The sequence below is a fragment of the Rhizobium sp. L43 genome (genome assembly GCF_002531725.1).
Taxonomy (GTDB): domain Bacteria; phylum Pseudomonadota; class Alphaproteobacteria; order Rhizobiales; family Rhizobiaceae; genus Rhizobium.
This window is the reverse complement of record NZ_NWSQ01000011.1, coordinates 164,278-221,948: the sequence shown is the minus strand read 5'-3', so window position 1 is coordinate 221,948 and position 57,671 is coordinate 164,278. Positions and strand designations below refer to the sequence as shown.

General features: G+C 62.7%; 46 protein-coding genes (1 of these 46 running past the window's edge). 25 read left to right on the top strand and 21 right to left on the bottom strand.

Annotated features, from left to right (window positions below):
- A protein-coding gene (locus CO667_RS16740) for an Nramp family divalent metal transporter (RefSeq protein ID WP_097619421.1) crosses the window boundary here: on the bottom strand, positions 1-183 show its 5' end (the start). The gene continues 1,158 nt to the left of window position 1, outside the view; 183 of the gene's 1,341 nt are visible here — the first part of the coding sequence; the start codon lies at positions 181-183; its stop codon lies beyond the left edge, outside the window.
- A 183-nt stretch (positions 184-366) separates the two neighbouring features.
- Between CO667_RS16740 and CO667_RS16735 the strand changes: the two genes are divergently transcribed.
- The 9 genes from CO667_RS16735 to CO667_RS16690 all read left to right on the top strand — a co-directional run bounded on the left by CO667_RS16735 (position 367) and on the right by CO667_RS16690 (position 11,296).
- The gene (locus CO667_RS16735; protein ID WP_097619444.1) at positions 367-1,227 is read left to right on the top strand and encodes a S49 family peptidase; all 861 of its coding nucleotides are present in this window, start codon (positions 367-369) and stop codon (positions 1,225-1,227) included.
- An 18-nt stretch (positions 1,228-1,245) separates the two neighbouring features.
- Positions 1,246-1,437 carry a hypothetical protein gene (locus CO667_RS16730; protein WP_003584596.1) on the top strand — a complete coding sequence of 64 codons (192 nt, stop codon included), beginning with the start codon at positions 1,246-1,248 and terminating at the stop codon, positions 1,435-1,437.
- 407 nt (positions 1,438-1,844) lie between these two features.
- Positions 1,845-2,801, top strand: a complete 957-nt coding sequence (locus CO667_RS16725) for a glycine--tRNA ligase subunit alpha (RefSeq protein WP_097619420.1) — start codon at positions 1,845-1,847, stop codon at positions 2,799-2,801.
- Between the two features lie 561 nt (positions 2,802-3,362).
- Positions 3,363-3,914, top strand: a complete 552-nt coding sequence (locus CO667_RS16715) for a LemA family protein (protein WP_097619418.1) — start codon at positions 3,363-3,365, stop codon at positions 3,912-3,914.
- Between the two features lie 91 nt (positions 3,915-4,005).
- On the top strand, positions 4,006-5,268 hold the full coding sequence (locus CO667_RS16710) for a 3-phosphoshikimate 1-carboxyvinyltransferase (RefSeq protein ID WP_097619417.1): 1,263 nt from the start codon (positions 4,006-4,008) through the stop codon (positions 5,266-5,268).
- Between the two features lie 37 nt (positions 5,269-5,305).
- The gene (locus CO667_RS16705; RefSeq protein ID WP_097619416.1) at positions 5,306-7,240 is read left to right on the top strand and encodes a DUF2207 domain-containing protein; all 1,935 of its coding nucleotides are present in this window, start codon (positions 5,306-5,308) and stop codon (positions 7,238-7,240) included.
- 65 nt (positions 7,241-7,305) lie between these two features.
- Positions 7,306-8,577, top strand: coding sequence for a phosphoribosylamine--glycine ligase (purD, locus tag CO667_RS16700; RefSeq protein WP_097619415.1), 1,272 nt, complete (start codon positions 7,306-7,308; stop codon positions 8,575-8,577).
- A gap of 105 nt (positions 8,578-8,682) precedes the next feature.
- On the top strand, positions 8,683-9,144 hold the full coding sequence (locus tag CO667_RS16695; RefSeq protein ID WP_097619414.1) for a plant virulence effector HPE1-like domain-containing protein: 462 nt from the start codon (positions 8,683-8,685) through the stop codon (positions 9,142-9,144).
- Between the two features lie 328 nt (positions 9,145-9,472).
- A complete protein-coding gene (locus tag CO667_RS16690; protein ID WP_097619413.1) occupies positions 9,473-11,296 on the top strand; it encodes a methyl-accepting chemotaxis protein in 1,824 nt (607 codons plus the stop codon).
- Positions 11,297-11,711: 415 nt separating this feature from the next.
- Here CO667_RS16690 and glyS read toward each other — a convergent pair whose 3' ends face one another.
- Positions 11,712-13,826: a glycine--tRNA ligase subunit beta gene (gene glyS, locus CO667_RS16685; RefSeq protein WP_097619412.1), complete on the bottom strand. Its 2,115-nt coding sequence runs from the start codon at positions 13,824-13,826 to the stop codon at positions 11,712-11,714.
- Between the two features lie 231 nt (positions 13,827-14,057).
- Here glyS and CO667_RS16680 point away from each other — a divergent pair, with 231 nt between their 5' ends.
- From CO667_RS16680 to ubiA, 5 genes are all read left to right on the top strand, one after another.
- On the top strand, positions 14,058-16,367 hold the full coding sequence (locus CO667_RS16680) for a Tex family protein (RefSeq protein WP_097619411.1): 2,310 nt from the start codon (positions 14,058-14,060) through the stop codon (positions 16,365-16,367).
- A gap of 133 nt (positions 16,368-16,500) precedes the next feature.
- Positions 16,501-17,760, top strand: a complete 1,260-nt coding sequence (locus tag CO667_RS16675; protein ID WP_097619410.1) for a cyclopropane-fatty-acyl-phospholipid synthase family protein — start codon at positions 16,501-16,503, stop codon at positions 17,758-17,760.
- Positions 17,761-17,800: 40 nt separating this feature from the next.
- Positions 17,801-18,382 (top strand): histidine phosphatase family protein, encoded by a 582-nt coding sequence (locus CO667_RS16670; RefSeq protein ID WP_097619443.1) that lies wholly within the window; start codon positions 17,801-17,803, stop codon positions 18,380-18,382.
- Between the two features lie 152 nt (positions 18,383-18,534).
- A complete protein-coding gene (locus CO667_RS16665; protein WP_097619409.1) occupies positions 18,535-19,347 on the top strand; it encodes a MipA/OmpV family protein in 813 nt (270 codons plus the stop codon).
- 160 nt (positions 19,348-19,507) lie between these two features.
- Positions 19,508-20,467, top strand: a complete 960-nt coding sequence (ubiA, locus tag CO667_RS16660) for a 4-hydroxybenzoate octaprenyltransferase (protein ID WP_097619408.1) — start codon at positions 19,508-19,510, stop codon at positions 20,465-20,467.
- Positions 20,468-20,547: 80 nt separating this feature from the next.
- Here the strand turns inward: ubiA and CO667_RS16655 are convergent, their stop codons facing one another.
- Complete coding sequence (locus CO667_RS16655; protein ID WP_097619407.1) at positions 20,548-21,114, bottom strand: DUF6101 family protein; 567 nt, start codon at positions 21,112-21,114, stop codon at positions 20,548-20,550.
- A 300-nt stretch (positions 21,115-21,414) separates the two neighbouring features.
- On the opposite strand from CO667_RS16655, the gene CO667_RS16650 reads away from it, so the two are divergent.
- Positions 21,415-24,750 carry a DUF1217 domain-containing protein gene (locus CO667_RS16650; RefSeq protein ID WP_097619406.1) on the top strand — a complete coding sequence of 1,112 codons (3,336 nt, stop codon included), beginning with the start codon at positions 21,415-21,417 and terminating at the stop codon, positions 24,748-24,750.
- 358 nt (positions 24,751-25,108) lie between these two features.
- Here CO667_RS16650 and CO667_RS16645 read toward each other — a convergent pair whose 3' ends face one another.
- The 3 genes from CO667_RS16645 to CO667_RS16635 all read right to left on the bottom strand — a co-directional run bounded on the left by CO667_RS16645 (position 25,109) and on the right by CO667_RS16635 (position 28,230).
- Positions 25,109-26,545, bottom strand: a complete 1,437-nt coding sequence (locus CO667_RS16645) for an FAD-binding oxidoreductase (protein WP_097619405.1) — start codon at positions 26,543-26,545, stop codon at positions 25,109-25,111.
- Between the two features lie 31 nt (positions 26,546-26,576).
- On the bottom strand, positions 26,577-27,551 hold the full coding sequence (locus CO667_RS16640) for an L-threonylcarbamoyladenylate synthase (protein WP_097619404.1): 975 nt from the start codon (positions 27,549-27,551) through the stop codon (positions 26,577-26,579).
- Positions 27,552-27,621: 70 nt separating this feature from the next.
- Entirely contained in the window at positions 27,622-28,230 is a 609-nt protein-coding gene (locus CO667_RS16635) for a DUF6656 family protein (protein WP_097619403.1), read from the bottom strand.
- Positions 28,231-28,637: 407 nt separating this feature from the next.
- Here CO667_RS16635 and CO667_RS16625 point away from each other — a divergent pair, with 407 nt between their 5' ends.
- A complete protein-coding gene (locus tag CO667_RS16625; RefSeq protein WP_097619442.1) occupies positions 28,638-29,882 on the top strand; it encodes an aromatic ring-hydroxylating dioxygenase subunit alpha in 1,245 nt (414 codons plus the stop codon).
- A gap of 144 nt (positions 29,883-30,026) precedes the next feature.
- Positions 30,027-30,491 (top strand): BA14K family protein, encoded by a 465-nt coding sequence (locus tag CO667_RS16620; protein WP_097619402.1) that lies wholly within the window; start codon positions 30,027-30,029, stop codon positions 30,489-30,491.
- A gap of 299 nt (positions 30,492-30,790) precedes the next feature.
- Here the strand turns inward: CO667_RS16620 and CO667_RS16615 are convergent, their stop codons facing one another.
- Positions 30,791-31,786, bottom strand: a complete 996-nt coding sequence (locus tag CO667_RS16615; protein WP_097619401.1) for a transporter — start codon at positions 31,784-31,786, stop codon at positions 30,791-30,793.
- A gap of 224 nt (positions 31,787-32,010) precedes the next feature.
- Here CO667_RS16615 and CO667_RS16610 point away from each other — a divergent pair, with 224 nt between their 5' ends.
- Both CO667_RS16610 and CO667_RS16605 read left to right on the top strand, forming a co-directional pair.
- Positions 32,011-33,789, top strand: coding sequence for an acyl-CoA dehydrogenase (locus CO667_RS16610; RefSeq protein WP_097619400.1), 1,779 nt, complete (start codon positions 32,011-32,013; stop codon positions 33,787-33,789).
- A gap of 21 nt (positions 33,790-33,810) precedes the next feature.
- Positions 33,811-34,566, top strand: coding sequence for a crotonase/enoyl-CoA hydratase family protein (locus CO667_RS16605; RefSeq protein ID WP_097619399.1), 756 nt, complete (start codon positions 33,811-33,813; stop codon positions 34,564-34,566).
- A gap of 62 nt (positions 34,567-34,628) precedes the next feature.
- Here the strand turns inward: CO667_RS16605 and CO667_RS16600 are convergent, their stop codons facing one another.
- Genes CO667_RS16600 through CO667_RS16590 form a run of 3 tightly spaced genes read right to left on the bottom strand, consistent with a single transcriptional unit; the run spans position 34,629 to position 37,674 of the window.
- The gene (locus CO667_RS16600) at positions 34,629-35,639 is read right to left on the bottom strand and encodes an MBL fold metallo-hydrolase (protein WP_097619398.1); all 1,011 of its coding nucleotides are present in this window, start codon (positions 35,637-35,639) and stop codon (positions 34,629-34,631) included.
- Between the two features lie 2 nt (positions 35,640-35,641).
- Positions 35,642-36,892, bottom strand: coding sequence for a class I SAM-dependent RNA methyltransferase (locus CO667_RS16595; protein WP_097619397.1), 1,251 nt, complete (start codon positions 36,890-36,892; stop codon positions 35,642-35,644).
- Entirely contained in the window at positions 36,889-37,674 is a 786-nt protein-coding gene (locus tag CO667_RS16590; RefSeq protein WP_245433148.1) for a TlyA family RNA methyltransferase, read from the bottom strand. The genes CO667_RS16595 and CO667_RS16590 overlap by 4 nt, the downstream gene beginning before the upstream one ends.
- An 87-nt stretch (positions 37,675-37,761) precedes the next feature.
- Here CO667_RS16590 and CO667_RS16585 point away from each other — a divergent pair, with 87 nt between their 5' ends.
- Together CO667_RS16585 and CO667_RS16580 are read left to right on the top strand one after the other, a co-directional pair.
- Positions 37,762-38,757: a DUF4424 domain-containing protein gene (locus tag CO667_RS16585; protein WP_097619396.1), complete on the top strand. Its 996-nt coding sequence runs from the start codon at positions 37,762-37,764 to the stop codon at positions 38,755-38,757.
- Between the two features lie 221 nt (positions 38,758-38,978).
- On the top strand, positions 38,979-40,907 hold the full coding sequence (locus CO667_RS16580; protein WP_097619395.1) for a methyl-accepting chemotaxis protein: 1,929 nt from the start codon (positions 38,979-38,981) through the stop codon (positions 40,905-40,907).
- A gap of 227 nt (positions 40,908-41,134) precedes the next feature.
- On the opposite strand, the gene dxs is transcribed toward CO667_RS16580, so the two are convergent.
- Complete coding sequence (gene dxs, locus CO667_RS16575; RefSeq protein ID WP_097619394.1) at positions 41,135-43,051, bottom strand: 1-deoxy-D-xylulose-5-phosphate synthase; 1,917 nt, start codon at positions 43,049-43,051, stop codon at positions 41,135-41,137.
- A gap of 265 nt (positions 43,052-43,316) precedes the next feature.
- Between dxs and CO667_RS16570 the strand changes: the two genes are divergently transcribed.
- Positions 43,317-45,296, top strand: coding sequence for a phospholipase D-like domain-containing protein (locus tag CO667_RS16570; RefSeq protein WP_097619440.1), 1,980 nt, complete (start codon positions 43,317-43,319; stop codon positions 45,294-45,296).
- 39 nt (positions 45,297-45,335) lie between these two features.
- Here the strand turns inward: CO667_RS16570 and CO667_RS16565 are convergent, their stop codons facing one another.
- The 4 genes from CO667_RS16565 to CO667_RS16550 form a co-directional block, all read right to left on the bottom strand.
- Positions 45,336-46,259 carry a pirin family protein gene (locus CO667_RS16565; protein ID WP_097619393.1) on the bottom strand — a complete coding sequence of 308 codons (924 nt, stop codon included), beginning with the start codon at positions 46,257-46,259 and terminating at the stop codon, positions 45,336-45,338.
- 241 nt (positions 46,260-46,500) lie between these two features.
- Positions 46,501-47,268: an SDR family oxidoreductase gene (locus CO667_RS16560; protein ID WP_097619392.1), complete on the bottom strand. Its 768-nt coding sequence runs from the start codon at positions 47,266-47,268 to the stop codon at positions 46,501-46,503.
- 86 nt (positions 47,269-47,354) lie between these two features.
- Positions 47,355-47,606 carry an exodeoxyribonuclease VII small subunit gene (locus CO667_RS16555; protein WP_039618216.1) on the bottom strand — a complete coding sequence of 84 codons (252 nt, stop codon included), beginning with the start codon at positions 47,604-47,606 and terminating at the stop codon, positions 47,355-47,357.
- 2 nt (positions 47,607-47,608) lie between these two features.
- Positions 47,609-48,544 (bottom strand): histone deacetylase family protein, encoded by a 936-nt coding sequence (locus CO667_RS16550; protein WP_097619391.1) that lies wholly within the window; start codon positions 48,542-48,544, stop codon positions 47,609-47,611.
- A 244-nt stretch (positions 48,545-48,788) separates the two neighbouring features.
- On the opposite strand from CO667_RS16550, the gene CO667_RS16545 reads away from it, so the two are divergent.
- Complete coding sequence (locus CO667_RS16545; protein ID WP_097619390.1) at positions 48,789-49,190, top strand: thioesterase; 402 nt, start codon at positions 48,789-48,791, stop codon at positions 49,188-49,190.
- Between the two features lie 51 nt (positions 49,191-49,241).
- Here CO667_RS16545 and CO667_RS16540 read toward each other — a convergent pair whose 3' ends face one another.
- Positions 49,242-49,856, bottom strand: coding sequence for a 2'-5' RNA ligase family protein (locus tag CO667_RS16540; protein ID WP_097619389.1), 615 nt, complete (start codon positions 49,854-49,856; stop codon positions 49,242-49,244).
- Between the two features lie 667 nt (positions 49,857-50,523).
- Here CO667_RS16540 and CO667_RS16530 point away from each other — a divergent pair.
- Positions 50,524-51,663, top strand: a complete 1,140-nt coding sequence (locus tag CO667_RS16530; RefSeq protein WP_097619387.1) for an acyltransferase — start codon at positions 50,524-50,526, stop codon at positions 51,661-51,663.
- Positions 51,664-51,862: 199 nt separating this feature from the next.
- Here CO667_RS16530 and CO667_RS16525 read toward each other — a convergent pair whose 3' ends face one another.
- Genes CO667_RS16525 through CO667_RS16515 form a run of 3 tightly spaced genes read right to left on the bottom strand, consistent with a single transcriptional unit; the run spans position 51,863 to position 53,733 of the window.
- The gene (locus CO667_RS16525; RefSeq protein WP_097619386.1) at positions 51,863-52,426 is read right to left on the bottom strand and encodes a biotin transporter BioY; all 564 of its coding nucleotides are present in this window, start codon (positions 52,424-52,426) and stop codon (positions 51,863-51,865) included.
- A 24-nt stretch (positions 52,427-52,450) separates the two neighbouring features.
- A complete protein-coding gene (locus tag CO667_RS16520; RefSeq protein ID WP_097619385.1) occupies positions 52,451-53,059 on the bottom strand; it encodes an energy-coupling factor transporter transmembrane protein EcfT in 609 nt (202 codons plus the stop codon).
- Complete coding sequence (locus tag CO667_RS16515) at positions 53,059-53,733, bottom strand: ABC transporter ATP-binding protein (protein WP_097619439.1); 675 nt, start codon at positions 53,731-53,733, stop codon at positions 53,059-53,061. The genes CO667_RS16520 and CO667_RS16515 overlap by 1 nt, the downstream gene beginning before the upstream one ends.
- A gap of 314 nt (positions 53,734-54,047) precedes the next feature.
- Here CO667_RS16515 and CO667_RS16510 point away from each other — a divergent pair, with 314 nt between their 5' ends.
- Positions 54,048-55,238 (top strand): winged helix-turn-helix domain-containing protein, encoded by a 1,191-nt coding sequence (locus CO667_RS16510; RefSeq protein WP_097619384.1) that lies wholly within the window; start codon positions 54,048-54,050, stop codon positions 55,236-55,238.
- Positions 55,239-55,424: 186 nt separating this feature from the next.
- Here the strand turns inward: CO667_RS16510 and ribB are convergent, their stop codons facing one another.
- The gene (gene ribB, locus CO667_RS16505) at positions 55,425-56,528 is read right to left on the bottom strand and encodes a 3,4-dihydroxy-2-butanone-4-phosphate synthase (RefSeq protein WP_097619383.1); all 1,104 of its coding nucleotides are present in this window, start codon (positions 56,526-56,528) and stop codon (positions 55,425-55,427) included.
- Positions 56,529-56,538: 10 nt separating this feature from the next.
- Positions 56,539-57,636 carry a chorismate synthase gene (aroC, locus tag CO667_RS16500; protein ID WP_097619382.1) on the bottom strand — a complete coding sequence of 366 codons (1,098 nt, stop codon included), beginning with the start codon at positions 57,634-57,636 and terminating at the stop codon, positions 56,539-56,541.
- Positions 57,637-57,671 lie beyond the last annotated feature (35 nt).

Genomic DNA, 57,671 nt, shown 5'->3' with positions numbered 1-57,671 from the left:
CGCCCAGTTGCCGGGGTCCATATAGCCGACGGCGACCATGTAGCCCGGCCCGGCAAAGGCTGCCGCCCGCCGCCATACCGAGCTGTGACGCCCCGTTCCGACGGTGCGGTAGACATCCGATAGCGATGCCTCGCCGCGTTCGTGCCGCCAGCCGCTTCTTGCATTCGGGTTTAGGGCGTCCATGCGTTTTCCACCTGTTTGTCGTGAGCGTCAATATGACGGATTAGAATGATAATGCAAGTCATTCGCAACAAGAAAATCAAACTGCATGTTTTCGAGAACGCGGCCATTGCGTTTGTCGTTCCAGCGCATACATGGATGCCGATCGCGATTGACGATCGGACGACGCGAAGCGAAGGATTAGAGATGGCCGGATTGTTGAGAAAACTGCTGCCGAAACGGTTCCGCAAGGATGGCGTCACCATCCCGGTCGTCCGGCTGCAGGGCGCGATCATCAGCGGCGGCGGCCAGTTCCGGCCGGCTCTCAATCTCGCCAATGTCGCGCCGGTTCTGGAAAAGGCCTTCGCCATGAAGGACGCGCCGGCGGTTGCCATCTCCATCAATTCGCCGGGTGGCTCGCCGGTCCAGTCCCGGCTGATCTTCACCCGTATTCGGGAGCTTGCCCGCGAGAAGCAGAAGAAGGTGCTGGTCTTCGTCGAGGACGTCGCCGCTTCCGGCGGTTACATGATCGCCCTTGCCGGCGACGAGATCATCGCCGACGCCACCTCGATCGTCGGCTCGATCGGCGTCGTTTCCGGCGGTTTCGGTTTTCCCGAATTGCTGAAGAAGATCGGCGTCGAGCGCCGCGTTTATACCGCGGGTGAAAACAAGGTGATCCTCGATCCTTTCCAGCCGGAAAAGGAAAAGGACATCGAGTATCTGAAGAGCCTGCAGCTCGAAATCCACCAGGTCTTCATTTCGATGGTGCGCGAGCGCCGCGCCGGCAAGCTGGGGGACGATGCGGCGGTCTTCTCCGGCCTGTTCTGGAGCGGCACGCGCGGCCTCGAACTCGGCCTCATCGATGGCCTCGGCGACATGCGCCAGGAGTTGAAGCGGCGCTACGGCGGGAAGACCAAGCTGGAACTCGTCACCGCCGGCCGCGGCCTGCTCGGCCGCCGTATTCCAGGCGTGTCGCCGGTCTCGCTCGAAAGTGCGGCATCCGGTCTCGCGACGGGGCTTGTCGAAGCGGCCGAAGAGAGAGCATTGTGGAGCCGTTTCGGGCTTTAAGGAGGGCAGGAGAGGGGAATGGCGCAGCTTATCACGATCCTGGTCCTGGTCTTCTCAGCCTGGTGGCTCTACCGCCGCTTCGTCTCCGATGCCCGCAAACTCGCCGAAAAGTCGCGTCGCGCCGAAAAAGAGCGCCAGACCGGCGCGATCGGCACGCTGGTCAAGGATCCGGTGACGGGGGAATATCGGCTGAAGCGCGATGAGGAATAAGAGGCGTTACCACTGCGCCTGCCTTTCATTCGGCATCCGCTCCGGGCGCTCTGTGGGTCGGAAGCCCCCCTCTGCCCTGCGGGCCCGGTGTCGAGCCACGGGTCTCGACCCGTCCTTCGGACCCCCCACAGGTGGGGAGATCACAAGTGGCTTGGATTTCCCATCCCTCTACCGTTTCGTCGGGCTGCAACGCTGATTGTTTGGGGAAGCCGTTGCGCCCATCCGATCTCCCTCCTTGTGGGGGAGATGTCCGGCAGGACAGAGGGGGTATCACCCCGCAGCCACAAGAAGGAATTCCTCTTCCATGTCGGCATTCCACGCCCCTCCACTGCCGCAAAACTCTTGACCCCCGCCGCCCTCCATGGCACCTGTCGCGCCGATAATTCCCAAGCAATCGGTGCCGTTCGATGTCAGCTATCCCAGACCACATGAACCCGAAGCGCTCCTTCCAGGCGCTGATCCTGACCCTGCATAGCTACTGGGCGGACAAGGGTTGCGCGGTGCTGCAGCCCTACGACATGGAAGTCGGCGCCGGCACCTTTCACCCGGCCACGACGCTGCGCGCCCTCGGCCCCAAGCCGTGGAAGGCCGCCTACGTCCAGCCTTCCCGCCGCCCGTCGGACGGCCGTTATGGTGAGAACCCGAACCGGCTGCAGCATTATTACCAGTACCAGGTCATCCTGAAGCCGAATCCGTCCAATCTGCAGGAACTCTATCTCGGCTCGCTGGCCGCGATCGGTCTCGATCCCTTGCTGCACGATATCCGTTTCGTCGAGGACGACTGGGAAAGCCCGACGCTCGGCGCCTGGGGCCTCGGCTGGGAATGCTGGTGCGACGGCATGGAAGTCTCGCAGTTCACCTATTTCCAGCAGGTCTGCGGCATCGAATGCTCGCCGGTCGCAGGCGAATTGACCTACGGTCTCGAACGCTTGGCCATGTATGTCCAGGGCGTCGACAATGTCTACGACCTGAACTTCAACGGCCGCGAAGGCGACGAGAAGATCAGCTATGGCGACGTCTTCCTGCAGGCCGAGCAGGAATATTCACGCCATAATTTCGAATTCGCCAATACCGAGATGCTGCATCGCCATTTCGTCGATGCCGAGAAGGAATGCCGCGCGCTGCTCGATGCCGGCGCGCCCGGCGACAACGCCGACCAGCGCCTGCACAAATGCGTCTTCCCGGCCTATGACCAATGCATCAAGGCCAGCCACGTCTTCAACCTGCTCGACGCCCGCGGCGTCATCTCGGTCACCGAACGCCAAAGCTACATCCTGCGCGTACGCACGCTCGCCAAGGCCTGCGGCGAAGCCTTCCTGCTGACCGATGCCGGCGGCGTCAACTTGTCGAAAGAGGCGGCGTAAAAGCCTTCAGTTTGTTGGCAAGCCTCGCTCTCTACTCGGCATTGTGTCACCGTTGTCCGGTTAGCATCGATGGCTGCCTCTCACCTTTTCTGCCGATACGCAACTGTCGGCAATGCCGGCAGAAAGCTTAGCGGGAACGTTTCCCCAAGCTCCCTCATTCCTGTGCTCGTCACAGGAATCCAGCCACGGCGCGTCCGCGCCGTGAATGAATCAATACTTCAAACAAAAGAGTCTTTCGCGCCCAAAGACTTGGGCGCACTGGATTCCTGTGACAGGCACAGGAATGAGGGAGCAAGCGGCCACCGTGTTCGCTCCCTTTTGCCCTCCTGACAGCTGAGAGGGGTAGTGGTCTTGTCTCGAGCATCTGCCGCGCCTGCTGCAGATGCTGGGGCACCGAGCATGACGAAAGAGAAGTTGTGCTCCCGATTGGCTGATAAGCTCCCAGACGGACCAGTATTCATCAAAGTCTGATTGAAATCGGCCGAAGAACGACCGCACCAAGATGACTTTGTTATGCCGAATCACTAACGTGCAACCGATCAAATCGGGGAGCTGATCTGCATGTACGTGATACTCGCTATTATCGTTGTCATCGCACTCTACGTCGTCTTCATCTATAACGGCCTGGTTCGCGCGCGGCAGATGGCGGAAGAGGCCTGGTCGGGCATCGACGTCCAGCTCAAGCGCCGCGCCGACCTGATCCCGAACCTGATCGAGACGGTCAAGGGTTATGCCGCCCATGAAAAGTCGACGCTCGAAGAGGTGGTTGAGCTCCGCAACAAGGCGCAGGCCGTTCCATCAGGTGATGTCGCCGGCAGGGCGCAGGCGGAAGGTCTGCTCGGCCAGGCGCTCGGCCGCGTCATCGCGCTCGCCGAGGCCTATCCCGATCTCAAGGCCAACCAGAACTTTGCCGAGCTGCAGGCCTCGCTGGAGACCATGGAAGGCGAGCTGCAGATGGCGCGGCGCTATTACAATGGTGCGGCCCGAGACCTGAACGTCAAGGTCGAAAGCTTCCCGTCCAATCTCGTCGCCGGCCAGTTCGGTTTTGCCAAGCGGGAATATTTCGAAATCACCAACGAAGCCGACCGCGCCGTCCCCACCGTAAAATTCTGACGATCCGGCATTTTGCCTTTGCCAGAAAGCGATTAAGAGCAAGGGCAGATTTGCGGCCGGCAAGGGTCGTCTCATGGACGGAAGACATAGCATGAAAAGCACAGCCAAACTCACGATCATCCCGCCGAGCAAGCCGCTTTCGGGCCGCGCCATGCCGCCGGGTTCCAAATCGATCACCAACCGCGCGCTGCTGCTCGCCGGCCTTGCCAAAGGCACGAGCCGGCTGACGGGCGCGCTGAAGAGCGACGATACGCGGTATATGGCCGACGCGCTGCGTGCCATGGGTGTTGCGATCGACGAGCCCGATGACACCACCTTCGTCGTCACCGGCAGCGGCAGGCTCAAGCCGCCCAAGGCGCCGCTCTTCCTCGGCAATGCCGGCACGGCGACACGCTTCCTGACGGCCGCCGCCGCCCTGGTCGACGGCACCGTCATCGTCGATGGCGACGAACATATGCGCACGCGCCCGATCGGCCCGCTGGTCGAGGCGATCCGCACGCTCGGCATCGACGTCACCGCCGAGACCGGCTGCCCGCCGGTCACCGTCAGGGGCACCGGCCGCTTCCAGGCCGACCGCATCCGCATCGACGGCGGCCTCTCCAGCCAGTATGTCTCGGCGCTGCTGATGATGGCGGCCGGCGGCGACCGGCCTGTCGATATCGAACTCGTCGGCGAGGATATCGGCGCGCTCGGTTATATCGATCTCACCACGGCGGCGATGAAGGCCTTCGGCGCCAAGGTTGAGAAGACCAGCCCGGTCACCTGGCGCGTCGAGCCGACAGGTTACACCGCCGCCGATTTCATCGTCGAGCCCGACGCCTCGGCTGCGACCTATCTCTGGGCCGCCGAAGTCCTGACCGGCGGCGCGATCGATCTCGGCGTCCCGGCCGACGTCTTCTCGCAACCGGATGCGCGCGCCTATGACGTGATCGCCAAGTTTCCGCATCTGCCGGCCGAGATTGACGGCTCGCAGATGCAGGATGCCGTTCCGACGCTGGCCGTGCTGGCCGCCTTCAACCAGACGCCGGTTCGCTTCGTCGGCATCGCCAACCTGCGCGTCAAGGAATGCGATCGCATCCGGGCGCTGTCCACCGGCCTCAACCGCATCGTTTCGGGGCTTGCCCGCGAAGAGGGCGACGATCTGATCGTGAGCTCCGATCCAGCCCTTGCGGGCAAACGCCTGCCCGCCGAGATCGACAGCTTCGCCGATCATCGCATCGCCATGAGTTTCGCGCTCGCCGGGTTGAAGATCGACGGCATCACCATTCTCGATCCCGATTGCGTCGGCAAAACCTTCCCGGCGTATTGGCGCACACTCGCCGCCCTCGGCGTGACATATCAGGACAACGATTGACGGAAACGCAGCCGAGGCTGCCGGCGGGGAGACTGGGATGGGGCGTCGGCTTTTCGGATTTTGTGTTGCACTGCTATTGATGCTTGCCGCTCCGGCTGCCTTTGCCGCCGAGGTGATCGACAGTTTCGCCTCCGACATCGCGCTCGAAAAGAGCGGTGCGATGACGGTGACGGAAACGGTCACCGTCGATGCCGAGGGCAACAGGATCAACCACGGCATCTTCCGTGACTTCCCGCTCTATTTCACCGATGCCTCAGGCCGTCGCCGCAGCGTCGATTTCGATATGGTGTCGGTGAAGCGCGACGGTGCTGACGAGCCTTGGCATACGGAATCGATCTCGGGCGGCATCCGCATCTATGCCGGTTCTGCCGATGTGACGGTGACGCCGGGTCGCCATCGCTACATCTTCACCTACAGGACCAACCGCCAGATCCGCTATTTCGACGATCATGACGAACTCTATTGGAACGTCACCGGCAATGGCTGGATCTTCCCGATCGACTCGGCGACGGCGACGGTGACGCTGCCGCCCGGCGTCGGCGCGACCGAGACGACCTTCTTCACCGGCCGGCAAGGCGCAACTGGAAAGAACGCCCGCGTCAGCGAGGCCGGCGCCGGCCTGGTCTTTTCCACCACCGCGCCTCTTGGCCCTAACGAAGGCCTGACTTTCGCGATCCGCATGCCGAAGGGCTCGATCGATCCCCCGAGCGAGGAGATAGAAAGCACCTGGTGGCTGAAGGACAACCGCGATTATTTCATCGGCTTCGGCGGCCTGATCCTGGTTTTCGCCTACTATCTCAGATCATGGCTGAAGGTCGGCCGCGATCCCGCCCGCGGCGTCGTCGTGCCGCGCTGGGACGCGCCTGACGGCATCTCGCCGGCGCTGGTCAATTATATCGACAATAAGGGCTTCTCCGGCGAGGGCTGGACGGCGCTTTCCGCCACCGCCCTCAATCTGGCGGTCCGCGGTTACGTCAAACTCGAAGACCTGACGAATTCGATCGTCATGCGCGGCACCGGCAAAGCGCTCGGCAAGGAGAAATTCCAAGCCGGCGAGATCGAACTGCTGAAAGTCGCCGGCGGCGCGGGCCAGACGCTGACGATCGACAAGGCCAATGGCGAACGGGTGAAATCCGTCGGCCAGACCTTCCGTTCGGCGATCGAGAAGGAGCACCGCGGCAAATATTACAATTCCAACCTCGGCTATACCGCAGGCGGTATCGCGCTAAGCGCCGCCGCCCTGGTGGCGCTGTTCGTCTTTGGGTCGCTGGAGCCCGACACGATCGCGCTGATGCTCATCCCGATCGCCATCTCGGTCTTCGTCGCCGTGTTCGTCGCCGGGCTCGTCCGCTCGCTGCATCGCGGTAGGTCACTGTTCGGCAAGATCATCGCCATCATTGCCACGGCGATCGGCGTTTTCGTCGGCATCAGCATCCTGGCGACCGTGGTGCTGGCGCTCGCCTCGTCGCTGGTGAAACTGCACGAGACGCCGATGCTCTTTGCGGTCGGCGGCATCGTGCTTTTGAATATCCTTTATTTCTTCATCATGGGCGCGCCGACGCCGCTCGGCGCCAAGATGATGGACGGCATAGACGGGTTGCGGCAATATCTGACGCTGGCCGAAAAAGACCGGATGAACACGGCAGGCGCCCCACAAATGTCGCCGCAGCATTTCGAGACGCTGCTGCCCTATGCAGTGGCGCTCGGCGTCGAAAAACCCTGGTCGCGCACCTTCGAAACCTGGCTTGCGGCCGCCGCTGCCGGCGCGGCTGCGGCCTATGCGCCCGCCTGGTATTCCGGCAACTTCAACAGCGGCAGTTTCTCCGACCGTGTCGGCGGTTTCTCCTCGTCGATGGCCTCGACCATCGCGTCGACCATACCCTCGCCGCCGCCCTCGAGTTCGTCCTCCGGTTTTTCCGGTGGCGGCTCGTCCGGCGGCGGTGGTGGAGGCGGGGGAGGCGGCGGCTGGTAAGCTTTCCCGCTTGACCTTTTTGCCCTTGGCCCTTAACCGCCAGGGGCAAAAGGAAAGGGTTGCGCATGAAGGTTCTGTTGATCGGATCAGGCGGACGCGAGCATGCGCTCGCCTGGAAGCTGGCGCAATCGCCGTTGATGAGCGAATTCTACGCCGCCCCCGGCAATCCCGGCATTGGCGAACATGCCGTCCTGGTGCCCATCGACATCGAGGATCATGAAGCGGTCGCGGCCTTCTGCAAGGACAAGGCGATCGATTTCGTCGTCGTCGGCCCCGAGGCGCCGCTGGTGGCCGGCCTCGCCGACCGGCTGCGCGCCGATGGCCTTGTGGTTTTCGGTCCTTCCGCCGCTGCGGCCCAGCTCGAAGGCTCCAAGGGCTTCACCAAGGATATCTGCGCCCGCTACGGCATTCCCACAGGCGCCTACCAGCGCTTCAACAATGCGCCGAAGGCGAAAGCCTATATTCGCGCCCTGGGCGCGCCAATCGTCGTCAAGGCCGATGGTCTTGCCGCCGGCAAGGGCGTGACGGTGGCGATGACGCTGGATGAGGCGCTAGATGCCGTCGATGACTGCTTCGAGGGCGCCTTTGGCGCGGCCGGCGCCGAAGTCGTCGTCGAAGCCTATCTCGACGGCGAGGAGGCGAGCTTCTTCTGCCTCTGCGATGGAAAACACGCGCTGCCGCTCGCAACCGCCCAGGACCACAAGCGGGTGGGCGAGGGCGATACCGGCGTCAATACCGGCGGCATGGGCGCCTATTCGCCGGCGCCCGTCATGACCGCCGAAATGGTCGAGCGCACCATGAAGGAGATCATCGAGCCGACGATGCGCGGCATGGCCGAGAGCGGTCATCCCTTCTCCGGCGTGTTTTTCGCCGGGCTGATGATCACTGAAAAGGGGCCGGAGCTGATCGAATACAATGTGCGCTTCGGCGATCCCGAATGCCAGGTGATGATGATGCGGTTGAAGAGCGATCTGCTGCCGCTGCTGCTTGCCACCGCCAACGGCACGCTCGATCAGGCAACCGCCGAATGGAACGACGATCCGGCCCTGACCGTGGTCATGGCTTCCAAGGGTTATCCCGCCGCCTACGAGAAGAACACGCCGATCCTCTCGCTGCCGGATGCGGGCGAGGGCGAGAAGGTGTTTCATGCCGGCACGGCTCTGAAGGACGGTGCGCTGGTTGCGACCGGCGGCCGCGTGCTCAACGTCACCGCCACGGGCTGCACGGTCGCCGAGGCCAAGGACCGCGCCTACGCGCTGCTCGACAGGGTGAGATGGGAAAACGGCTTCTGCCGGCGCGACATCGGCTGGCGGGCGATCGAGCGCGAAAAAGCCTGAGATACAGTATAAACCACCGCATTCTATAAATTTTTACCCTTTCCCCTGACGGGATGGAAACAAAGCTCCGTTATACCGCTCCTACGGTAAGACGGAGGTGCGTTGATGCGTCAGATTTTCCTCGGTGCGGCAATCCTGCTGATGGCAGGCTCGGCAATGGCGTCCTCGATAGAGGTGGTCGGCAAGACTGCTCCGCGCGCTGAAGGCAGCATCGTCACCGAAAGCTGTGCCGATTGCCCGCCGCTCCAGGCCGAGCTGACCAAGAAGGACTATACGGTGCCCGAGCTGAAGCCCGGCGTCCTCCAGGCGAGCGAGATTCGTGATGTCGGCGGCGAAAAGAAGATCTACCGCACCGAAGGCTGGATGGGCGGCTCGCCCGTCGTCTTCGTCAGCAAGGCGACCCCGGAAGCGATGGTGGCGGCAGCACCTACCGCCCCGGCTGCCGACGGCATCGACATGAGTGCGACGACCGCGGCCGTCATCGGCGGCGACGCCAGGCCTGTTGTAGCCGGCATGACCGAACAGCCGGCAGCCCTCAACGTTTCCGAATTCAAGCTGCGCTTTTAGAAAGTTCCCTGCCCCCGCCTGATCAAGGTTTCGATCGTTTGGGGGTCCACCGCAGGTGGGCCGAATGCACCCTCGATGAGCAGCGGGGGTGCATTCATGTTTTGATGGGCCGGGCTGCGCTGTATAACTTGACCCCTTGATTTTTAGGGAAATCTGCATCGCTTTTAATAAAGTTAAAGCTTTTTTATAAGGTAGGCATCAATTGTTGCTCACCGGTCGCAGCATGTTGTTTTAGCAGCGGTAGACGTGCCGCCTTGTTTGGCGCGCTCGCACAGGCGGTAGAAAACCGCACCGGAATGCAGCCATTCATTCCCCGTTGCGAGGCGTAATGAAAAATTTGAAGATATCGAAGCAGCTCATACTGCTGGTCGTCGGCTTGATGATTGCCTTTGCGATCGCCACGTCCCTGCAGATCCGCTCCTCGGTCGATGCGATCTACAAGGAGCGTTACGACATGCTCCGCGCCGAGGTTCAATCGGCGGTGTCCGTTCTCAAGCTTTACCAGGCCAAGGTTACCGCGGGCGAAATGACGCTCGAGGATGCCCAGAAGCAGGCCTATGCCACCGTCAACGGGATGAAATACGATCCCGACGGCTATTTCTTCGGCTATAGCTACGACGTCCAGATGATATTCCACTACGATGCCGCGAAAGTCGGGCAGATCAACAAGGGCCAGCCGGACAGCAAAGGCAAGCTCTATCGCGATGAGCTGGTCAAGCTCGGGCAGCAGGGCGGCGGTCTGGTCGAATATTATTCCACGGTCAAACCGGGCCAGCCCGTTGGCGATTATCGCAAGACGGCCTATGGCCAGGCCTTCGATCCCTGGAAGGTCGTCGTCGTCACCGGCGTCTACATGGACGATCTCGATGCTCAGATAAACAGCACGATCCTCACTGCGCTCTCCGGCAGCATCGTCCTGTTCTTCCTTGCCATGGCAGCCGCCTACGTCGTGATCCGCGGCATATCGGGACCTCTCAACAACGTCCATGCCGCCCTGAAGGCCGTCGCCGAAGAGGACGTTTCCATCGCCATCCCGCATATCGGCATGAACAACGAAGTCGGCATGATGGCCAAGGCGACGCAGTCGCTGCAGGAAAAGATCAGGGAACGCCATGCGATGTCGGATCGCGAGGCGGCCCAGCAGCTGGCGCTGGAAAACGAGCGCGAAAACAATCAGCGCCAGCAGCAGGATGAAACAGCGCTGCAGGCGCGTGTGGTGGCGACGATCGGCCAGGCGCTGGAGATGATCGCCCGCGGCGACCTCACCGTCCGCTGCGCCGATCTCGGCCAGAAATACGCCGCCCTGCGCGATAACTTCAACGATGCGCTGTCGCATCTCGAAGCCGCCATGGCCAAGGTCAGCGCCAAGGGCACCGACATCGGCACCAGCAAGGAAGAGATCCGCCGCGCCTCCAACGAGCTGTCGCAGCGCACCGAGCGCCAGGCCGCCAGCCTGGAAGAAACCTCGGCTGCTCTCGACGAACTCACCGTCGCCGTCCGTCAGACGGCCGATGGCGCCCATGAGGCGAGCAAGCGCGTCCACTCGGTCAGCACCGAAGCCAACCACAGCGACGCGATCGTCACCCAGGCGATCGAGGCGATGAGCGGCATCGAGAAGTCGTCGTCGGAGATCACCAAGATCATCGGCGTCATCGACGAGATCGCCTTCCAGACCAACCTGCTGGCGCTGAATGCCGGCGTCGAGGCAGCCCGCGCCGGTGAATCCGGCAAGGGTTTTGCCGTCGTCGCCCAGGAAGTCCGTGAACTCGCCCAGCGCTCCGCCGCGGCCGCCAAGGAGATCAAGGATCAGATCGCCCGCTCCTCCAGCCAGGTCGACCACGGCGTCCGTCTGGTCGGCGAGGCCGGCGAGGCGCTGAAGCGCATCTCCGATCAGATCAAGGCCGCCAACGAAATCGTCGCCAAGATCGCCCACAGCGCCTCCGAGCAGGATACGACGCTGCGCTCGATCTCCTCCTCGATGAACCAGCTCGACGCCGCCACCCAGCAGAACGCCGCCATGGCCGAGGAGACGACGGCATCGGCCGAAACGCTGGCCAGCGACACCGACGAGCTGATCGACCTCATCCGCGGCTTCCGCGTCAGCGGCGAAAGCGCTGCGCCGACCATGCATCAGGGTCGCCGCGCTGCTTAAACGGCGCGGGGACAATCAGAGTCTTTTTTCACCAGGTTTTTAGCGGCCGTCGGTTTCTCCGGCGGCCGTGCTGCTTTGGACGCAAGTCCTGGGTTGGTGTTCGAACCGACTAAGCCGGCGGCTGCCTAACAAATTCAAGCGAAGGGCTTGCGGCATGGATACTCGGGTCAAGCCCGAGTATGACGGAGGGTGGGGGATACGCGTGGCAAGAGGCGAGACGTCTGGAGCAATTCCTAGCAAAACGTGTCTAGCAGTTTTGACTGGGAACTACGCACACAACGAATTCCAACGAAACCACCACGACTTCGCTATTTAACGCACAGGCTCCCCACTCTCCGTCGTCCTCGGGCTTGACCCGAGGACCCATGGCCGCAAGCGCTGCGTTGGCGTTAAAGCATCCAGCCGAAGCCGAACATCACCCCGAAATCTTCGAGAAATCCGCCACCGTTCCCGTCGCCTCGCGGATCAGCCGCAGCAAAGCGAGGCGGTTGGCGCGGATGGCGGCGTCCTCGTCGTTGACCAGCACGTCTTCGAAGAAGCGGTCGACCGGACCACGCAGCTTGGAGAGCGCTTCCATTGCCGAGCGGAAATCCTCGCCGGCGACGGCGTCCGACGCGTCCTTCGCGGCGCTGGATATTGCGGCGAACAGCTCCTTTTCGGCATCGAGCTTCAGCAGCGCCGGCGAAACGCCGTCGGCGATCACGGTGCCCTTCTTTTCCTCGGCGGCAAGCAGCTGCGTTGCGCGCTTGGTGCCGGAAAGCAGGTTCTTGCCATCTTCCGAGGTGATGAAGGCGGTCAGCGCTTCGACGCGGCGCGCCACCATCAGCAGGTCGTCGGCATCCGCCGTCAGCACCGCGTCGATCAGGTCGTGGCGGGCGCCCTGGTCGCGCAGATAGACCTTGAGACGGTCGTGGAAGAAGGAGAGCAGGTCGATATCCCTGGTCGTCGCCAGCAGCGGCAGGCGGATCCTTCGCTCCAAGAGGATCCTGACGACACCGAGTGCTGCCCGCCGCAGCGCGAACGGATCTTTCGAGCCGGTCGGCTTTTCATCGACCGCCCAGAAACCGATCAGCGTATCGAGCTTGTCGGCAAGCGCGACGGTGATCGCCACTCTGTCCTCCGGCACGCGGTCCGACGGACCCTGCGGCTTGTAGTGGTCTTCGATCGCGGCGGCAACGGAGGCGTGCTCGCCCTGCAGCACCGCATATTTACGGCCCATCAAGCCCTGTAGTTCCGGGAATTCGCCGACCGCTTCGGTGCGCAGATCGGCCTTGGCCAGCACGGCGGCACGATTGACGAGAGCCGCATCCGCGCCGGTGATCTTTGCCAACTCCCCAGCCAGCGCCCGGATGCGGGCGACGCGCGCCCCCTGCGTGCCGAGCTTGGCGTGGAACGTCACATCGAGCGCATCGAGCTTGGCCATGCGCTGGTCGAGCGGCTTGTTCAGGTCGAGGCCGAACTTTGCCGCCGAGGCCGTCAGTATTTCGAGATCCGGCAGGTTGCCCTGGTCGCGCTTCCAGAAATGCAGTGCGTCCGAAAGCCTCGCCCGCACCACCTTGCCGTTGCCATGGACGATTTCCTTGCCGCCGTCGCTCGCCTGGATATTGGAAATCAGGATGAATTTGTTCGACAGCGTCTCTTCACCCTGTTTGCGGGTGACGAAGCACTTCTGGTTGGTCTTGATCGTCAGCCGGATGATTTCCGAGGGGATCGAGAGATAATCCTCCTCGAAACTGCCCATCAGCACCTGCGGCCATTCGACCAGGCCGGAGACTTCCTCCAGCAGGCCTTCGTCTTCCACCAGCTCCAGCCCATTGGCAAAGGCGATGTCGCGGGCGTCGTGCAGGATGATGTCCTTGCGCCGCTCGGCATCGAGAATGACCTTGGCCTTTTCGAGGTTCGCCGCATAATCGTCGAAGCGCCGCACGGTGATCGCCTCGGGCGCATGGAAACGGTGGCCGTAGGTGATATTGGAAGCGGTGATGCCGTCGATCTCGAAGGGGATGACGACGGTCTCCTCATGCTCCGGGCCGAAGGTGCAGACGATCGATTGCAGCGGCCGCACCCAGCGCAGCGCACCGGGCTTGGAGGAGGCCTTGCCCCAGCGCATCGATTTCGGCCAGGGAAAATCGCGGATGATGCCGGGCATGACAGCGGTGACGATTTCTTCGGTCGCGCGGCCGGGCCTGGAGATGACCGCGACGTAGAAATCGCCCTTCTTCGGATCGCTCACCACCTGCGCCTCGGAGACCGAAGACAGCCCGGCGCCGCGCAGAAAACCTTCGATCGCCTTCTCGTTGGCGTCGGTGCGCGGCCCCTTGCGCTCCTCGCGCACATCGGCCGAGCGCGCCGTCAGGCCATGAATGTCGAGCGCCAGCCGCCGCGGCGTCCAGTATTCGCGCGCGCCCTCATAGGACAGGCCGGCTTCGACAAGCGCATCGGTGACGAGCTTCTTCAGGTCGCCGGCAGCCTTGCGCTGCATGCGGGCCGGAATCTCTTCGGAGCGGAGTTCGAGAAGAAGGTTTGGCATGTCAATCTTTATCCTTGCGCCCGCGGGCAGGGCGATCCAAAAACGTTGCTTCTGCTATCAAAGAATGCCGCATCTGCACAACCGCAAAAACGGAAGAGAGCGATGGGGGTGGGGCGACCACGCTAATGGTCCCCCGATCCAATAACTTCCGCTGTGGAAACCACAGTCGGGCATTGCCTTGCCGCTTTTCGCCGCTATGGTCCCGCAACTTTCGTCGACATAGGAAATCCCATGGCCGCAGACCTCCGTTTCCTCGCAGCCCGCATCTCCGCCGAAATCAACGCCCGGCCCGACCAGGCCAAAGCCGCCATCGAACTGCTCGACGAGGGCGCCACCGTGCCGTTCATCGCCCGCTACCGCAAGGAAGTGACGGGCGGGCTTGATGATACGCAGCTGCGCAATCTCGCCGAGCGGCTGGTCTATCTGCGCGAACTCGAAGCCAGGCGTGATGCGATCGTCGAATCGATCACCGGCCAGGGCAAGATGACCGACGAGCTGATGGCCAAGGTCTCCGGCGCCGCAACCAAGGCCGAGCTCGAAGATCTCTATCTGCCCTATAAGCCGAAGCGCCGCACGCGGGCCGAAATCGCCCGTGAACGCGGCCTCGGCCCGCTTGCCGAGGCGATCCTCACCGAGCGCGGCCGGGAGCCGGCGGTGCTCGCCGAAGGCTTCATCACGGCAGATGTGGCCGATGTGAAGACGGCGCTCGAAGGCGCGCGCGACATCGTCGCCGAAGGTTTTGCCGAAAATGCCGATCTGCTCGGCAGATTGCGCGCCCATATGCGCCAGGCCTCGCTGCTGAAGGCCCGGGTCGTCGACGGCAAGCAGGCGACGGGCGAGAAGTTTTCCGATTATTTCGACCATTCCGAACGCTGGGCGACTGCACCCGGCCACCGCGCGCTCGCCATGCTGCGCGGCTGGAACGAGGAGGTGCTGACGCTGACGATCGAGGCCGACGCCGAGACCGCCTCTCCGAACAAGCCGGTCGAACGCATGATCGCCGCCGCCTATGAGATCGGTGCGAGCCGCCCCGGCGACCGCTGGCTGATGGAGGTCGCAAGCTGGACCTGGCGCGTGAAGCTGTCCATGTCGCTCTCGCTCGACCTGATGCGGGAATTGCGCGAAAGGGCCGAAGAGGAGGCGATCCATGTCTTCGCCCGCAATCTCAAGGATCTGCTGCTCGCAGCACCGGCCGGTTCGCGCGCGACCATGGGTCTCGATCCCGGCATTCGCACCGGCGTCAAGGTCGCCGTCGTCGACGGCACCGGCAAAGTGATTGCGACTTCGACCGTTTATCCCTTCCAGCCGCGCAACGACGTGCGCGGCGCCCAGGTCGAGCTCGCATCGCTGGTCCGCAAGCACAATGTCGAGCTGATCTCGATCGGCAACGGCACCGGCAGCCGCGAAACCGAAAAGCTGGTGGCCGACATGCTGGCCGAGTTGCCGGCGCCGAAGCCGACCAAGGTGATCGTCTCGGAAGCCGGCGCCTCGGTCTATTCCGCCTCGGCGACCGCAGCGGCCGAGTTTCCCGATCTCGACGTGTCCTTGCGCGGCGCCGTCTCCATCGCCCGGCGCCTGCAGGATCCGCTGGCTGAACTCGTCAAGATCGAGCCGAAGTCGATCGGCGTCGGCCAGTATCAGCACGATGTCGACCAGCAGAAGCTGTCGCGTTCGCTCGATGCCGTCGTGGAAGATGCAGTGAACGCCGTCGGCGTCGATTTGAACACCGCCTCTGCGCCGCTGCTGTCCCGCGTCTCCGGCCTCGGCCCGTCGATCGCCGACGCCATCGTCCGCCACCGCGACAGCGAGGGCCGTTTCGAGACGCGAAAGGATCTGCTGAAGGTCGCCCGCCTCGGCGGCCGCACCTTCGAGCAATGCGCCGGCTTCCTGCGCATCCCCAACGGCAAGGAGCCGCTCGATGCCTCCTCGGTGCATCCGGAGGCCTATGGCGTCGCCAAGAAGATCGTCGCCGCCTGCGGCCGCGATCTGCGCGCTCTGATGGGCGACAGCGCCGTGCTGAAATCGGTCGATCCGCGTCAGTTCATCGACGAGAAATTCGGCCTGCCGACGGTCCGGGACATCATCGCCGAGCTGGAAAAGCCCGGCCGCGACCCGCGTCCGAGCTTCAAGACCGCGACCTTCGCCGAGGGCGTCAACGAAATTTCCGACCTCAAGCCCGGCATGATGCTGGAAGGCACGGTGACCAATGTCGCCGCCTTCGGCGCCTTCGTCGATATCGGCGTGCATCAGGACGGACTGGTGCATGTGTCGCAGCTTGCCGATCGCTTCGTCAAGGATCCGCACGAGGTCGTCAAGGCGGGTGATGTCGTCAAGGTGCGGGTCGTCGAAGTCGACGCCAAGCGTAAGCGCATCGCTCTGTCGATGAAGCGCGATGACGGTTCTTCTGCACCTCCACCGCGTGGTGATTCTCGCGGCAATCAGGGGTCCAGGCCGCAGAGCGAGCGCCGGCCGGCGGCTGCCAAACCGGAGAGCCAGGGCGCCTTCGGCGCCGCCCTTGCCGAAGCCATGAAGCGAAAATAAGGGCTTAGCCGGCATATCGGCAAAAATGCAACAGTTTGGCCGCGTTATTTCAACAGTGCTAAATCCGGCGCTTGTAAGGCGAAAGAGAGCTACTAAGTTGATGTGACCATTCTGTCACATTTGCGAGGCGTCCATGGCGTCGGCTTTCCTTTCGATCGTCCAGCAAATCATCCGCAAGGGTTCGTTGAAACTTACCCTTGCCAATGGCGACACCCACATCGTCGGCGACGGCAGCGGTGAAACCGTTGTCGCCCGCCTTGCCGATCAGGAGGCCGAGGACGCCATTCGCCGCGACCCGACGATGAAGCTCGGCGAAATGTACATGCAGGGCCGGTTCATTCTCGAACAGGGCAACATTTACGATTTCCTGTCGCTGGTGAAGCAGAACACCACCAACGAGATCTTCGATTTCAAGATGGCGGCACTGCTTCTCGGCCGCATTGCCTGGCAGCAGCTGAAGAGCCGCGTGCCGGTCAATCGCAACAAGCACAATGTCGCCCATCATTACGACCTGTCGGCCAAGCTCTTCAATCTTTTCCTCGACGACGACTGGCAATATTCCTGCGCCTATTTCGAGCCGCCGGGCATCGGTCTCGACGAGGCGCAGCTTGCCAAGAAACGCCATATCGCCGCCAAGCTTCTGCTTCAGCCCAACCAGCGCATCCTGGAGATCGGCTCCGGCTGGGGCGGCATGGGCATGTACCTGACGGAAGCGACGGAAGGCGCCGATTTCACCGGCATTACGCTCAGCGAAGAACAGCTCAAGGTCTCCCGTGCCCGCGCCGAAAAGCGCGGCCTTGCCGATCGCGTGCGTTTCGAGCTGCAGGACTATCGCAGCATGACCGGCAAAAAGTTCGACCGTATCGTCTCGGTCGGCATGTTCGAACATGTCGGGATCGGCAATTACGCCAACTTCTTCCGCAAGGTATCGGATCTCCTCGACGATAACGGTGTCATGGTGCTGCATTCGATCGGCCGCCCGAAGCCGAGCTTCGGCACCAACGCCTTCATCGAAAAGTATATTTTTCCCGGTGGCTACATCCCTTCCGTCGGCGAGGTCTTGCCGCCGCTTGAAAAGGCCGGGCTCCTGGTTAGGGATGTCGAAATCCTGCCGATGCATTATGCCTATACGCTGCGCCATTGGCGGGAGCGTTTCGTAGCGCGCAAGGCCGAAGCGGTGGCGCTATACGACGAGCAGTTCTTCCGCATGTGGGAATTCTACCTCGCTGGTTCCGAAATGGGCTTCCGCTGGGACGAACTCTTCATCCTGCAGATCCAGATCGCCAAGAACCAGTTTGCCGTTCCCGACAATCGCACTTACATCACGCGGAACGAAGCCAAGCTGCAGGAATTCGAGGCGAAGCGGCCCCCGCTCGAGAAGGTAACCTTCTGAGCGGCAGCGCTTGGGCCGGCCATAATGAAAGGGCATGCCGATGAGCAGTGCGTTTCCCGAGATCTACCTCGTCCGGCACGGTGAAACCGAGTGGAGCCGTTCCGGGCGCCATACCGGACGGACCGATATTCCGCTGACGGCAAACGGCGAGGCCGCCGCCGGCAAGCTGATCGAACGGCTTTCGGGCCTGACCTTCTCCGCCGTCTGGTCGAGCCCGTCCGCGCGGGCCCGCAGGACCTGCGTGCTCGCCGGCTTCGGATCGGACGCGGTCATCAGGGACGATCTCGCCGAATGGGACTACGGCGCCTATGAAGGCATCACCACCACCGAAATCCTGGCGAGCCGCCCCGGCTGGCAGCTCTTTCGCGACGGCTGCCCGAACGGCGAGTTCGCCGCCGATGTCGGCGCCCGCGCCGACGCCGTCATCCATGCACTTCGCCAAACGGCCGGCACCATCCTGATCTTCTCCAGCTCACATTTCCTGCGAGTGCTCGCCGCCCGCTGGCTCGGCTTGCCGCCGGAAGGCGGCGTGTATTTCTCGCTCGATACCACAAGCATCAGCGTGCTCGGCTACGAGCACGACCTGACGGAGCCGGTTATTCGCCGGTGGAACCAGAGATAGGGCAACAAATTCGATCGCTCGCGGCCACACGGCACACCATTCATTTGGCGCCCCTCGTGTCTCCGTGGTTAACATTGGCGTAACGAGATCCGGATAAATCTAGCCACCGCCGCCCTCCGCGGCTTTGTTTTTGCGTTTTCTGGAGTGCGGACGTGTTTCATCGATCAGTCGTATCGATCTCTTTGGCTATTGCCCTTTCATTCCCAGCTTTGGCGGCGGCGCAGGAAAGCGGCCAGCCCTTCTGGTCCGGCGACTGGTATCTGAGCGTCGGCGTTGCCGGCTTCTCCGCCCCGAAATTCGAGGGCTCGTCGCACAATGAATTCAAGTTCAGCCCGCTGATCTCGGTCGGCCGCCAGGGCGCCGGGCCGCGGTTTTCCTCGCGCAACGACAATCCGTCCTTCGCCCTCATCGACAAGGGCGCCTTCCGCGCCGGCATCGTCGGCAAATTCGTGCCGTCGCGCGATGGCGGCGACGACCGTGACTTGAAGGGCTTGAGGAAGGTCAAATGGGGGGCGGAAGCCGGCGGGTTCGTCGAGGTCTACCCCACAGATTTCCTGCGCGCCCGCGCCGAAGTCCGCCAGGGCATCCGCTCTCATGACGGCGTTGTCGCCGATCTCGCCGTCGATGCCTTTACCGATATCGCGCCCAACCTGCAGCTATCAGGCGGTCCGCGCGCGACATTCGCCACCGCAGGCTATTACGACGCCTATTACGGCGTCAGCGCCAAGCACGCGGCGGCAAGCGGTCTTGATCCCTATAAACCGTCGTCGGGTATCCAGTCTTATGGCGCGGGAACGGCCATCACCTGGAAGGCGACCGAAAACCTCTCGGCAAGCTCCTTCCTCGAATATAAGCGGCTGGCGGGTCCCGCCGCCGACAGCAGCCTGGTGCGCGACCGCGGTTCGAAGAATCAGGTCCTGATTGGTGTCTCGGCCACCTACAAGTTCAATTTCTCACTGCAGTGATGGCCGGCGCCCGCGCGTCTTTTCAAATGTGCGGACGCTATAATGCCTTGAATTACCAGAGATTTTATCCCTATGTCGGTTCTGGTCCGGAAAATGATGCAAGGCGCGGCGCGATGATCGCTTCTTGACCGGATCGGCGGCCCGCCGCTAGATAAACGGCATGGAAGATACCGACCACTTCAACGATCGCGTCTCCGACGCGCCTTCGAATAACTGGGTCTACCGGATCCTGCCGCCATGGCTCTGGCCTTATGCGCAGCTGGCGCGCTGGGATCGCCCGATCGGCTGGCAATTGCTGATGTGGCCATGCTTCTGGTCGGCGACACTCGCCGCCAATGCGGCGATCGACCAGGGGCTCTATTCCGGCAGCCTGCTAGTGTCTCACCTTCTCCTCTATTTCATCGGCGCGGTCGCCATGCGCGGCGCCGGCTGCACCTATAATGATCTCGTCGACCACGAGATCGACATGGAAGTGGCGCGCACCCGTTCGCGCCCGCTCCCCTCCGGCCGCGTCACGCGCGCCCGCGCGAAAATCTTCATCGGCCTGCAGGCGCTGGTCGGTCTCTTCGTGCTCTTGCAGTTCAACTGGCTCACCGTCTTTCTCGGCTTGCTCTCGCTCGCCATCGTCGCCTTTTATCCCTACGCCAAACGCTTCACCGACTGGCCGCAATTCTATCTCGGTCTTGCCTTCTCCTGGGGCGCGTTGATGGGCTGGGCCGGCATTTTGGGCGAGCTTTCCTTCGCCGCCATCCTGCTCTATGCCGCCTCCATCGCCTGGACGATCGGTTACGACACGATCTACGCCCATCAGGACAAGGAGGACGACGAGCTGATCGGCGTCCGTTCGACCGCCCGCCTGTTCGGCGACAGGACGCGGCTGTGGCTGATCGGCCTTTATGGGCTGACGCTGGTGCTGATGTTTATGGCTTTCGCGCTCGCCGGCGCCAATCTCATCGCTTTCCTGGCCTTGCTCGGCGCTGCCGGCATGTTCGCCTGGCAGATCGTCCGGCTCGATATCAACGATGCCGACGAGTGCCTGGCGCTGTTCAAATCGAACAACCGCGTCGGCCTGATCATCTTCTTCGGCCTCTTCGTCTCGCTGCTCTTCGCCATTCCCTGATTGGGACGATGCATGAAACGACAAACCCGGCGCGGGCGCCGGGTTTCAAAATGATGCGAAAACCAAGTCCGCGATATCGCTCAGTTGCGGGCGATGATTTCCTTGCCTTCGATCTTCATCGCGACGCCCAGCCGGCCGGTGGTGCGGCGCACGAGGAAGCGCGGACGGCGGTTGGCGAAGTAGGAATGACGGCGGCGCGGCTTGAGATCGCTGGTGCGCAAGGCGCCGATATGCTCTTCGAGCGGACGGGCGATGCCGTCGGCCTCGACCATCAGCATCGGAATGCGGAAGGCTTCGGACCAGCTGCGCCAGTCGGCGGCGATATCGCTGAGATCATGGGCGACGAGCAGCGGAACGCAAAGCTCGGGATCGGCGTGGTGAAGCTCGAGCGTGACGGTAACCTCGCCGTCGCCATGGTCGATGGCGCGGGCGGCGACACCCTTGAAGACGCGCTTCGGCAGCGCAATCGAAAGCGGCAGGCCGCTGGAAGGCAGGACCTTGCGCAGGACCGCGCCGCGTTCGTCGATGGTGATATTGACGTCATCCGAACAATCATGGATGGCGTAGCTGACCTGCTGCGGAAAGCGGGACGGATCGAGGCGTAACGTCGTGCCAGCCCAAGCGGGCTTCATTACGGGATTGTTCATTTCATTCTACCCTTGTCTTACCTGAGAGCCGATTTCCGGTCTTCTCCTTGGGACTTTTCGTCCTCTACGGCCGACAATAGGGGCCCGCCGTTCCGTACAGCTTAAAAATTGCGGTTAAGAAAACTTTGCCTCCTCTGATGGTTATCAAAACCGAATCCGGCAGGGTTTCCGGAAGGTGAACGGTGTGCTGTGCGGAAATGATGCATCCTGAGGTAAGCCTCAGGTAAGCTTTCCATGGCAAAATGGGCTCACCAGCAGTTCGTCGTTCTTTTAGAGATTTTGCCGAAAAGGGCGCTATTCATGATCACGGCTTCCCTCGCTTACACGATCCTGTCGAAGGATATGACGTCCAGCCTCAACAAGGTTGCGTCTCAGGCGACGGTCAAGAAGGATGCCGAGTATTACGCCGACCATATCAACAAGGTCACTTATGTCGACGACTTCCTCGGCGACTACAAGCTCTACAGCTACGCGATGAAGGCCTATGGCCTCGAGGACATGACCTATGCCAAGGCCTTCATGAAGAAGGTGCTGGAAAGCGATCTCACCGACCCCGACAGCTACGCCAACAAGCTCTCCGATACGCGCTACCGCGAATTCGCCGCCGCCTTCAATTTCAATGCGCCCGCCAAGGACGTCCAGACGGACGCGCAGGAGGACGATCTCATCGGCCTCTACAAGCAGTCCTTCATCGATGCCGACAAGGCGGCCGCCACCGAGAGCACCTATTACAGCAACAATATCGACAGCGTGCAGACCGTCGACGATCTGGTCAACAACACCCGGCTGCGCACCTATGTGCTGAAGACGTTCAAGATCGATCCCACCTATGCGTCGAAGGACTTTCTGCGCCAGGTGCTGACGAGCGATCTCAACGACCCCACGAGCGTCGTCAACACGCAGGGCGGCGACAAATACAAGGCGCTTGCCGCCCAGTTCAGCTTCAATGCCGACGGCACCGTCACCGGCACGGCACAGACCGCCGCGCAGAAGGCCTCGGTCATCGAGTCCTACACGCTGAATTCCCAGTCGGTCATCGTCGACAATTCGGTCGGTTCGGATGTCTATTACGTCGGCCAGACGGCGGCCGACTACAACAAGGCCTATTACACGGCGAAGATCGGCACGATCACCAATGTCGACGATCTGGTCGCCGACAAACGCCTGACCTCCTACATCACGACGGCCTACAGCATGGGCGCCGACTTCACCGCGGCCGCGCTGCGCACGGTGCTGACCGATCCCGGTTATGCCCAGCTGATGGGCTTTACCAATGTCTATAATGCTTTCAACTTCAAGGCTGACGGGTCGACCTCCGGCACGGCGCGCGTCCAGTCGGTCGACCAGGCGAACAAGCTGAAATCGGCTGCATCGAGCACGAACAACTATTATTCCGTGACCTCGCAGTCGAGCGCCATCACCAATGTCGACGATCTGCTGGCCGATGACGTGCTGGCGCGTTACATCAAGGATGCCTATGGCCTCGGCACGAATTTCAGCAATGCCGACCTGAAGAATATCCTGACGGATTCGGCCTATGCCGCCGCCCAGGGCCACGCCGATCTCAATGCCGACTTCAACTTTCAGGCGGACGGCTCGATCAACGGTTCGGCGATCCAGACCGCGGCGCAGCGCAAATCGACCACCGACAAGTCGGCGGCGAACGCGACGCATTTCAACAGCATGATCGGCAATGTCACCAATGTCGACGACATCATGTCCGATCCTGTTGCGGTCAGCTATCTCAGAAACAGCATGCAGATCGCCGACAGCGTTTCCGATGCGACGTTGAGGACTTTCCTCGTCGATCCCGCGGCGGCCAGCGCCCAGGGCTACAGCGACGTCCACGATCTCTTCAATTTCAAGACGGACGGATCGGTCGCGACCCTTTACGCCTCGCAGAGCGCTTCACAGAGCGCCAGCACCGCGGGCAAGGCCGACAATGCGGCCGTCTATTACCAGGCGACCATCGCCGGCATCTCCAACGTCGATCAGTTGCTGTCGGACCAGAAGCTGAACAATTTCGTGCGCAACGCCTACGGCATCCCGTCGACCGTCACCGACGTTGCCCTTCGCGCCATCCTGACCGATCAGAGCGGCACCGGCACCTATGCCGACGTCGCCGCCGCCTTCAACTTCAAGGCGGACGGCACGCTCGAGGACGGCATGGCCGCGCAGACGGCCAGCCAGATCAGCAGCACGAAATTTACCGCTTCCGCCCGCACGGACGACTATTCCGCCCGGATGTCGACGATCGCCAATGTCGACGATCTCATCGCCGATGACGCCATCACCAACTTCCTGAAGAGCACCTACAATCTTCCGACCGGCATTTCGAACGCCGATCTGAAGAGCATCCTGACCGATGCGACGGCGGCTGCCGCTGCCGGCCACGCCGATCTCAACGCCGATTTCAACTTCGCCGCCGATGGATCGCTTCCGGTGATGAGTTCGGTCCAGACGGCCGATCAGGCGCAGACCACCAACGACAATTATATGGCCCGTTATGACGACGAGCGCGACGAGGCGATCGACGAGGTGGCCACCAACTACACACGCATGATGGCCGACAGCGGCAGCCTGCTCAACTTCTCCGACATAAAGAGCGTCAACGACTTCCTGCGCAGCAATTCGTCGGCCGATTTCACCAAGAGCAACGATGATCTGCCGGATCCCTATCATGTGGCGCTGCAGGCCTTCGGTCTGACCGACCAGGAAGTGTCGCGCTCGATGATGCGCAAGATCCTGACGAGCGATGCCTACGACCCGAATGGCTATATCGCCTCGCTCAAGGACGAACGGATCACCAACCTTGCCCGCGCCTTCAACTTCGGTCCCGACGGCAAGGCGGCGTCACCCTTCCAGGCGCTTCCCGACGCGACCCTGGCCAAATACGCCACCGACTACAAAGCGCATGTCACCATGCTGCTGAAGGCCGGGCCGGTGAAGGACAAGGCATCGAAGGACGCGACGACCGAGGTCGACTATTTCGCCAAGGGCATGGCGAAGGTGAAGTCGCTCGACGATTTCCTCGATGACAGCCGTCTGACGGATCTGGTGCTGAAGGCGAACAATCTCGACCCGAAGGATTACGACAAGGCGACGCTGAAGAAGATCTTCACATCCGATCCCGACGACAAGAAGAGCTACCTCAACACCAAGGCCGATGCGCGCTTCAAGGATATCGTCGCCGCCTTCAATTTCGACAAGGACGGCAATCTGACCCGCGCCAAGATCGGCACCATCCAGAACAAGGCGGCTGAGGACCATACCCAGCAGCTCTATGTCCAGCAGACGATGGAAAACCAGGAGGGCGAAACCAATGACGGCGTCCGCCTGGCGCTTTATTTCAGCCGCAAGGCCCCGAGCATCACCTCGATCTATTCGCTCCTCGGCGACAAGGCGCTCTACCAGGTCATCACCACAGCCTACAGCCTGCCGTCGCAGATCTCGGGCATGGACGTCGCCAAGCAGGCCGATCTGATCAACCGCTTCGTCAAGCTCGAAGATCTCCAGGATCCAAAGAAGGTCGACAAGCTGCTGCGCCGGTTCACCGCCATGTACGACGTCCAGAACAGCACCCAGCAATCGCCGGCACTGCAGATCCTCACCGGCGGCGGCACGCAGTCGTCCTAGGGCAGTTGAGAGGTTTGGCGGGGAACGGAGAGGCTGCTGCATATCCCGTTCGCCGTCCCTCTCCACCTCATTCCTGTGCTTGTCACAGGAATCCAGCCACGGCGCGTCCGCGCCGTGAATGACTCTCATTCGAGAAGGAAGTCTCCTGCGCCCAAGGACTTGGGCGCACTGGATTCCTGTGACGAGCACAGGAATGAGGGAGGAGAGGAAAGCACCTTTCAAGCAGGCCTTCCATGACGCCCCGCTGCCTTCCACTTTTTCCTGAGGGGAGAAGAGAGGAGACGCTGTCATGACCCCCTTTGCCTCGCAAGCGGGAAAGGTGCCGGCAGGCGGATGCAAGGGGCCGGTCTCGCCGACCTCACACCTCGAGACTGACGACCTTCCCCGGGTTCATGATATTGCCCGGGTCGAAGGCGCGTTTGATGCGGCGCATCAGCTCGATTTCGATCGCCGGCCGGATCGCCGCCAGTTCATCGCGCTTCAGCTGGCCGATGCCGTGTTCGGCAGAGATCGAGCCGCCATGCGCCAGCACCAGCCCATGGACGATGTGGTTCATTTCGCGCCAGCGGGCGATGAAGGCGGCCTTGTCGGCACCGACCGGCTGGGAAATATTGTAATGGATATTGCCGTCGCCCATATGGCCGAAGGCGCAGATGCGAGCGCCGGGCATCGCCGCCATCACAGCTTCTGCGGCCTCGGCCATGAAATGCGGGATCCTCGACACCGGCACGGAAACATCGTGTTTGATCGACCCGCCTTCCGGCTTCTGGGCATCCGACATGCTCTCGCGCATGTGCCAGATCGCCTGCTGCTGCGCTAGGGATGAAGCGATGGCGGCATCGAGCACCAGCCCGGCCTCAAAACCCTGTTCCAGCACGCCGTTCATCATCCGCTCCGCCGTCTCGGCCGAATCCGACGTCGAAATGTCGATCAGCACGTACCAGGGATAGGCCGTTTCCAGCGGATCGCGCACACCGTCGATATGGCGGGTGGTGATCTCGACGCCGAAACGCGGCATCAGCTCGAAACCGGTGAGCGAGGCGCCGCAGAGGCTGGCGGCAAGGTTGAAGAGGCCGAGCGCGTCCTCGACCGAATTCAGCCCGGCAAAGGCCACCTGATGGCCGAGCGGCTGCGGAAAGAGCTTCAGCACCGCGCCGGTGATGATGCCGAGCGTGCCTTCGGCGCCGATGAAGAGGTCGCGCAGGTCGTAGCCGGTATTGTCCTTCTTCAGGCGGCGCAGCCCGTCCCAGATCTCGCCGGTCGGCAGCACCACTTCGAGGCCGAGGCAGAGCTGGCGCATATTGCCGTAGGCAAGCACCGCCGTGCCGCCGGCATTGGTGGAGAGATTGCCGCCGATGCGGCAGGAACCCTCCGAGCCGAGCGACAGCGGAAACAGCCGCCCATGTGCTTCGGCCGCCTTCTGCACCTCGGTCAGGATGGCGCCGCCGTCGGCCACCAGCACGTTCGCCACCGGATCGACGTCGCGGATCCTGTTCATGCGCTCGAGCGACAGGATGATATCGGCCTTGCCGGCACGCGGCGTCTGGCCGCCGACCAGGCCGGTATTGCCGGTCTGCGGCACGATCGCCGTTCCGGTCTCGGTCGCAAGCTTCATGATATCGGAGACTTCCGCGACCGAGCCCGGTTTCAGGAGGAGAGGGGAGGAGCCGTGATAGAGCCCGCGGTTTTCGATCAGGTGCGGCGCAAGATCGGCTTCGCTGGCAAGCGCGTATTTTTCGCCGACGATAGCAGTGAAGCGGGCGAGAAGATCGGTGGAAATGCCGGGGCTGCTCATCAGGTCGATCCTCTCGCTTCTATAAGGTCTGTCAGTCGCGGGGTGCGGCTGCCCGCTGCAGGCGATCGTTGATCGCTTCGCCGAGCCCCTCCTCGGGAATGGGCGAAAAGGCGATGCTCAAAGCGCCGCTGGCATCGGCCCGCTTCATATAGTCGAAAAGATTGGCCGCCGCCTCGGCAAGGTCGCCGCGCGGGCTGAGATCGAGGACGATCCGCGCAGCCTCCGCGCCGGAGACCGCAGCACTGCCGAAGCCGATCAGCGCCTCGCCGGGTTCCACGGCGCGCGCATTGAGGCGCACCGAGGCGCCCGGCGCATAATGCGAGGCAAGCATGCCAGGTGCCTCGATCGCCGCCGATGCCGTCTTCGCCCTGAGCAGCGGCCTGCCTGCGACACGCTCGATATCGCGCGCTGCCAGGCCGCCCGGCCGAAGCAGCCTCAGCCGGTCGCCCTCCACCTTGACGATCGTCGATTCGACGCCGACAGCACTGGGGCCCGCATCGAGGATCAACGGAATCTTCGCCCCGAGATCCGCCTCGACATGGGCGGCACTCGTGGCGCTGATTGCACCCGACGTATTGGCGCTGGGGGCGGCGAGCGGCCGTCCGAAGGCGCCGATCAAGGCGCCGGCAAAACCTTCCGGCACACGCACGCCGACGCTGTCGAGCCCGGCGGTCGCCAGCGAATGGATTGGACTTTGAGGTTTCAGCGGCAGCACCAGCGTCAGCGGACCGGGCCAGAAGGCTGCGGCGAGCGCCCGCGACACGGGATCGAATTCGGCATGTTCCTCGGCCATGGCGAGGTCGGCCATATGGCAGATCAGCGGGTTGAAGCGCGGCCGTCCCTTGGTCTCGTAGATGCGGGTGATGGCCACCGGATTGGTGGCGTCGGCGGCAAGGCCGTAGACGGTCTCGGTCGGAATGGCGATGGCAAAGCCGTCGGCAAGAGCGGCTGAGGCTGCATCGAGTGCTGCCTGTCTGTCTGCCTTGATGTCGATCGTGCGTGCCATGTGCTGCCCGGTAAATTGGTCCCGGCAGTCCTTAGGCTTTCCGCCGCCCGCGATCAATCGCGTTGTTCATTCAGAGCTGGCGGATGATTTCGCGGAGCTGCTCGTTGCGGGCGCCGAGAAGCAGGACGTTGCGGATTGCCGCCTGCGGATCATGGGTGCGGAAGAGCAGGCCGTTGCCGCGCACCGACCGGTCGATGGTCATCTTTTCCACGGAGTTCTCGCCCGGCTTGATGGCGACGGCGAAATACATGCGGGAATAGCCGACATCGATACGTTCGAAGAAATTGTCGTTGTCGCCGATGTCGGAATAGAAATTGGCGATGTAGAAGGCCCAGCTCACCTCTTCGTAATGGGCGAATTTCGTCCGCGCGGCGGTGACGTGGCAGTAGCCGAGATGCGGGCTGTCCTGCAGCGTCCGGTGGAAGATCATCTTCGGAAACTGGATCGAGTGGTGGAAGCCGTTAATGTGCTGATGCGTCTTTTCGCCGGCGACCTGCAGCTTGCGGCCGGTCTTTGCGGCCACCTCGTCATGGGTGAAATAGCGCTTTTCCTCGGCCAGCCAGTGCCGCCGCTCGCGGGGGATGCGGCCGGTGCGCAAGAATTCGGAATGCGCGGCAACCAGCTGCGGCTCCTGCGATTTGCTCGCTTCTTTCGCATCGAAATAACGGAGTTTGGCCATCGGTCGCGTTCTTCGGTCGGTCTTCGATCAGCCGCAGGATAGGGCCGTATGCTTAAGGCGATGTTAAAATCGCCGGCTGGCCGGGCCGGCGGAAAGGGCAAATGCCGGCAGATGTCGCAAACGCGACGGAGGCGGCCGACCTCTTTGCGCAACGGGCCTTTACGCCATGTCGCAATTGACGATAATTGCCTGGAGAGTCGGGCGATAGGGTCGACCGGGACAGGCCGTTTCAAGCCTTGCCGCATCCTGTCGTCAATTTCGAAGCCGATGTCGCATTACAACCAAGCGGCAGCCATGCCAGGTGATTAAATGGCGCCATGAACAATTCTCCCGAAGGAGAAGGAAGCGGGCGCGCTTCCGCCGGCCCTCCGATCGAGGGTGGCAACCGGGTGCACGAGGACATGAAGATGGATATTCGCAGCAACGTTTTGCGTCAGCTCAAGAACCGCCAGGAGGGCTTCAGCCTCGAACGGCCGTTCTACATCGACGAGGATTATTTCCAGCTCGACATGGAGATGATCTATTACCGCGACTGGCTGTTCATCGGCCATGATTGCGAACTGCCGAAGCCGGGCGCCTATGTCACCGTGCAGATCGGCAGCTATCCCGTCGTCATGGTCCGCGGCAAGGACAATGTCATCCGCGCCTTCCACAACAGCTGTCGCCATCGCGGCTCGCGCGTCTGCACCAAGGAGCACGGCTCCTCCGTGCGTCTCGTCTGTCCCTATCATCAGTGGACCTATGATCTCGAAGGCAAGCTCGCCTTCGCCCGCCACATGGGCGATGATTTCGATAAGACCGGCTTCAATCTGAAGCCCGTCCATTGCGAGGTCGTCGCAGGCTATGTCTTCATCTGCCTCGCCAACACCGCTCCGGATTTCCAGACGGTGCGCGACAAGATCGAACCCTATGTCGCGCCGCACCGGATCAGCGAGAGCAAGGTCGCCTTCCAGAGCACGATCATCGAGAAGGGCAACTGGAAGCTCGTCTGGGAAAACAACCGCGAGTGCTATCACTGCGCCGCCAATCACCCCGAACTCTGCCGCACCTATCCCGAAGCCCCGAGCGTCACCGGCACGGATGGCGGCGCCGACGATCCGGAGATCGCCGGCCATTGGGCGCGCTGCGAGGCCGCCGGCCTGCCGAGCAAATTCCAGATCTCGCCGGACGGCCAGTTCCGCACCGCTCGCATGCCGCTGATCGAAGATGCCGAGAGCTACACCATGTCGGGCAAGCGCGCCGTCAAGCGCCCGCTCGCCGACGATATTTCGATCAGCCATATCGGCACCATGCTGCTCTTCCACTACCCGACGACCTGGAACCACCTGCTCGGCGACCACGCCATCTCCTTCCGCGTGCTGCCGCTCAGCGCCAACGAGACGGCGGTGACGACCAAGTGGCTGGTCCACAAGGACGCCGTCGAAGGCGTCGATTACAATCTCGAGGAACTGACCCACGTCTGGACCGAGACCAACGATCAGGATCGCCGCATCGTCGAGGAGAATGCCTTCGGCATCCACTCGCCCGCCTATGAGCCCGGTCCCTATTCCTCCCTGCACGAGGGCGGCGTCATGCAGTTCCTCGAATGGTATTCGAACTTCATGGTGAACCGCCTGCAGGGCGATCAGGCGAAAATATCCGCCGTGGCCTGATCGCATCGCCGGCGCCGGTTAATGTCCGGTTCAGTTCAGCCTCGCTAAAACAGGAAGCGGCCGGCCCCGGCCGCTTCTGGAACCATTCAGGCCCGAAAGCGTTGCTGGGCAGGCGGTGATCGCTGTTGAATGGGAGATGAAGCAATGATCGGGCTGAGAAATAAGATCGCGACCGCCGTTCTGGCCGCCGCCGTCGTTCTGACAGGCTTTGTGCCGTCGCAGGCAATCCAGATGCCCACCGCCCCACAGGTGGAAAAATCCTCCGCCGTCGAGAATGTCCAATACCGCCGCTACTATCGCCCCGGCTATCGTCCGGGCGCCTACTACCGGCCGGGCTATCGCCCCGGTGCCTACTACCGGCCCGGCTACTATGGCGGCTATCGCGGATATAGCTATTACCGCCCGGGCTATCGCCGCTACAACGGCTTCTGGTATCCGCTCGCCGCCTTCGGCGCCGGCGCGGTCATCGTCGCCCCGCGCTACGCTGCGCCCCGCCTGGGTTCAAGCCACGTCGCCTGGTGCGCCAACCGCTACCGGTCCTATCGCGCCTACGACAACACGTTCCAGCCCTATAACGGCCCGCGCCAGCAGTGCTATTCGCCGTATTGATGAGGCATGGGAAGCGTGACGCGCTTCCGATCGCTCAGTGTCAATGCGGTGTGATGCGGTAGGTGCAACGCCGCGCCATCCGCTGTGTCGGCGGCGAGTTTGGCTGGAACGATTCCCCACCCTCCGTCATCCTCGGCCTTGAGCCGAGGATCCATGCCCACCGCTGATGGAGGAGGGCTACGTGGACCCTCGGGTCAGGCCCGAGGATGACGGAGTGTGGAGTGATCTCTGTGGCAAGTACCGCGACGTTTGATGGAATAGGAGCGAACTCTCCGACGGTTACGCCGAACCTTTCCCCCTCAAAGAATATCCACCCGCCGCAGCAGCCACCAGGCAAACGCAATCGACGCGACGATCAGGGCGACCGCATATTCCGTGCCGTAGTCGCCGACGGCGAAGGGCAGGTTGGCGGTGTTCATGCCGAAGAAACCCGTCACCAGGGTCGGCGGCAACAGGAAGGCGGTCATGATCGACAGCAGATAGAGGTGGCGGTTGGTTTCGGAGGATTGTTTCGAATCGATTTCTTCGTGCAGCAGGCGCGCCCGGTCCTGCAGCGCATAGATATCGTGGTCGACCGTTTCCAGCCGGCTCGTCAGCCGCCGCGCCACATCGTCGAAGCCGAAGGGCATCTCGTCGTCGTCGGCCGCCGCCGCCCGGCGCATCAGCGCCAGCACGGTGCGCAGATGCCGATGGAGCCTGACCACGGTTCGCCGCACCGGCGCCAGGCGCCGGCGCTCGTCGCGCTGCGCACTGTCGTAGACGATATCCTCGATCTGGTTCAGTTCTTCGGTGAGTTCGATGACGATCGCGATCAGCGTGCGCTGGAACTCGATCACCAGCAGTTCGAACAGATCGACCGGCCGGGAGAATTTGCCCGGGTTCTTCTCGATCAGCGCCCGCGCCCGTTCGACGCTGCGCAGCGGCTGCAGCCTGGTGGTGATGATGAAGCGGTCGGACATGGCGAAATGCAGCCAGCCGAGATTGTTGGTGTCCTGGGCGAAATCGCGCTGGCAATCGACGAGCGTGCCATAGAGCATCTGCTCGTCGACGGTGATGGCCGCATGCGTGTCACGCGTCGTCAGCGCCGATTTCGCATCCTCCGTCAGCCCGTCCAGCGTCTCGAGCAAGGCCGGCACGCGGGCGTCGACAAGGTTGAGGTGCAGCCAGTAGAAACAATTGTCGGCGGTCAGCTCCGCCACCGTCGCACTGTTGTTCAGCCGCACCGCGGTCTTTTCGTCGGGCGAGAAGCGATAGGCCCAGACGAAACCGGGTATGTTGACGGGCAATGTATCCATTGGTCGCCGATCCTTTGCGAAGGCGATTTCATTCCTAGAGTGTCTCCATGACGGCTATTTATGCAAGGGTGCAAGGGCCAAGCGCCATGCCGGATGAATTATCGTCAAATGAGTTATCGCATGATGGCCGAGGAAATCGAAATTGACGTTTACGTAAAAATCAATTAGCCCTTTGCCTCGGAGGGGCTTTGCCGTGTGCGAGCCGGTCTGCGGAGGAAAAGAGCATGTACAAGGCGCCCGTCGAGGAAATCGCGTTCACGTTGAAGCATGTAGCCGGTATGAGCGAGGCGATGTCTGAGGGGCTGCTCGGCGATCTCGGCGAAGATCTCATCGACGCCATCCTCGCCGAGGCGGGACGTTTTGCCACAGAGGAAGTGGCGCCTCTCGCCGATATCGGCGACCGCCAGGGCGCCCGTCTGATCGATGGCGAGGTCAGGCTGCCGGATGGCTGGCGCGATCTCTACCGCAACTGGATCGCCGGCGGCTGGAACGGCCTGACCGCACCCGAGGCGTTCGGCGGCCAGGCGCTGCCGCATATGCTGAATGTCGCGGCACTGGAAATGTGGAATTCCGGTTCCATGGCCTTCGCGCTTGCCCCGACGCTGACGATGGGCGCCATCGAGGCGGTCAGCGCCCATGGCAGTGCCGCGCTGAAAGACAAATATCTGGAGAAGATGGTGTCAGGCGAATGGACCGGCACCATGAACCTGACCGAGCCGCATGCCGGCTCCGATCTCGGCGTGCTCAAGGCTCGCGCCGAGCGCCGCGACGACGGCAGCTACCGCCTCTTCGGCCAGAAGATTTTCATCACCTGGGGCGAACATGATGCGGCCGACAACATCATCCATCTGGTGCTCGCCCGCCTGCCGGATGCGCCGGCGGGTACCCGCGGCATCTCGCTCTTCCTGGTGCCGAAATTCCTGGTGAACGACGACGGCTCGCTCGGGGCCCGCAACGATCTCTTCTGCCACTCGCTGGAGCACAAGCTCGGCATCCATGGTTCGCCGACCTGCACGATGATCTATGGCGACGGAAAATTCGGCGATGAAAAGGGCGCTGTGGGATGGCTGGTCGGCGAGGAGAACAAGGGGCTCGCCTGCATGTTCACGATGATGAACAATGCCCGCCTTGCCGTCGGCATGCAGGGCGTGGCGATCTCAGAGGCCGCCACCCAGAAGGCCGTCGCCTATGCCAAGGAACGCGCCCAGGGCAGGGCGCCCGGCTGGACCGGCGCCGGCATGAGCCCGATCGTCGAGCATCCCGATGTCGCCCGCATGCTCGCCACCATGAAGGCGCTGACCCAAGGCGCGCGCGCCATCTCCTATGCCTGCGCCCATGCGATCGACATGTCCCACCGCACACATGACAACAGCCGCCACTGGCAGGAGCGCGCCGCTTTGCTGACGCCGATCGCCAAATCCTTTTCGACCGATGCCGGCGTCGATGTCGCCTCGCTCGGCATTCAGGTGCATGGCGGCATGGGCTTCATCGAGGAGACGGGTGCGGCGCGTTATCTCCGCGATGCCCGCATCGCCCCGATCTACGAGGGCACCAACGGTATCCAGGCGATCGACCTCGTCACCCGCAAGCTGCCGCTCTCCGGCGGCGAGCAGGTGAAGGGTTTTATCGCCGAGCTGAAGCAGATCGCCGATAACGTCCGCGGCTCCAATCTTAATGGTTTCGGCGAAACCGCCGTGCGGCTCGACGCTGCGATCACCGATCTCGAGCAGGCGACCGACTGGCTGCTGAAGACGCTTGCCGAGGAAAAGACGGCCGAGGCGCTCTCCGGCGCGACGCCCTATCAGCGCCTGTTCGGCCTCGTGCTGACCGGCTGCTACCTCGCCAAGGGCGCGCTTGCCGGGGCAGCCGATGGCGCAGGTGAAGGCCGCATCGCGCTCTGCCGCTTCGCCGCCGAAAACCTGCTCGCTGAAACCGCGGCCCTGCGCGACCGGGTCGTCAATGGCGCGGCAAGCCTTGCCGCCGCCCGCATCCTGCTTGCCTGAGGAGACCCCCGAGGAGATCCAATGACCGATCACATCATCGTCGACCAGCCTTCCGCTTATCCCGGCGTCCAGTCTATCCGCTTCAACCGGCCGGAAAAGAAGAATGCCATCACCCGCCCGATGTACCGCACCATGGCCGATGCTCTGAATGCGGCCAATGCCGATCCCGGCATCCGCGCCACCGCCTTGCTCGGCACCGAAGGCTGCTTCTCGGCCGGCAACGACCTGAACGATTTTCTCGCTGCCGCGATGGGCGGCCGCGGCCTCGAGCAGGAGATCCTCGATTTCCTCTATGCGCTGGTCAATGCCGAAAAACCCGTCGTCTCCGGCGTCGACGGCCTGGCGGTCGGCATCGGCACGACGATCCATCTCCATTGCGACCTGACCATCGCCTCCAGCCGCAGCCAGTTCCGCACACCCTTCGTGGATCTGGCGCTGGTGCCGGAGGCAGGTTCCAGCCTCGTCGCGCCGCGGCTGATGGGCCATCAGCGCGCCTTCGCCATGCTGGCCGCCGGCGAAGCATTTTCGGCCGAGGAGGCGAGGGAGGCCGGTCTGGTCTGGAAGGTCGTCGAGCCAGGCGAGGTCGATGCCCTGACGCTTGGCCTCGCCGCAAAGCTCGCCGCCAAGCCGCCGGAGGCGCTGCGCATCGCCCGCGATCTCATTCGTGGCGACCGCGGTGAGATCATTGCCCGCATCGACGAGGAGGCCCGCTATTTCTCGGCGCGGCTGAAAAGCGCCGAGGCGCGGGCCGCCTTCGAAGCCTTCATGCGTCGCTGAGCGTCGCTTCGCGGCGATCTCGGTCAGCAGGCCGACCAACACCCGGAGCAAACGGATAGCGATTAGACCGCCGGCACATCGAATACCTCGCCGGCTCTGAGCGGACGGAACCGTTCCGGGGGAATATCATGCTCGCTCATTGCGTCTTGCAATGCTCTTGCCGGCGCGTCGACCGCTTCATTGGTCAGTTGGAACGTGGCGAAGTGATGCCCGGCCACATAGGCCGCATTTACCAACTTCATCCCGATCACCGCCTCTTGCGGGTTCTGGTGCTGCCCTTTCATGAACCATCGCGGCTCATATGCGCCGAAGGGTAGAATGGCCAAGCGAAAGCCGCCATGCTTCTGCTGTGCCGCTTTGTAATTGATGCCGTGGTGAAAGCCCGTATCTCCGACGTGGTAAATTTTTCCGGCCGGAGTCGACAAAACGAACGACGCCCAGAGTGCCATCCGGCGATCGGCGGTTCCGCGGGCGGACCAATGGTGTGCCGGCTCCGCATCAATGCTGATTCCGGCGTGCGAAATGCGCTCGCCCCAGTCCATCGATGTCGTCTGCATATCGGGCACGGCACGACGTATGATCGTGTCATTGCCGAGCGGCGTCACGACACGCGGCCGATGCTTCGCACCCAACCGCCTGAGCGTTGCGATATCGAGATGATCATAATGATTGTGCGACACCAGCACGAGATCAATTGGCGGCAAATCATCGAACGCGATGCCCGGTTGGACGACGCGCTTGGGGCCAGCAAAAGCGAAGGGGCTCACGCGTTCCGACCACACCGGGTCGGTGAGGATATTGAGCCCAGCGACCTGCACGAGCATTGTTGCATGACCAACCATGGTCACCCTGAGATCCTCGCCGTCTACGCGTAGATCCGGCTTGGCCGCCGCGTATGGACTTGGGACAGACTTCGGCCAACGCTCACGGCCACCGCCGAATTGCCACCGCAGCAGATCGCGGAAACCAAGGGGCTCGATACCTTCGGGATTGAAGAAATGCGTGCCGTCGAAATGATCGGACACCGGGCCGTTATAGTAGGGGTTGCGTCCTTTGGTCTTTCCGACAGGCACGCCTATTTCTCCAGCGTCGCCACCACCTCGACATGCGAGGTCCAGAGGAACTGGTCGATCGGGGTCACGCCGGTGATCCGGTAGCCGCCCTCGACGAGGATCGCCAGATCCCGGGCCAGCGTCAGCGGATTGCAGCTGACGGCGGCGATCTTCTTCACGCTTGAGCGGGCAAGCTCCTTGCACTGGAACTCGGCGCCGGCGCGCGGCGGATCGAAGACGACGGCGTCAAAGGGCTTGAACTCCTGCGTCATCAGGGGGCGGCGGAAGAGATCGCGCCTTTCGACGCTGACCGGCTTCAACCCCTGTGTGTTGCGGGCGGCATGATCGAGGGCGGCAAGCGCCTTTGCCTCGGCTTCGACCGCATGGACGCGGCCGATCCGCGCCAGCTGCAGCGAAAACGTGCCGGCGCCGGCAAAGAGGTCGGCGATCCGTTTCGCCTTGCCGGCATGGGCAAGCACCAGCTCGGCCATCGCTTCTTCTGCCGATTTCGTCGCCTGGGTGAAGCCGCCGGGCGGCGGTGAAACCTGGACGCCGCCGAAATCGACCAGCGGCTTCGACGGCTCGATGAGGATTTCGCCGTTCAGCGACACGCGGGCGATGCCGCGCAGGCTGAGCACGGTCTCGACCGCCTTGCGCCGCTGCGGGTCGGAGAGTTTCTTGACTTCGTCGACCGCAATATCGAGGCCGGAAAGCGTTTCGAGCACGGAGACCCGGAAGGGCTCGGCATTGGTCGCCAGCGATGCGGCAATCGCCCTGATCGCCGGTAGCCGGGCGATGATCCCTGCCGACGAGATCGGACATTCCTCGATGGCGACGATATGATGGCTTTCGGCCTGGTTGAAACCGATCAGCATGTCTTTTTCGGTCTTGCGGGCCGCAAAGACGACGCGCCGGCGTTCGCCCGGCCGGGCCGGAACGATCTCGCCGACCTCAGGCGTCAGCCCTTTCGATCTCAGCGCGTCGATGACCAGCTGGCGCTTGAAGGCGCGGTAGGGCGCATCTGCCATATGCTGCAGCGTGCAGCCGCCGCAGGTGCCGTTGACACCATCCGGGCCGAAATGCCGGCAGGGCGGCTCCTGCCGGTCGGGCGAGGGCGTGGTGATCGACATGATCGTGCCCTGGCTCTTGACGCGGGCGATCGCCACGGTTTCCCCGGGCAGGGAAAAGGGGACATAGACAGGTCCGCCGGCGCTGCCGGCGATGCCGTCGCCCTGGGCGCCGAGCTTCTCGATCGTGACGGTTTCGGTGCTCACGGTTTCAATCCTGCCAGAAGAAATTCCTGATTGCCGTCGCCGCCGGAAATCGGGGAGGGGATGAGGCCGAGGCTGTTCCAGCCCATGTCCTCGGTGAACCAGCGCTGCAGTTCCGCAGCGACGGCGGGAGCGGACGAGGGGTCCTTCAGCATCCCGCCCTTGCCGATCGCCTCGCGCCCGGCCTCGAACTGCGGCTTGACCAGCAGCACGGCGACGGCGCCGGGTTCGGCGATCTCGAGCGCCGGCGCCAGCGCCAGCTTCAGCGTGATGAAGGAGACGTCGGAAACGATGAAGGTGGCGGGATGGTCGATATCGTCTGCCGTCAGGTTACGGGCGTTGAGGCCCTCCCTGTTCGTCACCCGCGGATCACCTGATATGCGCGGATGCATCTGCCCATGGCCGACATCGATCGCGGTGACATGCGCGGCCCCGCGCTGCAGCAGCACCTCGGTGAAGCCGCCGGTGGAAGCACCGATATCGAGACAGTGATGGCCGACGGGATCGAGGCGGAAATGGTCGAGGGCGGCGGCAAGCTTCAGCGCGGCGCGCGAGACGTAGTCCTGCGCCGGATCGTCGATCTCGATTGCCGCGTCTGCGCCAAACAGCGCGCCGGCCTTCGTGACCACCTGGCCGCCGATCCTGACAGTGCCGCGCTGCACGGCGTCGCGGGCGCGCGAGCGGCTGGCAAAGAGGCCGAGGGAGACGAGAAGCTGGTCGAGACGTTGGGTGTTTTGATCTGACATCGGCTGTGAATGACCGGCAAAGCCGCCGGTTGCAAGCATTTTGTTCCCGAGACCGTCATTGACCCTCGAAAGCTTTCGGCGATAATCCTGCCGCGGCGATCGCGGGGCAGCCGCAGGGGGTGTCTTATGCTGAAGCTCTTCACTCTTCTTGTCGCGGCGGGGATCGCATCGCCGGCGCTCGCGAACGACACGATGGCCGAGGTCAAGACCGGCGGGCTGATCTTCGCCCAATCCGACGATGTCAGCATGGCGGAAGAGGATCTCTTCATCTCCGCGTCGCAAGTGCGCGTCGACTATGTCTTCGAGAACAGCTCCGACAAGGACGTCGAAAGCCTGGTCGCCTTCCCGATGCCCGACATCACGGGTCAGGTCGACAACAACTCCGCCATATCAGATTACGACAGCGACAATTTCCTGCATTTTTCCACCGTGCAGGACGGCAGGCCGATCACTGCCAAGCTGCAGCAGCGCGTCGTCGCGCTCGGCATCGACGTCACCGACGAGTTCGCCAAATATGCCATTCCCGTCCTGCCCTACAGCCAGAAGACGGCCGCAGCACTGGCCAAGCTTCCCGAAACCGTGCGGAAGGACTGGATCGCCCGCGGTCTCATCTATCCGATGGACGAGGGCGATGCCAGGGTCTCTCTCGTGCCGCTCTGGACGCTGCGCTCGACCTATTGGTGGCGTACCACCTTTCCGGCGAAGAAGAAGGTGAGCGTCCAGCACCGTTATCAGCCGGCCGTCGGCGGCACGGTGGCGATCAGCTTTCTGGAGAACGGCGAGGCGAAGGGCGAGCGCTTCGAGGAATATTCCCGCAAGTACTGCCTGGATGCGGACTTCGTCAGGACCGTCCGACAGCGGGCCGGGGAAGCCGAGGCCGGCGGCGCCAACTATACCGAAAGCTGGATCTCCTATGTGCTGTCGACCGGCGCCAACTGGGCGGGGCCGATCCGGCGCTTCCAGCTGACGATCGACAAGGGCAAGCCCGGCAGTCTCATCAGCTTCTGCGGCAGCAACGTCGAGAAGATCGGCCCGACGACCTTCCGGATGACGGCAGAGGATTTCGATCCCGAGAAGGATTTCGACATCCTGATCCTCAATCCGCCGGAAGCGGCGCAATAATCATCGGCATTGGTCGCTGCTGCGACGCACAAATTTAAACAAATTTAAAGTCCGCTTGTATAGGTTCGGCTTGATTGCAGCGGTTCGTCCGAACCGCTCGGCGCCATGAAGGCGCAAGCGTTTCCACGCCGATCATGTTCTCAGATTCAAACGTCCCTGCGGTTGCGCGTTCCGTGCGACGGGCCTCTCGCCGCGTCGACTGTCGTCAGGAGAAATCACCGATGTCCGCCAAAAACATATCCTTGAACGGGAAGCTTGCGGCCACGTTCGCAGCCCTCATTCTTATCTTCGTCGCCGTTTCCGCTTTCGTTTATTCCAAGGCGACGGCGTCGGCGGCCGCTTCCGCCGAGCAGGAAAAGTCCGAGCTGCTGGTCAACCAGATCGACGACGCGCTGCAGGCGATGCTCGAGCAGGCCGTCAATCTGCGCGGCTTCATCCTCTTCCGCAGCGACAGCACCTATGGCGATGTCTTCGCCAATCGCGAGCGCATGCTGAAGGCGATTGCCGCCGCCAAGCAGACGGCGGCGGACGAGCCGCAGCTGGTCGAGATGATCGACGGCATGCAGAAGGCCGCCGACCTCTATTTCCATGAACTCGCCGAGCCGCAGACCAAGGCGCGCAAGGAAACCGACATGCCGATCGAAGAGGTCATCAAGATCGGCGTCAACGCCACCAAGGGCCAGCTCGACGGTTTCCGCCAGGCCTCTGCCAAGATCAAGGCGACCGCCCGCGCCAAGTCGGATGCGCTCGCCGCGATCCGGGCCGACGCCAATAGCGATCTGAAGACGACGCTGCTGGCCGGCGGCATCCTTGCCTCGCTTGCCGCCGCTGTACTCGCCTGGCTGATGTCGCGCACCATCGTCCGCCCGGTCGTCGGCATGACCGCCGCCATGGATCGCCTTGCCGGCGGCCAGAACGACATCGAGGTTCCGGCTGTCGAGCGTGGCGACGAAATCGGCCGCATGGCCCAGTCGGTCCTGGTCTTCAAGCAGGCAGCAATCGAGAAGCTGCGTCTTGCCGGCGAGACCGATCGCATGCGCGACGACGTCGAGCGCCAGCGCCGGGCAGGCGACGAGCAGAAGGCGCGCGAAGAAGGCGAGCTCCGCTATGCCATCGACGCTTTGGCGGGCGGCCTTGCCGAGCTTGCCAATGGCGATATGGCCGGTCGTATCCAGACGCCGTTCGCGCAGCAATATGACAGCCTGCGCAATGACTTCAACCATGCCGTCGAAAAGCTGCAGGCGGCACTGCAGTCGGTCGGCCGCAATGCCTCGGCGATCAATGCCGGCGCCGGTGAGATCCGCTCGGCCGCCGACGATCTCGCCCACCGCACCGAGCAGCAGGCTGCCGCCGTCGAGCAGACCGCCGCAGCGCTCGAACAAGTAACGACGACCGTCCGCGACAGCGCCAAGCGCGCCGAGGATGCCGGCAATCTCGTCGAGCGCACCCGCCTCGGCGCTGAAAAATCCGGTGAAGTCGTCCGCAAGGCGGTCTCCGCCATGCAGCAGATCGAGAAGTCCTCGGGCGAAATCTCCAACATCATCGGCGTTATCGACGACATCGCCTTCCAGACCAACCTTTTGGCTCTGAACGCCGGCGTCGAAGCCGCCCGCGCCGGTGACGCCGGCAAGGGTTTTGCCGTCGTCGCCCAGGAAGTGCGCGAGCTTGCCCAGCGCTCGGCCAAGGCGGCCAAGGAGATCAAGGCGCTGATCACCACATCAGGCGAACAGGTCAATGCCGGCGTCTCCCTCGTCGGCGAGACCGGCAAGGCGCTGGAAGCGATCGTCTCGGAAGTGCAGGAGATCAACCACCACGTCAGCGCCATCGTCACCGCCACCCGCGAACAGTCGATCGGCCTGCAGGAGATCAACACCGCCGTTAACAACATGGACCAGGGCACGCAGCAGAACGCAGCCATGGTCGAGGAGCAGACCGCCGCAAGCCATGCGCTCGCCCAGGAAGCCAGCGCCCTCGACGAGTTGCTGCGCCAGTTCAAGCTCGGCCAGGCCCCGCGCGCAAGCGTTGCCGCCGCCAACGCCCGCCCGGTCGCCTCTCCGGCGCATGCTCTCACCCGCACGGTTGCCAAGGCTTTTGGCGGGAGGCAGGCGAGCGCTGCGGCTGTGGTTCAGGACGAGTGGACGGAGTTCTGAGAGGCGCCCTTCTTGGGAAGGGATGTTGAATGAAGGGGGCGGTGCAGCGATGCGCTGCCCTTTTTTATTGAAAGGACTTGCCGTGTGGCCCCCTCATCCGCCCTACGGGCACCTTCTCCCCGCTGGGGAGAAGAGGGAATCGAGAGGTTGCCGCAAATCTCTTCTCCCCAGCGGGGAGAAGGTGCCGGCAGGCAGATGAGGGGGCCACACGGCGCACCCTCACAATCCTACCCAGCAACCCCAACCGCAACCCCACGCCCCAGCGCCTTGAATACCGTCGAGACGATGCCCGCGCGGTCGAGCCCCGCATGGGCGTTCATCGCTTCCGGTTTCGCCTGCTCCATCCAGATGTCGGGCATCACGAGCGAGCGGATCTTCAGGCCGTTGTCGAGCAGGCCTTCGCTCGAAAGATACTGCATCACCTGGCTGCCGAAACCGCCGATCGAGCCTTCCTCGACGGTGATGACCATCTCGTGGTGGCGGGCGAGCTGGCGGATCAGGTCGTGGTCGAGCGGCTTGGCGAAGCGCGCATCGGCGACCGTCGTCGACAGCCCGGCGGCATCGAGATCCTCGGCGGCCAGCAGACAATCGGCCAGCCTTGTGCCAAAGGAGAGCAGCGCCACCTTGGTGCCTTCCTTGACGATGCGGCCCTTGCCGATCTGCAGGATTTCGCCGCGTACCGGCATGTCGACGCCGACGCCTTCGCCGCGCGGATAGCGGAACGAGATCGGCCCGGCGTCATAGGCCACAGCCGTGCGCACCATATGCTTGAGTTCGGCCTCGTCGGCCGCCGCCATCACCACGAAGCCGGGCAGGGTGGTGAGGAAGGCGGTGTCGAAGGAGCCGGCATGCGTCGGCCCGTCGGCGCCGACGAAGCCGGCACGGTCGATCGGGAAACGCACCGGCAGTCCCTGGATCGCCACGTCGTGGACGACCTGGTCGTAGGCGCGCTGCAGGAAGGTGGAATAAAGCGCCGCGAACGGCTTGTAGCCTTCCGCCGCGAGGCCGGCGGCGAAAGTCACGGCATGCTGTTCGGCGATGCCGACATCGAAACAGCGCGACGGAAAGGCTTCGGCGAGCTTGTCGAGGCCGGTACCATTCGGCATGGCGGCGGTGATGCCGACGATCTTGTCGTCGAGGGCAGCTTCCTGCACCAGCGCTTCGGCAAAGACGCTGGTATAGCTCGGCGCATTCGGCTTGACCCTGGCCTGGGCGCCGGTGATGACGTCGAACTTGTTGACGCCGTGATATTTGTCGGCCGCGGCTTCCGCCGGCGGATAGCCCTTGCCCTTCTGAGTGACGACATGGATTAGCACCGGGCCGCGGCCATTGTCGCGGACGTTGCGCAGGACCGGCAGCAGGTGATCGAAGGAATGCCCGTCGATCGGCCCGATATGATAAAAGCCCATCTCCTCGAACATCGTGCCGCCGGTAACGTAACCGCGGGCATGTTCGACGGCGCGGGTGATCGCCCGGTCGATGTTCTTGCCGAGATAGGCCGTCAGCTTCTTGCCGAGATCGCGGAAGCCCATATAGGTGCGGCCGGAGGCGAGGCGGGCGAGATAGGCGCTCATGGCGCCGGTCGGCGGCGCGATCGACATGTCGTTGTCGTTGAGGATGACGATCAGCCGGGCATCGAGCGCGCCGGCATTGTTCAGCGCCTCATAGGCCATGCCGGCCGACATCGCCCCGTCGCCGATGACGGCGATGACGCGGCGGTCTGTCTTGTCGAGATCGGCGGCAATCGCCATGCCGAGGCCGGCCGAGATCGAGGTCGAGGAATGCGCCGCCCCGAAGGGATCGTATTCGCTCTCGGCCCGGCGGGTGAAGCCGGACAGCCCGTCTTCCTGGCGCAGCGTGCGGATGCGGTCGCGCCGGCCGGTCAGGATCTTGTGCGGATAACATTGATGGCCGACATCGAAGATCAGCCGATCCTCGGGCGTGTCGAAGACGCTGTGGATGGCGATCGTCAATTCGACCACGCCGAGACCGGCGCCGAGATGACCGCCGGTGCGCGACACCGCATCGATCATTTCGTCCCGGACTTCGCGGGCAAGCTGCGGCAGATCGCGATCCTCGAGCTTGCGCAGGTCGGCGGGGTAAATGACCTGGTCGAGCAGGGGGGTCTTCGGCAGTTGTGTCACGGGCGGGCGCTCTTTCTTGCTTTTCCTTGTTCCGCTTTATTCGATTAGATCGGGGCAAAACAAGTGCATTTCAGGAACCGAAGGTTTTCACCTTAGAGCATGGCGGAAAAAAGTGTGAGCGGTTTCGGAAGATATCACTTTCTATTTCTGTGCGTTGCACTCGCCTGATTTTGCTCGGGCGATCGAACGCGCGAAGAGCTGGCGAACAGCTTGAATATGACACGGAATGGTAGCAATGTGGCCGCTCTGGCTGGGGGAGCAGAGCATGGGAACGATTGTTGCAGCGCATACCTATGTGAACAACGAGGTCGCCTATGTGGCCTGGGATATAGATGCCAAGATCGACGGATGCCTTGGGTTCGAAGTCGTCCGTGTCTATCTCGACGACCAGGGGAACGTGGCGAAAAGGCTCGATGGCAGCGAGGATCGTGTGACCTGCGCCGCCTGGGTCGCGTTCAAGGGGCAGCGCAATCCGCATTGGCTGCCGCAAACCACCTCGCTCTGGCCGGTGCAGAAGCTGTCCTGGCGCGACCTGACGCTGCGCAAGCGGCGCAACGAAATGAGACGGCGGCCCGATGAGGTCCACGTCCGTTACGAGGTCCGCTCGCTCGGCGACCTGAAGCCCGGCATGACGGCCGCGCCCGATCCGACGCCGCAGCTCGTCGAGATCAACAAGCGGGATGAGAATGGCAGGCCGATCAAGAAGGCCGACAACACCTACGAGAAAATCGCCGTCAAGGCTTATGAGGGGCCGCCGCGGCCGCTCGGTTATCTCGGGCCGGCTGTCGCCACCAATCCGGTGCATGTGACGCGCAAGCGGGGCCAGTTCGACTCCACCTTCACCAACGGCATTCTCGCCGCCCAGTGGCTGCGAAACGTGCTGTTGGAGGACGGCGTGAAACAGCCGAACGAGCTGATCGAGATGATTTCCACACCGTCGAACGGCATCCGCAAATATCTTGCCGGCGATGTCATTCCCATGCTCAGGGATTTCATGAACGCGCCCGGCCGCTTCCTTGTCGCCCTCTACGAGCTGGAGGACAAGGAATTGCTGGAGCTGCTGCTTGCCAACAAGGACAAGCTGCGCATCATCCTCGCCAACACCGGAAAGGTCGGAGACGATTGGGATGTGCGCAATGCTCATGCACGCCAGGCGCTGATCGATGCCGGTGTCGAGATTCACCACCGGATGTTCAACAATTCGAGTCAGATCGGCCACAACAAGTTCGTCGTCCATATTCCGCCCGGCGGCGCTGATCGCAGCGTCTTCACCGGCAGCACCAACTGGACGGCCACCGGCCTTGCCGGCCAATCCAACAATGCGCTGATCGTCAGGAACGACGCGGTCGCCGCCGTCTATGTTTCCTATTGGGAGCGAATGCTGGAAGACAATGCGACGCTGGAAGCGCCTGTCGAATTCGATGACGGCATGCCCGACAACCAGCAGAGCAAGGCGTTCCGGCACTCGAACGAGACGCCGTCCATTGTGCCCACCGGCAATGGCGCTTCGGTCGAAGCGTGGTTTTCGCCGAACATGCAGAGCCGCAAGAAGGGCAAGGCGACGCCGCCCGACCTTCGCGAGGTCTACCGGCTGATGCGCCGTGCCGAGCACGCCGTGCTGTTTCTGGCCTTCTATCCCGGCCAGTCGGGCAGGGACTGCATCGTCGGCGAGGCGATCGATATCGGCCTCAAGGATCAGAAGCTGATCGTCACCGGCGCCGTTTCAAGCCCGCAGGCCATGCCCAACTATGTCGCCGGCAAGAAGAACGATCCCGACGACGAGGACGACGACGTCGACGCCGTCTCACCCCACACGTTCGACGAGGCCAATGTCTCGATCGTCCGGGCCTCACGCATCGACGACCGTCAGCTCTTGGCGGATTTCGGCGCGGAGGAACTGACGGCCAAGAAGGTCGGCGCCATCATTCACGACAAGGTGCTGGTCGTCGATCCCTTGTCGGACGAGTGCGTCGTCGTCCTCGGCAGCCACAATCTCGGCTTCAAGGCCTCTTACGCCAATGATGAGAACATGCTGATCGTCAAAGGCGACCGCGCGCTCGCCGAAGCCTACGCGGTCCACATCCTCGACGTCTACGATCACTACCGTTTCCGTGCCGTCGAGGCGGAGCTGAAGCGTCAGGGCAAGAAGGGCTGGTCTGGCTTCCTCAGCGGCGACGACAGCTGGCAGGACGGCTACGTCAACCGCACGAAGGGTGCGTTGACGCGATATTTCGCAAAGGGTTGAAATTCCGGGAGAGGTTGCCGGCGGCGCATCGCGCTGCCGTCAGCCTTCCGGCAACGGCACGAATTCCTCTTCGTCGCCGGGAACGATATCGAAGCGGCCGGTACGCCATTCCTCCTTGGCTTTTTCGATCCGCTCCTTCGAGGAAGACACGAAATTCCACCAGATATAGCGTTTTGAATTGAGCGCCGCGCCGCCGAACAGCATCAGGTGACAGCCGTCGCGGCCGGCTTCCAGCGTGATCGCATCGCCCGGCCGGAAGACCAAAAGCTGGTCGGCGGCAAAACGGTCGCCTGCGATCACCACCTCGCCCGAGAGCACGTAGACGGCGCGCTCCTCATGGGCCGCGCCGAAGGGAAATTTGGCGCCGGGCTGCAGGTCGAGATCGACATAAAGCGTGTCGGAGAAAACCCCGACCGGCGACGTCATGCCTTCGAACGAGCCAATGACCACACGCCCGCGCACGCCTGTCGTCTCGATCAGCGGCATCTCAGACTTTTCGGTATGGGCGAAGGAGGGATCGATCTCCTCCTTCTCGTCGGGCAGCGCCAGCCAGGTCTGCAGCCCCGACATCAGCAGCGGATGGCCGCGCAGATTGTCCGGCGTGCGCTCGGAATGCACGATGCCGCGGCCTGCCGTCATCAGGTTGATATCGCCGGGGCGAATGACCTTCTCGGTGCCGAGGCTGTCGCGATGGCGGATCTCGCCGTCGAACAGATAGGTCACCGTCGACAGCCCGATATGCGGATGCGGCTTGACGTCGAGCGCCTCATCCGGCTTGAGGATCGCCGGCCCCATGCGGTCGAAGAAGATGAATGGCCCGACGAGCCGCCGCTGCCGGCTCGGCAGCGCACGCCGCACCTGAAAACCGCCGATATCGCTGGTGCGCGGAATGATCAGGTTCTCGATCGCATCACAGGCGAAGGCATCGCCGGGCAGGGGATCTTTACCGGGAAAGAAGGACATCAGGGATCTCCGATCGCAAAGGCTCCATGCACAGATAGTGCCTGGAGCGCCGCGCGTCCAATCGGACGCGCTAAGGACGCTCCAGCACTTAAAAGCGCGCCGCACGTCCAATCGGACGCGCTAAGGACGCTCCAGCACGTAAAAGCGCGCCGCGCGTCCAATCGGACGCGCTAAGGACGCTCCAGCACGTGAAAGCGTGCCGCACGTCCAACGGACGCGCTATCACTTTAAAAGGTCCGGCTCAGATCGCCGTGAAGCCGTTATCGACGAAGAGATGGGCGCCATTGACGAAATTCGACTCGTCGCTGGCGAGATAGAGCGCGGCGCGCGCCACGTCCTCCGGCTCGCCGATCCGCCCCTGCTGGGCGGCAATGGCGGCATCCGAGACATCGACGCCGAGCGCCTGCAGGTCGGCCACCTCGCGCAGGCCGTGCGGCGTGCGGATGAAGCCGGGACAGACGGCATTGCAGCGGATGTTGCGATCGCGGAATTCCACCGCGATGGCGCGGGCAAACATATGCACCGCGCCCTTGGTGGTGTCGTAAAGCACTTCCATCGGCGTGGCGGCGACCGCCGAGATCGACGAGGTGCAGACGATCGATCCGCCGCCGCTCGCAATCATCTTCGGCAACACGGCCTTGGTCATCAGGAACATCGAGCGCACATTGACGGCGTGCAGCCAGTCCCATTCCTGCAGCGTCGTTTCCAGGAAGGGTTTGATGACGATCGTGCCGGCGTGATTGAAGAGCACGGTGACGGCCCCGTAGCGCTCTTCCACACCGGCGACGGCGGCATTGACGGCGGCTTCGTCGGAAACGTCGGCCGTCCAATATTCGGCCTCGCCGCCGACATCACGGATCGCTTTGACGGTCTCAGCCGCTGCATCGCCATTGCGGTCGATGATCGCGATCCGCGCGCCCTCAGCCGCAAAAAGCTTCGAGGCGGCACCACCCATGCCGGTCGCGCCGCCCGAGATAATGGCGACCTTGCCCTTCAATCTGTCCGTCATTGTCTGTCCCCTCATTGTTTTGCCGGGGGATCATAGATCGGTCTGAAGCCGATCGCCAAGCGCCTTAAAAGGGAGTTCGGTACGCCTCAGGCGCCGTCGAGCGGCTCGACGCCCTGCGGCCTGCCGGCGCGGTCGAGCCGGATCTTCTCGATGCGGTTTTCGGCAGCCGAAAGCAGCGTCTCGCAATGTTTCTTCAGCGCTTCGCCGCGCTCATAGATCTCGATCGATTCATCCAACGCCACATCGCCGCGTTCCAGCCGGGCGACGATGCTTTCGAGTTCGGCAACCGCCTTTTCGAAGGAAAGGCCGGACACCTCCGGCTTAGCGCTGTCAGTCATTCTCAACCCTTCATCATTCTCAGAATATGCATGCCCGCCGATTCGGCGAGTCCCTCGAGATCATAACCGCCTTCGAGCAGGCTGACGACCCGGTTCTTGGCGTGCCGGTCGGCGAGCTCGAGCACGCGCCCGGTCGCCCAGTCGAAATCCTCGCCGGTCAGATTGATCTGCGCCAGCGGATCGCGGTGATGCGCATCGAAGCCGGCCGAGATGATGATCAGATCCGGCCGGAAATCGTCCAGCGCCGGCAGCACCCGCGATTTGAACGCCTCGCGGAAATGGTCGCTTCCGACATTCGGCGACAGCGGCGCATTGACGATGGTGTTGTGTTTGCCCTTCTCGTCCTTGGCGCCGCTGCCGGGATAGAGCGGCATCTGATGCGTCGAGCAGAACAGCACCGAGGCATCGTCCCAGAAGATATCCTGGGTACCGTTGCCGTGATGCACGTCCCAGTCGACGATGGCGACGCGCTCGGCGCCATGGATCTTCTGCGCGTGGCGGGCGGCGATCGCCGCATTGTTGAAGAAGCAGAAGCCCATCGCCGTCATCTTCTCGGCATGGTGCCCGGGCGGGCGGGCGGCGACGAAGACATTGTCGGCCCGGCCGGTAAAGACGTCGTCGACGGCGGCCATCGCCCCGCCGATGCCGGTCAGCGCCGCCTGCAGGCTTTTGGCGCTGGCATAGGTATCGGCTTCGAGCTGGTTGATCTCATCCTCTTCCTCGGGGATCTCCCGCATCACGGCGATGAGATGTTCCTCCGGATGGGCCAGCAGCACCGCATCCTCGCTCGCCTGCGGCGCCTGCCGGCGCTCCAGCCGCTCGAAATTCGGATGTTCCAGCGCGACATTGATGGCGCGGATCCTGTCCGATCGCTCCGGATGGCCGGCGGGCGTCACGTGTTCCAGGAAGATCGGATGTTCATAAAGACGGGTGCTCATGGAGACACTCTATCGGTCGCTTATGTCATGTGCCACAGCAGATGGGGCATTGCCCGACGATTTCAACAAGCACTCTTGTCGCGCCGTCCGACCGTGCGCTGCATCATCGGGTCTTCGCGCCGTTTACTTCGAGGACGCTGTAACACTTTGAACTGTTGCATAATTTTGTCTTTAAATCGGTTTCGATCCAAGGAATTATGCAGTATTGTCGTCCATGGGGGAATTTTGTAAGGCAGTTGCGTTGATGAGTCAGTCGAAGCGTCCTGATGTGACGGACATGCGCGTGCCGTTTCGCGATGTCGATATGAACGGCCGGATGTTTCTGGCCTCCTATATTTCTTATGCCGAATCCGTGCTTGCAACCTTCTGGTCGTCGCGGCCCGATGTCGATGACGAACCGGTCTATAGCCCCAGCAAGGTTTCCTGCATGCTGCACCGTCCGCTGCACTATGACGAGCCGGTAACCTTCACCGCCACCGTCGACAAGATCGGCGTCCGCTCCATTGGCTTCCTTATTGCGGTCGAGACCGGCGACGAGCGCGCCGCCGAGGTGGAAATCATCTGGCAGGCCCACGCGCCCGAAGACCAGTCGCCCGCCTCGTTGCCGGAGGAAACGCGCGACTGGCTTTATCGGTTTTTGGATTAATACCTGTCTCCCCGATGATCAGCAGGCCAGAGCAGGCGCCCGTCGGGATTGTTATTCCGTGCTTTTGCCCTGGAGACGCGGCTCGCCGAGCAGGGTGATCTCGACGTTCGGATAAATTCGCTCCTCCAGCAATTGAAGGGATCCAACCTTCACGCCTATGGGCAAAAGACCCGTGTCGAAGTTGACCGGCGGCAGCCGTTCTTCGGCAAAAAACCTGAACAGAGTAATGTGCGCTATTCGGGGTGGGGTTGGACGCCAATCTTCGAAGCAGATGGTATCTGAAATGGCCGAGCGCAGCCTGCGCAATTGAGGCGGCTCCTCTGCTTTTACGAAGACAGCGGCTTCTGAGGCTGCCACCTCATGAAAATGGAGGTCAAACGGCGACGTCTCCTCGACCAATCTCTCCACGCTCTCCTTCCATCTCTCCCTGTTCAACTTCCAGACCTCGTCGTTTGGAAGACTGACTTGGGTCGCGGCGTTAACGAGAGTGACGATCGTCATGTGCAGGCTTGTTGCCGGGACGCGCGAGAGCGGTGACGCGCTGTGTCGCGAGATACTGTCCTGCAAATCGCAGAGCTTTGACAGTGTCTCGCGATCGGGAAGGAACTGCAGGTGAAACGCACAGCACCGCTTGAACCACAGCGTGTCGATCTTCGTGCGGAGCAAAGCAGCATGTCCTTTCACCACCCTGCACAGGCACGCCGTAGCAAGGGCGAGCAACCCGTTGTCTTGCTATCACATCATGAAACCGCTCGCCAATGGCCGCACGAGGCCCCGTTTTGACGTGATCCAGAATGTCATGAAAGTTTCATATTCAGGCTATGTCCGGGAGCGGGAAAATAATCTACTATTTTAGTCGGGAAACAAGATTTCCCGAAACAACGAAAGGATACCGATTGGAGACATTTCTTGTGGCTACCGCGCTCGTTGGAGGCTTTGCACTGCTTTTTGCGCTGATCGCAAGGGCAGAAAGAAGCGCTGCCACCCAGACCGCCGCAAACACCAGGCGCAGGTGGGGCAATTCGGGGGGCTCTGGCGACGGTGGGGGAGGCTGGTTCGACGCCTCAGGCGATTGTGACGGCGGGGGTGGAGATGGTGGAGGAGGAGACTGAATCAAACTGAAATCGATAGAATGCCCGACCGCCTCAAGGCGGTTTTTTGTTGCCCGGATTCCGGGCCGGGTCGTGACGGCAATAGACCGGGCTGGCGAAAGCTATCTGCCGGGCAAATGGACGAGCTGACCCCACAATCATAATTCCTACGCCAACTGCGAGTATCCTGTAGCAATATCCAAGTCCAGGTAGTGGTGGACTGGGTTTTGGGGGAAATCGTTATGGTAAAATCTCACGTCGGCAGCCCGTATATTTACGGTATCGACGCGCTACGATTTGTGTGCGCGTTGATGGTAACGATATTTCATCTTGGATTTGCTTCCTGGGCTTCGCCCTTATATCTCAGGCCGTACAGAATGCCCACGATTGAGAATGTCGCCCAACCTGGATGGGTCGGCGTCGAATTGTTCTTCGTCATATCAGGGCTCGTCATCGTCAATTCTGCCGCTTCCGCCAGCGCACTGTCGTTTCTCAAGGGGCGAATTCTGCGGTTGTATCCGGCGGTATGGATTTGTGCGTCACTGACGCTGATCGTCATCGCAACGCAAGACGTCAACAGACGCATCATCAAGAACTATCTGCGGTCGATCACCCTCTATCCGGGCGGGCCATGGATCGACGGTCAGTATTGGACCTTGGCGTGTGAGATCTGCTTTTACGCGCTTGTCTTCATCATGTGTGCGACCGGTCAGAAGACGAGGTTGCCTGCCCTGGCGCTCGGCCTGTCGATGGCGAGTACCGCTTTCATTGCCCTGTTAAACGCCTTTCCCGATTCAGACGGTCTGACCATATTCACGGAGACCGCCTGGCGGGCCATCCCCTTTTATTATGGCTGCCAATTTGCCATCGGCATCTACATATGGCTTTTGTCTCTAGGCCGGATGAGCCGAATTTCCTGGGTGGGTTTGATCTGCGCCTTGGTGACCGGGGCTGCGCAGATATATATGGCGGGCGAAAATACCAGCGACCGCACTCTCGCCGCAGCCGGTCATTCCTTCTCGCCCTTTCCCGCACTCTCGATTTGGGTGGCGGGGCTGATATCGATCGTTGCAAGCGTGACCTATGCCAAGCAGATCAGTCGTCTGCCGGCCGCCTTGCTTCAATCGGTCAAAACCCTCGGCTCGATGACCTACCCGCTCTATCTCCTGCATTTCGCGATCGGCGTCCAACTTCTCGATTGGCTGACCGCTCTGAGGATGGCACCGCTGCTGGCGCTGGCTTTGGCCGTTGCGATCGTCTGCGCGATGGCGTTGGCAGTGTGCAAATGGGGAGAGCCGCCGATCCGCAGCATTTTGCGATTGGTCTTCGATCGGCTGGGACGACGCGCTGCCGGTTTTCAGACGAAGGCGTCTCGGGTCTAGGTGCCGGTGCATGCCTGGATTCCAGGCTCAAGGCCTGGAATGACGGAGGTTGAGGGAGCGATCGGCGGGAAGAGCAACGGTGCTGCGATTTCATCACCCATGGCTGGACGGGTTGGCGGCAGCCGCCAACGTACAATGGCCGCCTTCGGGTGGAAGGCGGCCATTGTGGCATTTGCTCTGTGAGGCCCGGCCTATGCGCCTACGCGCGCACCGGCAGCAGGGGATAGCCGACCATGACGGCGCGGCCGAGGAGGGCGGCGACGAAAGCCTTGATCACATCGCCGGGGATGAAGGCCATCGAGCTGACGAAGGCGTTCTGGAAACCCATGCCGGCGGCGGTCGCGAGGTAAGTGATGCCGAAGGCGTAGAGCACGACGATGCCGCCGGCCATGGCGGTGAGAAAGAAGCTCACCGTCTGCACCAGGCCGGATTGCCGATCGTTGACCAGCCGCTCGCTGAGATAGCCGGTGACGAAGGCGGCAAAGATCCAGCCGACGAGGAAGCCGGCCGTCGGCGACGCGAAGATGGCAAGGCCGCCGCGGCCGCCGGACAGTACCGGCAGGCCGATTGCGACCAGCACCAGCACGATCAGCACGGCAATCGGGCCGCGCCGGGCGCCGAGCACGACGCCGGCCATCATGACGCCGAGCGATTGCGCGGTGATCGGCACCGGAATGAAGCCGAGGTAAATCGGCGGCAGCAGGCCGAGCGCCACGATGATCGCGGCAAAGAGGGCGGTAAGAACGAGGTCGCGAGTGCTCATCATCAATTCCGTGTTTATTAATCTTTAACTCACATGCCGCCGAATGCCGCGCGCGTCAATCGCCGCGGCGATATTATCCGCATCCCTGAGCGTCAGAATGATCAGCGGCGCAAGCAGCGTTATCGGCCGGACCTTCAGCCCGCGCGCCCGATGCGCCTCGCGGATCGCCTGATAACGGCCGACAATCTCAGGCACGAAGCGCAGCACCAGCCCGAGCGCCAGGCCGATATCGTCGGCCTGCACCCAGCCGGTGCGTTCGAGCGGGCGGGCAAGTGCGGTCACCTCGTCGATGAACTGAGTGATCGACGTCGTCGCCGTCACGGCGGCGGCGAGCAGCATCAGCGCCGTCAGCCGCAGCAGCGGCACCAGTGCTGCCTGCCAGGGATTGAAGATCAGATTGAAGAGCGCCACGACCGCAATCGTCAGGAAGATCGGCCGCAGCCGCCTGAGCGCCTCGCCGAGCGGCAGGCCGACCATGCGGTAGAGAACCGCCGTCAGCAGCACGGCGCTCGAAAGCAGCGCGAGGTTATCGCTGATGAACAGGAGGATGCCGAAGGCCGTCAGCGACAACAATTTCAGCCGCGGCGAGAGCCGGTGCATCACGCTGTTGCCTTCGACATAGAGCGACTGCATCAGGCGGCGATCTCCCTGTAGCGCGCGATCGCTTCGGCAGCCGGCGCATCCGCGGCAAGCCGGCCTTCATGAAACAGCAGCACCCGCTCGAAACCGGCGATTAGTTCCAGATCATGGGTGATGACGATGGCGCTTTCGTCAAGTCCGGCGATAATCCCCTCGACCAGCGCCCGGTTCTTGAGGTCGAGCTGGTTTGTGGGTTCGTCGAGGATGAGAATGCCTGGCCCCGTCGCCAGCACCGAGCAGAGGGCGGCCACCTGCAATTCGCCGCCGGAAAGCTCATGCGCCCGCCGATCGGCCAGCGCCTCGGCGCCGAAACGGGCCAGCACGGCCTCGACCTTCGCCTCGATCTCGGCCTTGGTGAAGCCGCGCCGCTTCAGCCCGAAGGCGATGTCGTCCCTGACGATCGGCAGGATGATCTGGTTCTGCGGCGACTGGAAGATGAAGCCGACATCGGCCATGGCAGCTTTCTCATCGCTCGTATCGCGGCCGTTGACGCTGACGCGGCCGATCGACGGTTTGGTCAATCCATTGATCAGCCGGGCGAACGTCGTCTTGCCCGAGCCGTTGAGCCCGATGACGCCGATGCGTTTGCCATTGATCCCGAGCGTCAACGGCTGCAGCGCCACCCGCGCCCCGAAATTGACCCCGGCACCTTCGAATTGTATGTCCAAACCCATTCCTCGCATTTTTTCGGAGGACATTGCCGATGCCGGCCCCTCATCCGGCTGCCGGCACCTTCTCCCCGTAAACGGGGCGAAGGGGACCATGCCGCGACCTCTCCGTTCCCCCGCCAACCTCTCGCAAGGCACGTCCCCTCTCCCCGTCAGAACGGGGAGAGGGTTAGGGTGAGGGGCAGCCGCTCGGCGCCAACCTGACAGCAGTGCTTCTACACGGGGAATCAAGGATGATGAAAGCGCAAATCTCGCTGTCGATATCCGATCACGATATCGGGTGGCTAGGAAGATTTTCCGGATTATGATGGGGCATGACGAATCTGCTTTCCAATTCCGACGCCCGCCGTGTCTTTCTTGCCAAGCAGGGCCTCAGCGCTCCACCGAACCGCGCCTTGACCAAGGCCGGCCTGCTGCAGCTCATCCATGAGCTGGGTTTTGTCCAGGTGGACAGCATCCAGACGGTGGAGCGGGCGCATCATCAGATCCTGTTTTCCCGCAACCAGACCTACAGGCGCGAGCACCTCGTCGCGCTGCTCGAAAAGGATGGCGCCCTGTTCGAGCACTGGACGCATGATGCCTCCATCCTGCCGAGCGCCTTCTTCGTCTATTGGAAGCACAAGTTCCGCCATCAGGAGAAGGTGATCGTCGAACGCTGGCGCAAATGGCGTGGCGAGGGTTTCGAGGCGGCTTTCGCGGAGACCTATGAGCGCGTCGAGCGCGATGGCGCGATCCTGGCGCGCGACATCAAGGCCGACGGCCACGTCTCCGGCGGCTGGTGGAACTGGCACCCCAACAAGACGGCGCTCGAATATTTCTGGCACACCGGCAAGTTCGCCATCGCCGGCCGCTCGAACTTCCAGAAGATCTACGATCTGACGGAGCGCGTCGTCCCGGCCGAGTTCCGCCAGTCGGAGGTGAGCCGCGAAGAATTTATCGACTGGGCCTGCCGCAGCGCGCTCGCCCGCCTCGGCTTTGCCACCCATGGCGAAATATCGGCCTTCTGGAACCTGGTCTCGCCCGATGAGGCCAAGGCCTGGGTCTCAGCCCATCGCGACGAACTGATCGAAGTGCTGATCGAACCGGCGCTCGGGGCCAAGCCGCGGCCCTCCTGGGCCTTTGCCGATTTCCTTTCGACCCTCGACGACTACCCCGGCGCGCCGCCGCGCATCCGCGTGCTCAGCCCCTTCGACCCGATGATCCGCGACCGCAACCGCACCGAACGCCTGTTCGGCTTCTTCTACCGCATCGAGATTTTTGTGCCCGAGCCGAAACGCGAATACGGCTATTACGTCTTCCCGCTGCTCGAAGGCGACCGGCTGATCGGCCGCATCGACATGAAGGCGGACCGGAAGAAATCGACGCTCGATGTTAAACGGCTCTGGCTGGAACCGGGCGTGAAACCTTCGGCCGGGCGGTTGGAGCGGCTGGAGGCGGAGTTGGATCGGGTTGCGCGGTTTGCGGGTGTGGAGAAGGTGGTGTTGCTCGACGGATGGAGAGGGTAGTCGAATTACCTTCTGTGCCTCATCATGCACTCCTCATCCCTGTGCTTGTCACAGGGATCCAGCGCACCCAAGTCCTTGGGTGCGGGAGACTCTTCTCCAAACTCGCATTGAGTCATTCACCGCGCAGACGCGCGGTGGCTGGATTCCTGTGACGAGCACAGGAATGAGGGAGGAGAGAACCTCCCTTCAGCAGATCTCCGTCTTGCTGATCTTGATGCCAAAACCTTCCAGGCCGACATAGTGGCGTTCGCGGCTGGTCAGCAGCTTGATCGAGCTGACGCCGAGATCCCTAAGGATCTGGGCGCCGAGGCCGATTTCCAGCCATTCGCTGTCGCGCGTCTGCGCTTCGGCATGGGCTTCGCGGCCCTGGTTGCGGGCCTTGCGGCCGTTGTCGGTGTGGCCGACACCGACCGAGCCCTCGCGCAGATAGACGATGACGCCGCGGCCTTCCTCGGAAATCTTCTTCATGTAGAAATCGACCGGGCTGTTTTTGCCGAAGAGATCCTCGGCGACATTTTCCGGATGCAGGCGCACCGGGATGTCGACGCCGTCGCGGATGTCGCCGAAGACGACGGCGAGATGCTGCATCGGGTCCCAGGGCAGGGAATAGGTATGGGCCTTGGCCTTGCCGAACGGCGTGTCGACGTCGAAGCTGGTGCCGAGTTCGATCAGCGTTTCCTTGCGCTGGCGATAGGCGATGAGATCGGCGACGGAGACGAGCTTCAGCCCGTGCTGTTCGGCGAAATCGACCACCTGCGGGCCGCGCGTCACCGTGCCGTCGTCGTTGACGAGTTCGGAGATGACGCCGATCGGCGGCAGGCCGGCAAGCTTGCAGAGGTCGACGGCGGCTTCGGTATGACCGGAGCGCATCAGCACGCCGCCTTCCCGGGACACCAGCGGGAAGATGTGGCCGGGGCGGACGAAATCGGCGGCGCCGACATTCGGATTGGCGAGGTTGCGCACCGTCAGCGTCCGGTCGTCGGCGGAGATGCCGGTCGTCGTGCCGTGCTTGAAATCGACCGAGACGGTGAAAGCCGTCGCATGGGCCGAATCGTTTTCCGCCACCATGGCGTTGAGGTTGAGGCGCTTGGCCTCTTCCTTCGGCATCGGCGCGCAGACGATGCCGGATGTGTGGCGCACGATGAAGGCCATCTTCTCCGGCGTGGTGTGGACGGCGGCGACGATCAGGTCGCCCTCGTTCTCGCGGTCATTGTCGTCCATGACGACGACGATCTCGCCGGCCTCGAAGGCCCTGATGGCGTCGACGACGCGCTTCTGATCATAAGACATGAGGGCGCTCCTATTTCAGACGGCCGGTCTGGCCGCGGTCGCGAAGATAATGGTCGGCGATGGCGCAGGCGACCATCGCCTCACCGATCGGCACGGCGCGGATGCCGACGCAGGGGTCGTGTCGGCCCTTGGTGCGCACGTCGACATTCTTGCCGTCGGCATCGATCGACTGCCGTTCGGTCAGGATCGACGAGGTCGGCTTGACGGCGAAACGCGCCACCACCGGCTGGCCGGTGGAGATACCGCCGAGAATACCGCCGGCATTGTTGGAAAGGAAGATCGGCACACCGTCATTGCCCATGCGCATCTCGTCGGCATTGTCCTCGCCCGAGGTTTCGGCGGCGGCAAAACCATTGCCGATCTCGACACCCTTGACGGCGTTGATCGACATCAGCAGCGAGGCGATATCCTGGTCGAGCTTGGCATAGATCGGCGCACCGAGGCCGGCCGGCACACCTTCGGCGATCACTTCGATGACGGCGCCGATCGACGAACCGGTCTTGCGGATGCCGTCGAGATATTCCTCCCAGACCGGCACGATCGCCGCATCCGGCGAGAAGAACGGGTTCTGCCCGACCTGGTCCCAATCCCAGTTGCGGCGGTCGATCTTGTGCTTGCCGATCTGCACCAGCGCGCCGCGCACGGTCACACCCGGCACCACGAGACGGGCGATGCCGCCGGCCGCAACCCGCGCCGCAGTCTCGCGCGCCGAGGAGCGGCCGCCGCCGCGATAGTCGCGAATGCCGTATTTGAGGTCATAGGTATAATCGGCATGGCCGGGACGGTATTGCCGGGCGATCTCGCCGTAATCCTTGGAGCGCTGGTCGGTGTTTTCGATCAGCAGGGAGATCGGCGTGCCGGTTGTCGTCATCGTCTCGCCGTCGGCATCGAGCATCACGCCGGAGAGCACCTTCACCAGATCCGCCTCGCGCCGCTGCGTCACGAAGCGGGATTGCCCGGGCTTGCGCTTGTCGAGCCAGACCTGCAGGTCGGCAAGCGTGAAGCGCAGCCCCGGAGGGCAGCCGTCGACGACGCAGCCGAGCGCCGGCCCATGGCTTTCGCCCCAGGTGGTTACGCGGAAGAGGTGACCGAATGTATTGTGCGACATATGTTCCCACGGCGGCGCGCCAGGGCCGGTCGCCG

Bases quoted from the DNA above. Each gene is read 5' to 3' on its own strand.
- CO667_RS16735 (WP_097619444.1), top strand. From the start codon at position 367: ATGGCCGGATTGTTGAGAAAACTGCTGCCGAAACGGTTCCGCAAGGAT.
- CO667_RS16730 (WP_003584596.1), top strand. From the start codon at position 1,246: ATGGCGCAGCTTATCACGATCCTGGTCCTGGTCTTCTCAGCCTGGTGG.
- CO667_RS16725 (WP_097619420.1), top strand. From the start codon at position 1,845: ATGTCAGCTATCCCAGACCACATGAACCCGAAGCGCTCCTTCCAGGCG.
- CO667_RS16715 (WP_097619418.1), top strand. From the start codon at position 3,363: ATGTACGTGATACTCGCTATTATCGTTGTCATCGCACTCTACGTCGTC.
- CO667_RS16710 (WP_097619417.1), top strand. From the start codon at position 4,006: ATGAAAAGCACAGCCAAACTCACGATCATCCCGCCGAGCAAGCCGCTT.
- CO667_RS16705 (WP_097619416.1), top strand. From the start codon at position 5,306: ATGGGGCGTCGGCTTTTCGGATTTTGTGTTGCACTGCTATTGATGCTT.
- purD (WP_097619415.1), top strand. From the start codon at position 7,306: ATGAAGGTTCTGTTGATCGGATCAGGCGGACGCGAGCATGCGCTCGCC.
- CO667_RS16695 (WP_097619414.1), top strand. From the start codon at position 8,683: ATGCGTCAGATTTTCCTCGGTGCGGCAATCCTGCTGATGGCAGGCTCG.
- CO667_RS16690 (WP_097619413.1), top strand. From the start codon at position 9,473: ATGAAAAATTTGAAGATATCGAAGCAGCTCATACTGCTGGTCGTCGGC.
- glyS (WP_097619412.1), bottom strand. From the start codon at position 13,826: ATGCCAAACCTTCTTCTCGAACTCCGCTCCGAAGAGATTCCGGCCCGC.
- CO667_RS16680 (WP_097619411.1), top strand. From the start codon at position 14,058: ATGGCCGCAGACCTCCGTTTCCTCGCAGCCCGCATCTCCGCCGAAATC.
- CO667_RS16675 (WP_097619410.1), top strand. From the start codon at position 16,501: ATGGCGTCGGCTTTCCTTTCGATCGTCCAGCAAATCATCCGCAAGGGT.
- CO667_RS16670 (WP_097619443.1), top strand. From the start codon at position 17,801: ATGAGCAGTGCGTTTCCCGAGATCTACCTCGTCCGGCACGGTGAAACC.
- ubiA (WP_097619408.1), top strand. From the start codon at position 19,508: ATGGAAGATACCGACCACTTCAACGATCGCGTCTCCGACGCGCCTTCG.
- CO667_RS16655 (WP_097619407.1), bottom strand. From the start codon at position 21,114: ATGAACAATCCCGTAATGAAGCCCGCTTGGGCTGGCACGACGTTACGC.
- CO667_RS16650 (WP_097619406.1), top strand. From the start codon at position 21,415: ATGATCACGGCTTCCCTCGCTTACACGATCCTGTCGAAGGATATGACG.
- CO667_RS16645 (WP_097619405.1), bottom strand. From the start codon at position 26,545: ATGAGCAGCCCCGGCATTTCCACCGATCTTCTCGCCCGCTTCACTGCT.
- CO667_RS16640 (WP_097619404.1), bottom strand. From the start codon at position 27,551: ATGGCACGCACGATCGACATCAAGGCAGACAGACAGGCAGCACTCGAT.
- CO667_RS16635 (WP_097619403.1), bottom strand. From the start codon at position 28,230: ATGGCCAAACTCCGTTATTTCGATGCGAAAGAAGCGAGCAAATCGCAG.
- CO667_RS16625 (WP_097619442.1), top strand. From the start codon at position 28,638: ATGGATATTCGCAGCAACGTTTTGCGTCAGCTCAAGAACCGCCAGGAG.
- CO667_RS16620 (WP_097619402.1), top strand. From the start codon at position 30,027: ATGATCGGGCTGAGAAATAAGATCGCGACCGCCGTTCTGGCCGCCGCC.
- CO667_RS16615 (WP_097619401.1), bottom strand. From the start codon at position 31,786: ATGGATACATTGCCCGTCAACATACCCGGTTTCGTCTGGGCCTATCGC.
- CO667_RS16610 (WP_097619400.1), top strand. From the start codon at position 32,011: ATGTACAAGGCGCCCGTCGAGGAAATCGCGTTCACGTTGAAGCATGTA.
- CO667_RS16605 (WP_097619399.1), top strand. From the start codon at position 33,811: ATGACCGATCACATCATCGTCGACCAGCCTTCCGCTTATCCCGGCGTC.
- CO667_RS16590 (WP_245433148.1), bottom strand. From the start codon at position 37,674: ATGCTTGCAACCGGCGGCTTTGCCGGTCATTCACAGCCGATGTCAGAT.
- CO667_RS16585 (WP_097619396.1), top strand. From the start codon at position 37,762: ATGCTGAAGCTCTTCACTCTTCTTGTCGCGGCGGGGATCGCATCGCCG.
- CO667_RS16580 (WP_097619395.1), top strand. From the start codon at position 38,979: ATGTCCGCCAAAAACATATCCTTGAACGGGAAGCTTGCGGCCACGTTC.
- CO667_RS16570 (WP_097619440.1), top strand. From the start codon at position 43,317: ATGGGAACGATTGTTGCAGCGCATACCTATGTGAACAACGAGGTCGCC.
- CO667_RS16565 (WP_097619393.1), bottom strand. From the start codon at position 46,259: ATGTCCTTCTTTCCCGGTAAAGATCCCCTGCCCGGCGATGCCTTCGCC.
- CO667_RS16560 (WP_097619392.1), bottom strand. From the start codon at position 47,268: ATGACGGACAGATTGAAGGGCAAGGTCGCCATTATCTCGGGCGGCGCG.
- CO667_RS16555 (WP_039618216.1), bottom strand. From the start codon at position 47,606: ATGACTGACAGCGCTAAGCCGGAGGTGTCCGGCCTTTCCTTCGAAAAG.
- CO667_RS16550 (WP_097619391.1), bottom strand. From the start codon at position 48,544: ATGAGCACCCGTCTTTATGAACATCCGATCTTCCTGGAACACGTGACG.
- CO667_RS16545 (WP_097619390.1), top strand. From the start codon at position 48,789: ATGAGTCAGTCGAAGCGTCCTGATGTGACGGACATGCGCGTGCCGTTT.
- CO667_RS16530 (WP_097619387.1), top strand. From the start codon at position 50,524: ATGGTAAAATCTCACGTCGGCAGCCCGTATATTTACGGTATCGACGCG.
- CO667_RS16525 (WP_097619386.1), bottom strand. From the start codon at position 52,426: ATGAGCACTCGCGACCTCGTTCTTACCGCCCTCTTTGCCGCGATCATC.
- CO667_RS16520 (WP_097619385.1), bottom strand. From the start codon at position 53,059: ATGCAGTCGCTCTATGTCGAAGGCAACAGCGTGATGCACCGGCTCTCG.
- CO667_RS16510 (WP_097619384.1), top strand. From the start codon at position 54,048: ATGACGAATCTGCTTTCCAATTCCGACGCCCGCCGTGTCTTTCTTGCC.
- ribB (WP_097619383.1), bottom strand. From the start codon at position 56,528: ATGTCTTATGATCAGAAGCGCGTCGTCGACGCCATCAGGGCCTTCGAG.
- aroC (WP_097619382.1), bottom strand. From the start codon at position 57,636: ATGTCGCACAATACATTCGGTCACCTCTTCCGCGTAACCACCTGGGGC.